Here is a 55,661-nt window from a genome sequence, read left to right on the forward strand (position 1 = left end):
TCAACAAGGATAAGACGCTTATCCGTAAAGACAATGATATCTCGGACAAGCTTAAATGCGGCGTTGACATTCTCACCTTCCAGCAGAATACGGGCCAGTTCTGCTTTTGCTTCAGCCGTCGATATTGTTGACGCATTGCCCAGCAAGCCATTGATGAACCCCATGATATATCCCCCCTGTTACGTATTCTATCAAATCATACTATAAAAAGGTTTCCATTCCCAGATGAGTAGAGTAAACTGGTGCTGACTGGAAAAGGAGAGCATGTTACACATGAAAGATAGATATGACAATTTCGCAGCCCTTTCAGCTGCTGAATCAGAATACAGTATTATTTATGAAGAAAAAGAGGGAAGTAAATGTATCGTCCTCGCTCCCCACGGCGGCAGGATTGAGCCGGGAGTCAGTGAGCTGGTGCGGGCATTTTCTGACCAAAGCTCAATTTATTTATTTGAAGGAACGAAGCGGTGCGATAACCGTTCTCTCCATTTGACAAGCACACGCTTTGACGAACCCCTGGCTTTAGAAAAAGTGACCGCCCATCATTACGCATTGGCTTTTCATGGGTATCATGATCTGAAAAAGGCAAATACACTCGTCGGGGGCGCGGATCTGGAAAAAGCAAGACTGATTTGTGATCTGCTGCGTGAAGCGGGGTTTGATGCCGAGCTGACAGAGAAGAATGATCGGCTGGCAGGTGTAAATCCCGGCAACATTGTCAATCGGACAAAAAGGAAAATGGGGCTGCAATTGGAAGTGAGCACGGCGCAGAGACACGCGCTGTTCAGCAATTTTGGCTGCCGGGGAGAAAAATATACGCCAACCGATCTGTTTTTTCGGTATGTAGAAGCCGTGAAGGCCGGTTTTTATGATAAATGAACAGGGGGGGCCCGTTCTTACACATTCACTGGAGCTATGTGGCGCAAGAAGTGCTTGGCTGGCAGCACGGTGAGAACAGCGTCAAGATGCAAAAACCTTTCCTGCGATTTAAAATGCTGACACTCTGCCGGGGGAGTATCGCTAATTTTCAATAAAATACGGCGTTTTTTCTTCAGCGGCATGCAAGTGTGTCTGTCCGCTTTCATAATACACATTCGGCCGCTTGTCGGATAACAGACAAGTGAGCCGCTTCTGAAATTGAATACCTGCTTTACGCCGTTCAAACAGCTCCAGCCTTTTTTCCGCAAATGATGCCGTCACCCGGAAAGCGGCTGCGATTAAAATGACGGCGTGGCTCCTCCGCTGGGGAAGCTCCATGTTTAACAGCATAAAGGTCGGCACACAGAAGTGGTACATAAAATGGTTGGCCTGAAATTCCTGCAGTTCCCTGAACAGCTTGTTCATATGAAAATGGTTGCCGGTATGCTTCAGCACATGGCACAGTTCGTGCGCAAAATCCTGCCATTGCTCTTCGGGTGACTTTTTTTGATTCAGGACGATGCTGTACATGCCGTCCCGCTTCAGCATCATACTGTGCGTATCTTCAAAATGAATCCAAATGTCAAGCTCCTTGGCAATCATCTGCATATCAATATGGAGAGGGGCGGTCATTCCCATGCGGCAATATAAGTTTTTGACGTATTCCTCAAGATGTGTTAAAAAATCGCCCAATTGAATACACCCTTTCGAACATATGTTCTTTTTTAAGCGAGAAAGAAAAGCCCTGATCGGACTTTGAATCAATTCCCTTTTCTTTTAAAAATAAACATTCAGCTTTTATATCGGCTGAACGTTAAGCAGTTTAAAGGAAAAGAGCGGATTATTTATGTTTCGGCCTGCGGTTTTTCTCTTTTTCTTTTAAATAATTAATGAATTCAATGGCCTGCTGCTTGCTTTCCGGGGAAAAGTCCTGCATGTCCCGATATGCGATCTGCAGGTCGGGATCGGCAAACATGTCTTCATCTGAAGGTTCTTTTCCGGTTAACAAATAATCAGTCGACACTTTGAAATAATCCGCAAGCTTTTGCAGCGTGTCGTAATCGGGTTCAGATCGGCCGTTTTCATAATGAGAATATCTGGCGCGCGAGACACCGATATGATTTGCGACTTCTTCCTGCGTTTTCTTTCCTCTGAGACTCTTTAATCTTCCGCCTATCATCCGAATGACCTCTCTTTTTTCAACACCCTAAGTTACTTATGATTATAGATACAAAATGTATCAAAATAAAGCGATGATAAAAAAAGTATCAAAAAGGTCTTGATGATACGAATTGTATCGTATATAATCAACATCATAGGGATACGGAATGTATCAACATGCGATAAAAAATTGATCAGGAGGGTGAGAGATGAAGCCGATTATCATCCGTTTCAGCAGCAATCCGGCTGACCAAAGATGTTTAGGAAAAGCAGGCGGCTCGATATCTTTTACCGCTTGCGGACTTCCGGTATTCCGATTTGATAACCGATTGCAGTATGAACGCTATATAAGTCTGAAGACAAACGGAGACGTCCAATATGAATCGTAAAAGCTACCCGTTTTTCATCTATTCCGGATTATTTAATTCAGAACATTATGACAAAATAGGGTCCGCCATATGGCTGTTTTTATGGTTCATCAGCTCAACGACAAAGGAACACGTAAAAGACGACGTAAAGTGGGGGATCGTCCTCGGTCATAAGCCCTTAAAAGCAAAAGAAATGGCCGATGTATTTGCCGTCAGCGAAAAAACCGTCAGACGGTGGCTTGAGGTTTTGGAACAGCATGAATATATCAAAACCGTCCGCGCCCCTTACGGACTCATCGTCTCCGTAAAGCACTCGAAAAGATTCACGCCGAAAAAGACATTGACCCGCCCGGAAGCAACTGACCGGACAATATCGGCGGATCACCGGGACAAAAATGTCCGGAGAGAAATAGATATAACAAAAAATCATACTGCTGAAGAAACGATTAACGACATTGCCGCCCATTTTATCAGATTAAGGTCTGCACAGGAGGGGCGGAGCGTATACCCGTCGCCCCGGGATTATCAGGCCATCGCCCGTATTGTTTCCCTCGGTGCGTCAGCACAAGAAGCAATCAAATGGCTCGGCGAATGCTTTACCGCTTTTGAACAGCGGCGCACATCTTCAGCTGAAACGATCAAGGCTTTCAGCTATTGCGCCAAGTATATGGAAGACCGCTTGAATGCACGAATTGCGGGAAGGACAATCACAACAAAAAAAGAGAGGAATACGATACATGACAAAACGAACGATCGAGCAGATACTGGCCGACCTGAAAAACGGAAAACGTCCATTACTGGCGGACAGACCGGAAGAATCAGACGAAAGCCGCTTTGACTGTCCGCTCTGTAAAGATCAGGGCGGTTATCTCAAAAACCAGCTGGGCATGGATGTGTGGGTTAAGTGCCGCTGCACCGCCGAACGAAAAGCAGAGCGCATCCTCAGCGCAAGTGAGATTACAGGCGCCTTTCGAAAGCTGGATTTCAAAGGATTTATCACGCGGGGCAAGCCTCAGGCAGTCGTCGACGCATATGAGTGCGCCCTTGAATATGTTGAAAACTTCGACAAGATTAAAAACTGCCGGAAAAACAGCATTGCCCTTTTAGGGCGTCCGGGGTCGGGAAAAACCCATCTTTTGACCGCTCTCAGCAATTATGTCATGAGACAGAAGCAGACACCGGTGCTGTATTTTCCTTTTGTGGAGGGCTTTACGGATTTAAAAAATGATTTTGATCTGCTTGATGCAAAGCTTGGCCGTAAGAAACAGGCGGATGTGCTTTTTATTGACGATCTGTTCAAACCGCTGAACGGAAAACCCCGGGCGACCGATTGGCAGATTGAACAAATGTACGCCGTCGTGAATTACCGCTATTTAAATCATAAGCCGGTTCTTATCTCGAGCGAGCTGGCCTGTGACGGACTGGTGCAGGTTGATGAAGCCTTAGGCACAAGAATTTATGAGATGTGCAGCGATTATTTAGTCATCATTAATGGCAATTCATTTGACGTAAACCACAGATTAGAGGGGGCGAGATAATGTGTAAGCTGTGCGGGCCGAAGAAGGTCATTATGACGGAAACGGGTTTCGGCGCTGTCTTTCACCCTTGCCCGAACTGCAAAACAGGCACTGATTTAACGCCGGTCATTAAACGTCTTGAGCGAATGGTTCAAGACGCAAAAGCGAGGCTTGATGCACGTGTATAAATATATCAAATGGCTTTTTTGCCTGCTGTTCAGGGCGAAACGGATAGAAAAGCAAATTGAAGCATGGCATGAGGCTGATGGAAAGTGAGGATAACCATTGCAAGAAAAACACAGTCCCGCTCCATGGCGGGCCGTACACAGCGGAGAAGAAAAACCCATTTACATTTATTCCGCTTACAGCGAAGCGGATAAAGAGAAGTTCCCTTATTCAAACGGAAGGCTCATCGCGGCCGTTTTCAACTTAAGTTCATACTCACAGCAGATCAACGCGGCATTGATGGAGAAAGCCCCGGAACTTTTTGAGGCGGCCGAAACGGCTCTCCGCCTGCTCCGGGGAGAAAGTTCTGAAGAAAAAGAAGCGTTCATAAATAAGCTCGAAAGCCTCATACATGAAGTAAATATCCTGAAAAAGACGGGGGACGTAAAACATGAATCCTAAAAAACTGACTGACATTGAACATACAACATTAAAAAGCCAGCTGGAAGAAGGCAAGGTTCGGGTGATTATTGTAGACGGACTGAAGAAGGAAGCATGGCTCGCCGAAGCGCCGGAGCACGGCAAAACGCTTGTCGAAACGCGAAAAGGGGATCTGGCCCGGGTCGAATATGAAATCGGCTTTAAATTGAATTAAAAACAGAATACGTCCAAGACGGAAAGCCTGCGGACACTGATCAATCGCGTACATGCTGCGCATTGGTTGGTGTCCTTTTTTTGTTCCGAAAAAGAGGAGGATCTACATGGAAGACTTACTATTTGAATATAAACGCACGCTGAAAGAGACGAAAAAGTGGTACAAGCAGCTGGAGGAAGCCGATGAAACGATGCTTACTTCAGAAGAACTGAAAGATAAAAAAATCATCAGAACGATCATTACAGATGTGGAATATGTCATCGAATGGCTTGAAAAAGGCCGGCAGCCCGGCATAAGAAGAGCGATAGACCGCAGAGACGCTTATCAGAGAATGCTGATTAAAGATCCTAGAATCATAGAAACCTATTCGCAGGCGCTGATGTTTGAACCTTCCGCAAATGTGACTGAAGAAGACAGAATCAGACTGCGGGACGCATTAGCCGTTTTAACGGATAGAGAAAAAGAAATGCTGCTGCTCCACAAAGCGGAATGCTTTTCGTATGAACGGATCGCCGCCTTGCTGAATGTAAAGAAATCAACCGTACAGACGACGGTCAAACGGGCGCTTCTAAAAATTCAAAAACAGCAGGAACAAAGAAATCAATCGCCTGCTTCATAAGTTGTCATACGTTTGCCACCTAGAAGTGAACAGACGATCACAAAAAGCGGCCCGATTAGAAGCCGCTTTTTATTATAGACAATCATGTCGGAGGTGGCGGTGATGCCGTAGCATGAAAAACGCAAAAAGAGAACAGGCATTTACAATCTATCAGTCTCATAAAGGCCGCATCACAAATCGCGCCCTTGCCGGCAAATCAGGCGTATCCGCAAGAACGATCGGCAGATGGAAAAAAGAAGGGCGCTGGGACGAGGCGCTCCATAAGAACGCGGAAAGCGGCGGAAAAAACACCCCGGGCGAAGTTGATGAGTTAAACGAACGCCAGCGGCTGTTTTCTGCGGAATACGGACAATTAAGGAGCATCACCGACTTTTGTCCAAATGTTTATAGACACAGTGACCGCCGGAAATCCCATATACGTCCGAAGTTTCAGCACTAAAGGCGTTTGGTCGGAGTGGAGCCAAAGAGAAACAGATGCAGGCTCTCAAGCAAAAGTAGACGCTCACGCCAATAAAAAAGACATCCATGTCACACAGGCGGATAAAAATATGTGGAACGGCGCACAGCTTTCGAAAATAACAAACGATAACGGCGGCTATCTTCTTACAATTGGTGATGATGATAACTTTCTTGAAAAAATCGTTAAAAACGGCAGGGCGTTCGGCACCTTTTATTCAACCGGCAAAGCGGCAAACAGTCCGAGCAACGCTTCGACCCGCGGCATGTTTCATTTTACCTCTCTTGACAGTGAGGGAAATGGAACGTTTGGGTATGTCATTGCCGTCGATTATAAAAATAATATGTTCACGAACTATTTGGATTTGAACTTGGGCTGGCAGGGCTGGCGGCGCCTCGTTACTGAACTTGATACTGAGAATGTACCTTGGATAAATGTTCCTTATAAGAATGGCGCTAAATCAGGAGACAGGCCGCTTCAATACCGCAAAGTGGGAAACACCCTTCACCTGAACGGACACGTTCTTACGGACAGAGAAGTGGTATTCGGGAGTGTGCCATCCTCTTGTGCGCCGGCCAAAGGCGTTGTAACGATGGTTGCAGCCAGCGGCACCACCGGTTACAGCAAATTTATTATTTATTCTAATGGAGATATGAAGCTGACGGGAATTATGGCCAATATAGAAAATAACGTGAACGGCTATTATATTGACCTTGTTTTGGCACTGACGTAAAGGAGCGAGACAATGAAATTAATATTTCCGTACGACAATGACAACATTTATACAGGCACTCCGGTTGAGCTTTATCCGGATTCTGAGACAGGAGATTATTTGATGCCGGCTAACGCTGCGGACTTTCCGCCGGAAATAAACGGCGAAGGCATGTGGCGCCCATTTTTTGATGAAGAGAAACAAGAATGGGTGGAAACGGCTGACGAAGCATATAAAGACAGCTTAAAAAAAGATACGGCGCCCGATTCAAACCAGCTTGCAGGCCTCGGGGGACAGCTGGCGAATGAGAAATTGGCCAGAAAAGCAGCCGAACAGGCGCAGCAGTCACTCGGCAGGCAATTAGCGTCTTTAAAATTAGAATTATTAAACGTAAAAGGAGAATGAAAAAATGAAGAGACTTAACTTTTGGGTGTACGCTTTGTTTTATAAGTGGGCCTCAATAGAAATGGTAAAACAGGCTATGGGCTATGATGACTGCTCTGCCGAAGATCTGGCGGAAGGTGTGGCCGCGAAGTATATCACGCCTGAGGAATTTCAAGAAATAACGGGTGAAACATACGAAAACTATAAAAATGCTGTGTCATAAGCCGAACGGCTTTTTTTATTTGTCATTTTTAATAAATGAGAAAAGGAGGACGGCCGATGAAAAAGCATTCATTTGAATTTCCCGCCGATCAACTTGGCAGACCCGGCGCAGTAAAAGCTTATCGCGGTAACAAAAACGATTATGTCACGTCGGTTGCTGATTTGTCCGGAATGGCAGAGCTTCTTACCAATACGCCGCTAGAAGCGATTGAAGTTTACAGCCAATTCGGACAAGACCGTTTAGGAGCCGTCTTAATAGACAGAGCACAGGGGTGGGCTTATTCGGACCGCAGCGGAACTCTTTTTATCGAAGAGAGCGAGGATAACAATTCGTGGACAGCTTCACATTCTCTCGCAGTAAAAGGCGGAGTGCTGACCGCTTCGGGGTGGGTCTGCCTGACAAAACGATATTACCGGTTCCGTTTTGAAAATGGAAATCAAAAGCAGTCCGAATTTGTTTTATACCAATCTGTCGGTACGGGCGGTGATATGGCGTTTTCATATACAGACGTGATTTTTCATGAAAATGCAGCAGAGGCTGGCGAGGGAAGCATCTTCTCGGCGGGCGCTTGGAAAAAACTTCTCGTCGAAATCACCGGCACGGCTGAGTCGGGCCATGTCGCGTTTTGGGGGAGATCCATCTCGGGAAAAAACGTGCCGATCAGAGGAATCAGGTCTGAAGACGGAACATCAGCAGCCGGTACATCAGGCACAGACGAAGTGTGGTCATTTGATATTGCCGGTTTTAAGGAAATCATCATGGAAATCAAAAGCATTTCCGGCGGGAGCCTTTCTGTCAAAGGCACGGCATTTTCTTAAGAATGAAACTTCCGAAGGGAGGTGAGAACAATGTAAGAGGGGGGGAGCGGAAGTGCTTCTGGATGAACAAGCGGTGCAAAAAGAATTCGCAGGCATCAAAGGTGAACAAAAGGTGCTTGAACAGCGGGTGGCCGCATTAGAGCGGGTATCCGACCGGCAGGATCAGCAAATCATGACGCTGAATGAAAAACTGAACAAAATTGACGAAAACACAACATGGATTAAGCGGACCATTACAGGAGCGATCGTGACAGCAATCTGCACGGGCGTCATTGGCGGAGCCATCGCCATCATGTACAATCTGCTGCAAAAGTAAGGGGGAAACCGATATGAAATTCGCGGACAAAGGCACGGTCGTCAGGACGGTGCTTCTTTTGCTTGCTTTATTGAATCAAACTTTGCTGATGTTCGGCAAATCGCCGCTGAATATTCAGGAGGACCAGGTCAGCCAGCTTGCAGATACGCTGTATGCCGCCGGGTCGGCCGTTTTTACAATCATAACGACTGCCGCCGCCTGGTTTAAAAACAATTACGTTACAGCAAAAGGGAAAAAACAGCAGGCTTTATTAAAAATAAACAATTTATCGAAATAGGAGAGATGAGAATATGGTAAAAATCACACAGGATTTTATCCCGGCAGGAAACAATAACCGCCCAGGCTATGCAATGACACCGATTTACATTACGGTGCACAATACAGCCAATACTGCAGTCGGAGCTAACGCCAAAAGTCACGCAAGCTATGTGAAAAATCCCGATACACCGACAAGCTGGCATTTCACAGTCGATGATACGGAAATTTATCAGCATCTTCCGCTGAACGAAAACGGCTGGCATGCCGGTGACGGAAACGGAGACGGCAACCGTAAATCCATCGGTATTGAAATTTGTGAAAACGCAGACGGCAACTTTTCACAGGCCGTGGCAAACGCACAATGGCTCATCCGCACATTAATGACGTCGCACGGCATCCCGCTTGCAAATGTCGTTGCGCACAAGCATTGGTCAGGAAAGCTTTGTCCGAGAAGACTGTTGGATACATGGGATGAGTTTAAAGCGGGAATCGGTTCTGGGGAAAGACAGACGTATACCGTCCAAAAAGGAGATACGCTGTCGGCGATCGCGCGGAAATTCGGCGTCAGCGTGGCCGATCTGCAGAAATGGAATAACATCGCTGACCCGAACCTGATTAAAGTCGGACAAGTACTGATCGTCAGCCCGCCGGTTGAAGCACTGTATTCTCTCCCGGACGAGGTGATTCAGCTGACAGAGCCGTACACGTCCGGCGAAAAGGTATACCAGGTGCAAAACGCGCTCGCCGCGCTTTATTTCTATCCTGAAAAAGGAGCTGTCAATAACGGAATTGACGGTATCTACGGTCCGAAAACCGCAGATGCCGTGGCCCGCTTCCAATCTGTAAACGGGCTGACGTCTGACGGCGTCTACGGCCCCGCTGTAAAAGCGAAAATTCTGATGCAGCTTTAACAAAAAAGGCTGAGTCCCGTTCACATTGCGGGATTCAGCCTTTTTTCTTTTTTAACCGGTTCAATAGCCCGAGATTCCTCGCCCGCATCCTCAGCGAATAAGCGGAAAGCCCGAAGCGTCCGTAATCCACAAACTTTACGCGCCTGACAATTTTCTTCACATCATCACCTGTCGCATCTCTTTGTTGGTTTTATTATATGAAAGATAAGGAAAAAAGGAATAAGGACAAGAGCCGTGTCTCCTGTCCTTAGTGTAATCAAGCTTTTTTTTGTTTATACTTGTCAATCAGCCGCTCGTTTTCTTTGAAAATTCTGGCGGTATGAGGGCTGACCTGGTAACTTGCGATACTTGTCATTGAACGTTTTTTAAACATTTTAAACGGTTTCGCTCTTTGTTCCGGCTGCCCGTTTTGAAATGCCTGCTCCATTTAACCGTCACCTTCCTCTTCTATTGGCAGCATTAAATCATAAATGCTCGTTAGCGATGTGAAAAGCAAATAATCGAATTCCGTCAACAGGTTTTCCGACGTGAGTTTGATCACGTAATGGCGGTTCTGGACTGTAAACGGAATAAGCACAAGCCTGCCTTTTTGATCATAGTAGACGTCTTTACGGTTAAGACGGGACTGAACGTCTGCCGCATCAGGCATATGCTCCGTCAAGCGGTCCTTATCCGATTGTGCGGAATAGTCGCACAAGGAAGCCGTGACATTCATTTTTTCGGCATAAGCGGCCAGCAGTCTGCTGATGCCTTCCGCATAAGCTTCTGTACTTCCATAATATACATGGATCGGTTCATTTTTCAACAGATATTGATAGGTTTTCAGTTTTTCAAGATAGGAGTGAAGCATTTCGTTATTTTCTTCTAAAATTTCCCGCGTATCCGTCTCTAATTCATTGCCGGCGAGCTTTTTGATATACGCGCTCAAAAAGATAAACGCATCAATAAGGGCAAAGCAGACGGCAACAATCAAATATTGTCTCCATGCGGCAAAGAGCGATTCAGGATCATATGTCCAATAGACCATGGAGCCCAGTACAAATAGTAAATACCACGTTTTACGGATGGCAAACATTTTTTCTTTTACCTTTGCCTCATACCGCCAGGATGCGTACACATATAAAATGAGTGCGGCCGCCATCGTCCACACCATGATCTGAAAAAACAAAAGCATGAGCATCCCTCACAATTTGAAAAATGGTCTGCTATGTTCATTCTATGTCATGACATCATTTTCCTGTCACAAAAAAAACCGCTTCTGTAAAGAAGCGGATGTCATCAGAAAAAGAGATCTAGGATGAAAAAGGCGATGGCGCCGAGTGTACCTGCAATCGGCAGGGTGATGACCCATGTAATGAGCATCCGTTTAGCCGTTCCCCAGTTCACGCCTTTTACGCGGTGGGAAGCGCCCACACCGAGAATGGAAGACGAAATGACGTGCGTCGTGCTGACAGGGAGATGAATAAACGTAGCCCCGAAAATAATGGCTGCGCCGGTTAAGTCGGCAGATACGCCGTTTACCGGACGGATTTTCATAATTTTACCGCCGACGGTTTTAATGATTTTCCAGCCGCCGATGGATGTGCCGAGACCCATTGCCAGGGCACAAGAGAGCTGCACCCAAAAAGGAATGGCATCACTTTTATGTAAATTGGCCGTCATAAGCGCCATCGTAATGATACCCATCGCTTTTTGCGCGTCGTTCGTTCCGTGTGTATAGGACTGAATGGCAGCCGTCAAAATCTGCACTCTGCGGAAGCGTTTATTTGTTTTCGCCAGATTGCTGTCTTTAAAAATCAGCTTCACGATCGAATATACGATAAAGCCGAGAACAAAGGCGATGATCGGCGATAAGATAAGTGCTTCGATAATTTTAATGAACCCTTTATAATTAAGCGTCGCAAAACCTGACGCTGCAATGGCCGCACCGGCGATCGCTCCGATAATCGCATGTGAAGAGCTGCTCGGAATGCCGAAATACCATGTGATCAAGTTCCAGACGATTGCGGCGAGTAAAGCAGCAAGAATGACAACCGATCCGTTGTCTAATGTATAAGGATTCACAATATCTTTCGTAATGGTTTTCGCCACACCGGTAAACGTCATCGCTCCGAGAAAGTTCATGATGGCGGCCATGATAATCGCGTGCCGCGGCTTCAGCGCTTTTGTCGAAACTGAGGTGGCGATTGCGTTGGCGGTATCGTGAAATCCGTTAATGAAGTCAAATACCAAAGCGCAAATGACAATTAATATCGTTAAAAGTAATAGAGTATCCATTTTAACCCCTCGTTACGCGTTTTTCATAATGATGGTTTCAAGATTATTGGCAACGCTTTGGCAAGAGTCAGCAATTTCTTCAAGCGTTTCGTAAATTTCACGATATTGGATCACTTTGATCGGATCTGTTTCATGGCCGAAAAGATTTTTTAATGATTTTCTGTGCAGGTTGTCACAGTTGTGCTCATACTCTTTAATTTTGATGGCGTGAGGCTGAATGTCCTTTAAGCGGTTTTCTGCCAACAGCTCAGTTGCAATTAAAATTTCTTTCGCACATTCTCTAATGTAGCCGCTGAATTTGTCGATATGCTCGTCTGATGAAGTAATTGAGAAAATCTCCATCATGGCAGAGAAATGTTCAATTCCGTCAAGCACATCATCCAGGCTGTTTGTCAGCTGAAGGATATCTTCGCGTTCAATAGGAGTGATGAATGCTTTGTTAAGCTCTTTAATCATGACATGAACATGATTGTCACCTTTTGTTTCGTATTCTTTTAACGTATCTGCAAATTCTTTAAGTGTTGTTTGGTTTGTGACTTTAAAGTTCACAAAATACTCTGCAGTTTCATCTATATTTTTTGCGATTTCTGTTAAAAGGAGTGAGAACTTATCTTTTTTTCTTTTTATCATTAAAAACCCTCCATTGTTTGAATGAGACAATGCACACATCAAATTATTATATAGCCTTTTGTCGAAAAAAAATAGATAAAGTCGAAAAAAACGCCTCTTGATTTTTTCGTAAAAACGTGTCTCATCCTGTTTTTCTTATGTTACCCACTTTGCCAAAAAAACGTAACATACTTCGAATTCAGACATCTTGCTTAAAAAGTATAACAAAAGATGTGAATTTGCTGTCAACTTTTGCACGTGATTTTGCCGAAAAAAAACGGCTCCCGTAAAAGGAACCGTTTTTGTCAGTTTTTTCTGCTGTTTTTCAGCCAAAAATAAAGCGGCAGCCCGGCGAGGCCGATCAAAAGGGACAGCGCGCAGCTCAGTGTATCTGTAATGATCGTGCTGATCAGCACAAACAGTGAACCCGCGATGGCCAAAACAGGAATGATCGGATACAAAGGCACGCTGTAGGCGCGCGGTTTTCCGCCGCTTTTTTTTCTGAGGATAAACACGGCGAAAAAGGCCATGACGTAAAAAATATAAATCATGAAAATAGAGATTTCAGACAGCTTATCGGGATTGCTGGCGATCATAAAAATAATGGCCAGCGCGATCTGAAATGACACAGCAATCCACGGGGTGCGGAACGTCGGATGCACCCGCGAAATCTGTCCGGCAAACGGCAGCTGTTTCCGTTCCGCCATCGCAAACGAGACACGCGGAAAAGCGAGAATCTTTCCGTTTAAACAGCCGAAGATGCTGACGATGATTCCGACGCTGATCAATTTTCCCCCGATGTCGCCAAACAGCATTCCGGCAGCGGTGCCGGTCGCATTTTCACCGAGTTTGACGATATCGGTCGCAGGAAGAATGTGCAGCAGCGCAAAGTTAATGAAAAGATAAATGGCGGTGACGACCAAGAGTCCGCCCGTCATCGCTCTCGGGAGCAGCTTTTCCGGATTTTTCATTTCGCCGCCGAGTGCCGCAAGCAGAATCCATCCGTCATAAGCAAACAAGGTGGCCAGTATGGCAGCGCCGAAATTCATGTCCGACATGCTGCTTGTAACGGCTGTAAAAATATGCTGATCGCCTTTCCAAAGGCCGAACACGATCATGCAGATAATCGGAATCAATTTGCCGACAGTCGTAATTCCCTGTACGATGCCGCCATATTTCGTTCCGATAATGTTAATGATGCTTAAAAACAAAACGGCTGAAATCCCGATCAATTTAGACCAGCCGGAATCCCAATTGAACAAGTGCGCCATCAAAGAGCCGAAATACAAGCCGATTGCTCCGATAATGGCGGGGCCGTAAATGATAATTTGAACCCATCCGCACAAAAAGCCCCAAAATTCGCCGTACACTTCTTCGAGATATGTATAAAGTCCGCCCGTTTTCGGAATCTGAGTGCCGATTTCCGCAACGGTCAAGCCGCCGGCAAGCGTCAAAATGCCTCCTAACAGCCACGCGATAAGCGCGGTTTTCGCATCACCGGAGTAGGCAAGCACGGCGCCTGGTTTCATAAATACGCCGGAACCGATGATGGTGCCGATAACAAGTGAGAGGGCGATGGTAAGGCCGATCTCTTTTTTAAGTCCGTTCTCTTCAATCTGCATATCCTTTCCCTCCAGGTGTAAAATCGTCATGCTGAAAAAACTATTTTCCATATTGTAAACCCTAATTGCTGAAACACGAATAAAATAAATTTTCTGATTTTGTCGTTTTGCCTAAAAGATAAAGGTTTCTGCTTTTGAGAAGGAAAAAATACCGTTTTAAAAGCGAACATTAATGGTTTTTTAATATCAAAGGTTCGTTATTTGGGGAGCGGCAGTCTGCAGACCGTCTGTGAAGCAGATGGGTTGACTTTACGATCCGGATAACATAAATTGTATATATAAAATATCTCGAAATCGAGATAATTGACTGGAGGATAACATAATGAAAGTTAATGGAATACACCATGTATCAGCATTGACGGCTGATGCGCAGAAAAATTTAGATTTCTATCGGAACATCCTGGGACTGAAGCTTGTGAAAAAGTCCGTAAACCAAGATGAACCGACGATGTATCATTTGTTTTACGGTGATGAAACAGCCAATCCGGGATCTGAATTGACGTTTTTCGAAATTCCGCGGATTGCGCCGTTTCATGCGGGGACAAACAGTATTTCGTCAATCGGCCTGCGTGTCCCGGATGCACAAGCGCTGCAATATTGGAAAAAACGATTTGAAGAGCATCAGGTCTCTCACAGTGAGATCGTGAAAATAGCGGGCAGGGACACACTCGCTTTTCAGGATCATGAAGGACAGCGGCTTGTGCTGACAGCTGACGAAAAAGGAAAAGACATCGGTGAAGCGGTGAAGCAAAGCGGTATACCGGAAGAATATTCTTTCCGCGGTCTTGGTCCCGTTGAATTGACCGTCCCGTATGCAGAACCGACCCTGCGTGTGTTAACCGATGTGCTGGGCTTCACTGAAATCGGGAAAGAAACGCATGAAGACCGGGGCACGGTTACGGTGCTCGAATCCGGAAACGGAGGCGCGCGTACAGAAGTCCATCTCATTGAAAGAAACGATCTTCCGCGCGAGCGTCCTGGAAAAGGCAGCGTGCACCATGTGGCCTTCCGCGTTCAGAATGAAGAGGAGCTTGCTTTATGGCACCGCATCATTACGAAAGAAGGTTTCAGCAACTCAGGCATTGTAGAGCGTTATTATTTCAAAGCGCTATACTTCCGGGAGCCGAACGGAATTCTGTTTGAATTGTCAACGGACGGTCCGGGATTTATGGTTGATGAAAAACCTGAAGAGCTAGGCAAAACGGTTGCGCTCCCGCCTTATCTCGAACACCGCCGTTCTGAAATAGAAGCGCGGCTGAAACCGATTCAGTAAATCAGAAATCATGACAGATGCCTCCCGGCTTGACGGGGGCATCTTTTTTTTGCTTTTTTACCCGTTTTGTCATTCTTTTTACCTATTTGTAAACGGCAAAATAATTGTCTTTGTTTATTAATAAATTTTTCACATTTGGTTGTTACACTTGTTCAAAGTTAAACAAAAGGAGTGAAAACACAGGTGAAAATGAAAAAACGCGAGATAGACGCAGTCTTAATTCTCATTTTACTCGCTTCCGCATTCTTGAATATGTACAACATCTGGAATGACGATACGGTGAATCCTTATTACACCGCAGCGGTAACGAGTATGCTTCAAAGCTTTCATAATTTCTTTTACGCTTCATTTGACGCAGCCGGGTTTATCACGGTAGATAAACCGCCTGTTACATACCAGATACAAACGATCAGCGCGCTGATATTCGGTATGCACGGGTGGAGCGTCATCCTGCCTCAGGCATTGGCGGGTGTAGGTTCAGTTCTATTCATGTACTTATTAATAAAGCCGACGTTCGGAAAAACGGCGGCGCGCATCGCCTCATTTGTCATGGCGTGTACACCGATCGCAGTAGCGGTCGCGCGGACGAACAATGTCGATGCTTTACTGGTCTTTTTCCTCTTGTTCGCCACTTGGCTTCTCTTTAAAGCGATCAGAAAAGGCAGACTGATCTGGCTTTTGGCGGCATTTTTTGTCGTCGGAGCAGGCTTTAACACAAAAATGCTTCAGGCTTATATGATTTTGCCGGCCTTCTTGCTGTTCTATATGATTGCGGCAAACACCACGATTAAGAAAAAAATCATTTCATTGGTAAGCGCGTTAGCCGTTTTAACAGCCGTTTCATTGTCATGGCCGCTCATTGTTGACAATATTCCTGCCAGCAAAAGGCCATATGTCGGAAGCAGCCAGACAAACTCCGTATTGGAATTGGCTTTCGGATATAACGGGATTCAGCGGCTGACAGGGCAAAGTTCCGGCGGCGGCCAGGGCGGGCCGGACGGAAACGCATCGAAAGAGATGTCTTCTCCCGGCGGTTCTTCACAAATGCAAAAACCGCCTGGCCAGTCTTCAAGCAGCAGTTCAGCAAGCGGAGACAAATCACAAAACGGCAGTATGACGGCACCTCCATCTAACGGGAAAATGCCAAGCGGCGGTCAAGGAGGCCCTTCAAGCGGCGGAGATGGAGGCGGTCCCGGCGGCGGAGGAAAAAGCGGTACAGGCACCGGCTCGAAAATGCAATCAGGTTCAGGAATGTTCGGTACGGGAACCCCTGGTCCGCTGCGCCTTTTCCAAACGGAATTATCTGATCAGATCAGCTGGCTCCTGCCGTTTGCGATTTTTGGAATGGCCGGTTTATTGATCGCCGGGGCGAGAGAAAGAAGAAGATTATCAGCAGAACAGAAGGAAACGATCTTTTGGGCAGCGTGGCTTGTACCGATTGCCGGATTCTTCAGTGTGGCGGAATTTTTCCACCATTATTATCTCATTATGCTGGCGCCTCCGATCGCGGCACTTGTCGGTGCGGGATGGGTCGCCCTCGTTCATCTGTACCGCAAGCAGGCGGGATGGAAAACTTGGCTATTGCCGGCCGCTATTCTTGTGACAACCGGATTTGAGCTGTTTATCCTCAGACACTACAATGATCAAATCGGCGCAGGCTGGAGCATCGGAGCAGGCGTTCTCGGCGCAGTGGCAGCAATCGCCCTGTTCGTATTCAAACAGCGCCAAAAACCGCTCAGTTATTATGTTTCACTTGCAGCCCTTCTCGTCTTGATGGTGATGCCGATTTATTGGGCGAGCACACCGCTTCTGTACGGAGGCAACAGCTCATTGCCTGAAACAGGCCCTCAGCTCGCTTCAACAAGCGGAAAAGGCATGGGAATGGATAACGCATCTGTCAATACAAAACTGATCAACTATTTAGAGAAACATAACGCCGGAGCGGACTATCTATTTGCTACAACCGATTCCAACACGGCGGCGCCTTACATTATTAAAACGAAAAAAGCGGTCATGGCGATCGGCGGATTCAGCGGGTCTGACCCGGCCATTACGCTGACTCAATTTAAAAAGCTCGTAAAACAAGGGAAAGTAAAATACTTCTTAACATCTGGAATGGGCAAAGGCGGAAATAACGATATTGTGCAGTGGGTTGAGAAAAACGGAAAGAAAGTATCTTCAGATAAATGGCAATCAAGCACAGATCAGAAAACGAAAAATCATGATGCAGCTGATACAAAAAGCAGCAAGGCCGCGGGTAAAAACAGCCGAATGAGTGGCGGGCCGGGCGGAATGAATCAGTCAGCTTCACTATACGAACTTCAATCTGATGAATAGGAGGAAAAAACATGAGCAGACATATTCAATATTCAATAGTCGTCCCGGTTTATAACGAGGAACTCGTCATTCAGACAACCTATCAGCGCCTGAAAGAAGTCATGGATCAAACAAAAGAGCATTATGAATTGATCTTTGTCAATGATGGAAGCAAAGACCGCAGTATTGAGATTTTAAGAGAGCAAAGTCTGATTGATCCGAGAGTGAAAATTATTGATTTTTCCAGAAACTTCGGACATCAGATCGCGATCACAGCGGGTATGGATTATGCAGAGGGGAATGCAATCGCCGTCATTGACGCCGATTTGCAGGACCCTCCTGAATTAATCCTTGATATGATTGAGCAGTGGAAAGAAGGCTACGATGTGGTGTACGCCGTCAGAACGAAACGAAAGGGAGAAACCTTTTTCAAGAAACAGACGGCCTCTATGTTTTACCGGCTGCTGCGGAGCGTGACTGATATTGATATTCCGCTCGACACCGGAGATTTCCGCCTGCTGGACAGAAAAGTCTGTGATGAGATGAAAAGATTAAAAGAAAAAAATCCTTTTGTCAGAGGACTCGTCAGCTGGGTCGGCTTTAAGCAGACTGCTGTAGAATATGAACGAGATGAGAGGCTTGCGGGGGAAACGAAATACCCGCTTAAAAAAATGCTGAAGCTTTCCATGGACGGAATCACAACGTTCTCTCATAAACCGCTCAAGGCGGCAAGCTATGCGGGAATGATCATGTCCGGAGCGGGTTTTCTCTATATGTTTATCGTTTTATACATGAAGCTGTTTACGAACAGCACCATTACGGGCTGGTCCTCTCTGATTGTGATACAGCTGTTATTCAGCGGCATCGTTCTATTAATGCTCGGAATGATCGGCGAATATATCGGAAGGATTTATGACGAAGCAAAAGACCGTCCGCTCTATATCGTGCAAAAAGCGTACGGCATGAAAAACGAAAAGATTTATCGGGACCAGCATATGTCTTAACCGAAACACCCTGTCCGGCCAGCGGACAGGGTGCTTTTTTTATTCATCTGCGGCCGGTCTGCGTGTGCAGAGAGCGCATGATCAGTCCGGTTCCCGAAAGGTTCAGTAAAATGCTTGCGCCAAGCGTCATTCCCCAAGCAGCGTTTTGCTGAGGAAGCTGAATGCTCAGCTGCAGCAAGATCAGGCCGGTAACGACCAGCAAAAGTCCGGTTTGTTTCATGTGTATGTATCCTCCTTTGTACACTAGGTCATACGGCTGATCCAGGCCTAAAGTTTCATCTGTATATAAAAAATCCAAGGCGGCTGCCTTGGATTTTTGTTAAGAAGATGTTTCTTCTTTTTGAGTCAGTTTCATTTTTTTCGTCATTTCCTTGCCGTTTCTGATAATCTTCACGTCAACGGTGCTGCCGACTTTCGTATTCTTGTAGAGAATATTGCGAAGTTCGCTGCCCGTGTCGGTCTCTTTCCCTTTTAAGCTGATAATGATGTCTTCTGCTTTTAATCCGGCTTTGGCTGCAGGTGAGCCCTGCGCCACTTCGCGAATATAAACGCCTTTATTCAGCTGTTTGCCGAAAAGCCCGAGTGTGCCTTCCTGATAGTTTTGCGGCACTTGTTCCAAGTCGATCATGCTCACGCCGATATAAGGGCGCTCCACCTGTCCTTTCGTGAGAAGCTCTTCGGCGATCGGTTTTACATCGTTGCTCGGGATGGCAAAGCCGATGCCTTCTACATCACTTTCGCTGATTTTCATGCTGTTGATGCCGATGATTTTGCCGTCTGTATTCAAGAGCGGTCCGCCGCTGTTTCCGGGATTGATCGCGGCATCGGTTTGGATGACGTTGATACTTGACTCACCAGCTGACGTGGAAATCGAGACCGTTCTGTTTAAACCGCTCACGATGCCTTGTGTGACGGTGCGGGAAAGGTCTTTGCCGAGCGGATCACCGATGGCGATCACGGATTCACCCGTTCTGAGAGCGGATGAACTGCCGAAGCTTGCCGTTTTTGTTACATGTTTATCACTGATTTCTAAAACGGCCAAGTCTGTCAGAGAGTCGCTGCCGACGAGTTTAGCTGTTACATCGGTGCCGTCATATAATGACACTTTAAGGGAAGAGGCGCCTTCGACCACGTGGTTATTCGTAATAATATACGCTTGGCCGTTTGCTTTCTTAAAAATAACGCCTGAACCCGATCCCGTTTCCGCATCATCACCCGATGAATTTGAGTTTGAATCTGAGCTTGATCCGAATCCGAATAAATCGGAACTGCTTTGCTGCTTCTGCAGATTGGTGATCCCGACGATCGCCGGTGAAATGTCTTCCACCATATTCGAAATGCTGCTTGAATTTGCCGATGAGCTGTTTGCCGATTTGCCGCTGCCGGAATCAGAAGATGTCTGCTTGGCGGTTACCGATGACGTTTCCTGAGCGGGAGCCGGATTGGAAGTATCTTGAGTCTGATGGTCTCCAAGCGGCGTAAATGTATAGATGCCGAGGGCGAGCCCTCCGCCGATCACTCCGCCGAGAAGCGGTCTGAACCAGCCGAAGCTTCGTTTTTTCTTGTCCTCGTCCGGCGCGGAATATCCGGCCGGCTGCGGGTTTTCTTTTACTAAAAGGACTTCCTGTTCTTTTTGGTCTGTCCGATTTTCATCACGATAGTTATCCATCATGTTCACTCCGTTTCTCTATTTCATCATAGCATGATTTGCCTATTATTACTGACTCCATCTTAAACAAAAAGTGTGGGATAATAATGAAAAGATTGTGGGAAATTGTGAAAAAGATGAAATCGGACGGAGGCGCTGTATATTGACAATTTCCATCGGATTTGAAATAATAAATGAGATATTATGTTCAATCCTTCACATGAAAAATTCTGTCAAGCTAATGGGGGAAATCTGTTAGCTTTTTCACTTTGTCAAATAGTCAGAAAGGAGCTGTCACATGAAAGAAAAACATCACTGGATCATTTCTCTGCTTGCTGTATTGGCGGTCGGGCCGGGGCTGATGTCGAATACCGCTCTTTCGGCTGTCCAAAGCCTTGTCCGGCAGACGGTCGGCGGGGAAAACTTTGACTCTTTTCATCCGATTATTATCGGGAATATGGCATTTGCCTTATTCGTGCCGGCGGGGCCGTATTTAAGAAAAAGATTCGGCTCCCGGCCTGTCTATATGATTTCGATGGCCGCGGGTGTCATCGGAGCGCTCCTTGCTGCTGTGACAAATGATATTTATCCGCTCGCCGCGGGCCGTTTTTTACAGGGAGCTGCGGCGGGTACTATGCTGATGATTATGATTCCCATGCTGGTGCTTTCGTTTCCGATTGAGCGCCGGAATTACGCATTATTTGTGTTAATCGGCGGATTTTACGGTTCCGTCATTATGGGGACCGTTTTAGGCACGGCGGCGGCAAGCGCCGGCCATTGGCATTGGCTGTTCGGCATTTTTAGCCTGCTGTCTTTTTTCGGCCTCATTTTCAGTTATATGTGGCTGCGGGATGACGCTCATAAAAATGCTGAAAAATCTCCATTTGACGGCATCGGTTTTCTGTTAGCGGGTGTATCAGCCGTGCTGACCGCCTATACATTTATTCATCTGCCGAAATGGGGCTTTTCATCATGGCAGACATTGGCGGGATTTGGAGGAAGCATCGTCATTCTTCTCATCTTGCTGATCATGCAGTACAGAAACGAACATGCGTTGATTTCGATTAAACTTATGCTGATTCCAAAGCCGATTCTGGGTGTTTTCATGATCGCTGCGGGCAGTATTTCCATAGCGGTCAGTCTTTCGGCATTTCACGGGGAGCTTCAGACCGCATATCATATGTCACAAACTCAACAGATATTCCTTTATGCGAGCCTTTTGGGAGGCGTGGCCATCGCCGCTGTCATCAGTGCATTAGCATATGATAAAGTCGGTCCGGGCATGCTCGGCATAACAGGCTCTGTTATACTGGTGTTCGTGAATTTCCAATGGATGACGGCGGATCATCATATACCGCTTATTCTATTTGCGGGGCTTTTCGTGATGCTGGCGGCCGGGACAGGGCTTATTGTGGCAGCCGGACTGATGGGAGCCGCGTTGGGCGGACCGCTTCCGGAACTGGTGAAACGCATGACGGCAGTTCAGTTTTTAAGGCTGTTCATTTATATGGGCGCTCCTGTTTTAATAGGGTATTTTACGAAAAGAGATGCTTCCGGCACGCTTCGGGGCGCGCGCGGCACACAATCGCCGCATGACCTGCTGATGGGGACATACAGCGATTTGTTTCTTATTGCTTTCATCTTAAGTTTGCTTTTAGTGTGTTTATCATTTGTCATGAATGCGACCGGCATGGGGCATAAGCTGGCGCATAAACCGCATGCCGTCCGTAAGCAGGCGGCTGAAGAGCCTTCGCCGCAGGCTCCTGAACCGATCAGGCATCAGGTCATTCCCGATCATGAATACAGAAGTGCGGTCAGACAGTTTCAGCGTCATCATATAAGCAAAAACAGTATGTAACTTTTTCTATCAGCAAACCCTTTTCCCGGTGAAAAGGGTTTGTTTTTTCCTATAATGGCAGAATGGTATATTGCATGTTTCATCCTTTTTTAATATAATTTGTTAGAATATTCATAATTTAATATCGAAATTTTAAGTAAAAAAGGAGGCATTACATGAAACTGTATCTATCTGTGGATATGGAAGGGATTTCCGGACTGCCTGATGAAACATTTGTCAATTCCCGCATGCACAATTATGAGCGCGGCAGGGTTCTGATGACCGAAGAAGCAAACTGGTGCATCGCAGAAGCGTTTAATAACGGATGCACGGAAGTGACCGTGAATGACAGCCACTCAAAGATGAATAATCTGCTCGCGGAAAAACTTCACCCTGAGGCAGAGCTGATTACGGGGGATGTCAAGCCGTTTTCCATGATGCAGGGGCTTGATGAATCGTATTCAGGTGTGATGTTTATCGGCTATCATGCGAGAGCGTCGATGCCGGGCGTCATGTCGCACAGCATGATATTCGGCGTCCGCCACTTTTACATAAATGATAAGCCGGTCGGTGAACTGGGGTTAAATGCCTATCTCGCCGGATTTTACGATGTCCCTGTCATCATGGCTGCCGGAGATGATTGTGCCGCAAAAGAAGCGGAGGAGCTGATCCCGAATGTGACGACTGCCGCCGTCAAACAAACCATTTCAAGAACCGCGGTCAAATGCCTGTCCCCTCAAAAAGCCGGACGGCTCCTGACGGAAAAAACAGCCTATGCGCTCAAAAATAAAGATAAGGTCAAACCGCTGACTCCGCCTGAAAGACCTGTATTAGGCATTGAATTTGCCAACTACGGACAGGCTGAATGGGCCCATTTAATGCCGGGCACAGAAATCATCCCGGGAACGACAATCGTTCAATTTCAGGCAAAAGACATGCCGGAAGCCTATCAGGCCATGCTCGTCATGACAGAACTCGCCATGAGAACAACATTCTGTTAAAGGGGTGAACGGCATTGCTGCGGTATTTTATCAAACGTTTTATCGCCATGATTATGACCGTCCTCGTCATCACCACTCTGACATTTGTCATGATGAAAGTGATACCCGGCTCGCCTTTTAACGAAGAGCGGGGCACAAACGAAGCGGTCCAGCGAAATCTCGAATCCTACTACCATCTGAACGAACCTCTTATCACTCAATACGCCATCTATCTAAAATCCATTCTTACCTTTGATTTCGGTCCTTCAATTAAAAAACCGTCAGACAGTGTAAACGCTATGCTTGAACGCGGGTTTCCGGTCTCATTTGAGCTTGGGATAACGGCGATCATCATCGCTGTTATTTCCGGGCTCGCGCTCGGCATAATGGCCGCTCTCAGGCGCGGCGGATTTCTCGATTACGCGGCTATGAGCCTTGCGGTGCTCGGGATTTCCATTCCGAATTTTATTATGGCTACACTGCTGATTCAGCAATTTGCGGTTCATCTGAAATGGTTTCCGGCAGCTACCTGGACGAGTCCCGTTCACATGGTCCTGCCGACTGTTGCGCTTGCCGTCGGTCCCATGGCCATTATCGCGAGGCTGACAAGATCAAGCATGGCCGAAGTGCTGACTCAGGATTACATCCGCACGGCAAAAGCAAAGGGGCTTTCTCCCGTCAAAATTGTGATCAAACACGCATTGAAAAACGCTCTTATGCCTGTTGTGACAGTACTCGGGACGCTTGCCGCAAGTATTTTAACGGGCAGTTTCGTCATCGAGAAAATTTTTGCCATACCGGGAATGGGCAAATATTTCGTAGAAAGCATCAATCAGCGTGATTACCCGGTCATCATGGGAACGACCGTATTTTACAGTGTGATTCTGATCGTCCTGCTGTTTCTGGTTGATTTGGCATACGGCCTGTTAGACCCGCGCATAAAACTTCATAAGAAAGGGTGATCCTGATGAATCTCCCGCAAGAAACGGTAAAACACACAGAAGTGCCTGATGACTGGTTTCAGCCGGGCGCGGAAAGAAAGGGTGAAACCGAGTCGGTCAAGCGTCCGAGCCTGTCTTACAGTCAGGATGCGTGGCGGCGGCTTAAAAAGAACAAATTGGCGATGGCCGGGCTTGTGATATTATGCTGCCTGTTTCTATCGGCTGTGTTCGGTCCGCTGATATCACCGCACAGCGTGACAAGGCAGACGCTCGCCGAGCAGAATCTTCCGCCGTCTTTTTCACACTGGTTCGGAACCGATGAACTTGGCCGGGACGTGTTTACAAGAACATGGTACGGAGCGAGGATCTCTTTATTTGTCGGTGTGATGGCGGCGCTGATCGACTTTTTGATCGGCGTTATCTACGGAGGCGTCGCCGGCTACAAAGGGGGCCGGACAGACAGCGCCATGATGAGAATCATCGAGGTTCTCTACGGATTGCCGTATCTGCTCGTTGTCATTTTGTTAATGGTGCTGATGGGGCCGGGGCTCAGTTCCATTATCGTCGCTCTGACCGTGACGGGATGGGTCGGCATGGCGCGGATTGTCAGAGGGCAGGTGCTGAGGATGAAGCATGATGAACACGTATTGGCTTCGAAAACGTTTGGAGCGAAAACATTTCGGATTATTAAGAAAAATCTGCTGCCGAATACGATGGGAGCCATTATCGTCCAAATGACGCTTACGGTGCCGGCGGCGATTTTTGCGGAATCATTTTTAAGTTTTCTCGGACTCGGCATTCAGGCGCCGTTTGCAAGCTGGGGAGTCATGGCAAACGACGGGCTGCCGGCGATTTTATCAGGCCATTGGTGGCGGCTGTTTTTCCCCGCTTTTTTCATTTCCTTGACGATGTACGCGTTTAACGTACTTGGAGACGGCTTGCAGGACGCGTTAGACCCGAAACTGAGGAGGTAGGAAAAATGGCGCAGCAAGTTCTTTCCGTTCAAAATCTGCATGTTACTTTTTCAACATACGGAGGCACTGTAAAAGCCGTCAGAGGCGTCAGCTTCGATTTATATAAAGGTGAAACGTTTGCGATCGTCGGTGAATCTGGCTGCGGAAAAAGCGTGACGTCACAAGCCGTGATGGGCCTTCTTCCGAAACATTCGGCAAAGATTGAATCCGGAAGCATACAATTTAAACAGAAAGACCTTTGCCAAATGTCGGATCGGGAAATGCGGGCAATCCGGGGGCGCGATATTTCTATGATCTTTCAGGACCCGATGACGGCGCTCAATCCGACTTTGACCATAGGGAATCAGCTTTCAGAAGCGCTGTTGGAACACCGCGCCATGACAAGAAAACAAGCTGAATCCGAAGTTCTCGCCATGCTGGATCTGGTCGGTATCCCGGACTCGAAATCCCGCCTGAAGCAGTACCCTCACCAATTAAGCGGGGGCATGCGGCAGCGGATCGTGATCGCAATGGCTCTGATCTGCGAGCCGGAAATTATGATCGCCGATGAACCGACAACGGCCCTTGATGTGACGATTCAAGCACAAATCCTTGAATTATTTAAGAAGATTCAAAGAAAAACAGGCGTGTCTATTATTCTGATCACACACGATCTCGGCGTCGTCGCTCAGACCGCCGACAGAGTCGCCGTCATGTATGCGGGGAAAATCGCCGAAATCGGCACGAGGCATGATATTTTTTACCGTCCGGCTCATCCATACACAAAGGGGCTGCTTCGTTCAGTGCCGCGGCTGGATATGGAGGATAGTGAGCTGTCGCCGATTGACGGGACGCCGCCTGATTTATTCGATCCGCCGCCGGGCTGCCCGTTTGCCGCCCGCTGCCCGGACAGGATGATCGTCTGTGAAAAGGTATATCCGGCAACAACCATGAAATCCAAAAGCCATATCGTCAACTGCTGGCTTCAGGATCACCGTGCAGAGCGGCTGAAGCAGCAGCTGACGGCAGCAGAGGAAAAAGGGGGATTGAAATGAAAAAGAGATGGGCGATCGGTGTGATTGCTGTTGTTTCGTTTGCTCTGATGGGCTGTACAGCCAATGAACAGGCGGGGACAGAACCCGGCAAAGCAAAAGAACAGGGGGGTGAAACGGTGCTGCGGCTCAATAACGAAAATGAGCCGACCTCACTTGATCCGCCGATCGGATTTAATAATGTTTCCTGGCAGCCGCTGAATAACATCATGGAAGGATTGACGAGGCTCGGAAAAGATAATAAGCCCGAACCGGCCATGGCGGAAAGCTGGAAGGTGTCCGCTGATAAGCTGACATATACCTTCAATATCCGTGATAACGCCGAATGGACAAATGGCGATCCCGTTACGGCGGAAGACTTCGTGTACGCCTGGAAACGGATGCTCGATCCGAAAACGGGCGCATCTTCCGCTTTTCTCGGCTACATGATCAAAGGCGGAGAAGAATTTAACAGCGGAAAAGGCAAACACGAAGACGTGAAAGTCACGGCAAAAGATAAAAAAACGCTTGTCGTCACATTGGCGGCGCCGCAGGATTATTTTCTGAGCGTCGTGTCCAATCCGGCGTATTTCCCGATTAATGAGAAGGTCGCCAAGGCTGATCCGAAATGGTTCACTGAAGCAAAAACATTTGTCGGCAACGGGCCGTTTAAACTGACGGAATGGAAGCATGACGACAGCATGACGATGGTCAAAAACGAGACGTATTGGGATAAAAAGACGGTGAAACTGGATAAAGTCACATGGGCGATGGTCAGTGACCGGAATACCGATTATCAGATGTTTCAGTCGGGGGATTTGGATACCGCCTTTGTGCCGGCAGAGCTGAGCGAGCAGCTGATGGGAGGGAAAAATGTCCGCACGTGGGATCAGGCCGGACTCTATTTCTATCGTTTTAACGTGAAAATGGAGCCGTTTCAAAATGAAAAGATCAGAAAAGCGTTCGCGGCAGCGATTGATCAGAAAGAAATCACGGATTATGTGACCAAAAACAGTGAAAAGCCGGCACATGCCTTTGTATCCCCGGGATTTACTCAGCCTGACGGGAAAGATTTCCGCGAAGCGGGCGGCAGTTTATTAAATCCGGATGAATCAGAAGCCAAAAAACTGCTGGAAAAAGGCATGGCAGAAGAGCATTATGACAAGCTGCCCGCCGTTACATTGACATACAGCACAAAACCGGAGCATAAGAAAATAGCGGAAGCGATTCAGCAGAAGCTCAAAAGTGTGCTCGGTATAGACGTTAAGCTCGCCAATATGGAATGGAACGTCTTTTTAGAAGAGCAGAAAGGACTGAAGTTCCAGTTCTCTCAAAGCTCATTTTTACCGGATTACGCAGATCCGATCAGTTTTCTTGAGGCTTTCCAGACGGATAATTCCATGAACCGCACCGGCTGGGGAAGCGCGGCATACGACGGCTACATCAAGCAGGCAAAACAGGAAGCCGATGCCAAAAAACGTTTTGCACTCATGCATAAAGCGGAAAAGCTGCTCATGAATGAGGCTCCGATCATTCCGATTTACTTTTACAATCAGGTGCATCTGCAGAACAGCGGCGTGAAGGGCATTGTCCGGCACCCCGTCGGTTACATTGATCTGAAATGGGCGGAAAAGTCCTGATCTTACAGCGGAAACATATGCCGCTCTTTTGCCGTTAAAGGAGCGGCGTGTTTCACTTTTCAATCCGGAAAGGAGATTGAAAAAGTCATGAACCATAAACCGAAAGCATTGCAAAAAGGCGACACGGTCGGTGTGATTGCGCCCGCAAGCCCGCCTGAGAGCGGGACGCTGCAAACCGCGCTGCTGTTTTTAGAGAATGAGCTTGGCCTTCATGTGAAACTCGGCCGGGCGCTGAAGACTCGTCACGGCTATTTGGCGGGAGAGGACCGGGCGCGTCTCGATGATCTCCATGACATGTTTAGTGATCAGAATGTTAAAGCGGTGATATGCGCGTGCGGAGGATTCGGCACGGGCCGCATTGCCGCCGACATCGATTTCGGCTTAATCCGCCGCAATCCGAAAATTTTCTGGGGATACAGTGATATTACGTTTTTACATACCGCCATTCATCAAAATACGGGGCTCGTCACATTTCACGGCCCGATGCTGAGCACGGATGTCGGGCTTGAAGATGCTGATCCCCTGACAAAAGCGTCGTATCATCAGCTTTTTACAGAAACGGAATTCACCTATACGGAGGACATTTCTCCCTTAGAGGTGCTGACAGGCGGAAGGGCCGAGGGAGAGCTTGCAGGCGGCAACCTGTCGCTCATTACCTCCACGCTCGGCACGCCGTTTGAAATTGATACGAAAGACAAATTGCTGTTTATCGAGGATATTGATGAGGAGCCGTATCAAATCGACAAAATGCTGAATCAATTAAAGATGGCCGGAAAACTGTCAGACGCAGCCGGAATCCTGGTCTGTGATTTTCACCAATGCGAACCGAAAAACAAAGAAAAGTCCCTCACCTTAGAGCAAGTGCTGAATGATTACATTGTCAAATCAGGGAAGCCCGCGCTTAAAGGCTTTAAAATCGGCCATTGTTCACCGAGCTTCGCCGTTCCGATCGGAGCCCGCGCGGTTATGGATACGGCGGCCAAAGCGGTAACGATTGAATCGGGGGTTTCCGGAAGGGAGTGATCAGGCGTGAGGATTACAGATATTCAAACGGGACGGATGTCCGTGCCGCTGAAAAAGCCGTTTAAGACCGCTTTACGCACGGTTTACAATGCTGAATCGGTCATTGTGAAGCTCACTTTTGACAACGGTCTGATCGGCTGGGGGGAGGCGCCGCCGACGGTTGTCATTACAGGCGACAGCGCGGACGGTATTGAAAGCGCCGTCCACGATGTGCTGAAGCCCGCTCTGCTGAGCCGGAGCCTTTCCGGCACGGAAGCTGTTCTGTATGATATCAGCCGGCTGTTGGAAAGAAATCAAAGCGCAAAAGCCGCGGTAGATATGGCTGTATATGACGGATGGGCGCAAATGCACGGACAGCCGCTTTACCGGCTTCTCGGCGGCTATCGGAATACACTGGAAACAGATTTTACCGTCAGCGTTAATTCTCCTGAAGAGATGGCGGGGGATGCAGACCGTTATGTGAACAAAGGATTTCATATTTTAAAAATAAAAGTCGGCATAGGTGACATATCGGACGATGTTGCGCGGATTCAGGCGATCAGATCACGTGTCGGCGGAAACGTCAAACTGAGATTGGACGCCAACCAAGGCTGGACGCCGAAAGAAGCCGTGACTGCGATCCGAAAGATGGAAGACGCCGGCCTGGGCATTGAGCTTGTCGAGCAGCCTGTTCATAAAGACGATATCGCCGGGCTGAAGCAGGTCACAGATGCCGTAGACACGCCGATTATGGCGGATGAGAGCGTCTTTACCCCCCGTCAGGCCTTTCACGTGCTGCAGACGAGAAGCGCCGATTTAATTAATATTAAGCTGATGAAAGCGGGCGGCATAAAGCAGGCGGAAACAATCAATGCGATGGCGGAAACGTGCGGCGTGGAATGCATGGTCGGCAGCATGATTGAGACCAAGCTCGGCATCACCGCCGCGGCTCATTTTGCCGCGGCCAAACGGAATGTGACAAGGTTTGATTTTGATGCGCCGCTTATGCTGAAAGATGATTTGATTCAAGGCGGCATCACATACAGCGGCAGTCAGATTACGATTCCCGATGAACCGGGTCTCGGCATTACCGGTGTGTCGATACAAGAGGAGGCGAAAAGATGAGAGCAGCCGTTACAGCGGCGGCAGCCAATGTATGGACGTTGCCGTCATCTCCCCGTTCGTATGATGCGCCGATGCTCGAAAACCCGCCGCAGATCAGAAAATGGTTAGCGTCTATGGGATATGAAGAGCGGCTGCAATTATGCACAGACAACCTTGTCCAAACGCAAGCGCTTTTCGGGGAAGAGGTGATCATTCTTAAAGAGGAAGGGGAATGGGCTTTTGTCGCCGTTCCCGGCCAGCCTTCAAACAAGGATGTGTGCGGATATCCGGGGTGGATGAAAAAAAGCCAGCTTTCAAAAGACGGCTTTCATACATCTTCCCCCGCTGTATGGATTACCAAACCGACAGCTTTTTTATATCACACAAATGGCAAACCGGACTTGGAAGTAAGTTTCTTAACGCGTCTTCGGGCATCAGGACGTGAGAAAGGCTTTTTCCGGGTGATGACGCCGCTCGGAGAACGGTTCGTAAATGAAGCTGACGCAGACGAGTGCCGGCATACGGAAGGACGGGCGGCCGATGTCATCGAAACGGGCATGATGTTTCTCGGGCTTCCGTATTTATGGGGAGGACTGAGCGGTTTCGGGTTTGACTGTTCCGGGTTTATGTATTCGATATTTAAAGCAAACGGCTATACCCTTCCCCGTGATGCAAAGGACCAAGCAAAAGCCGGATGCAGCGCGGCGGTAAACGATATCCGGCCGGCTGACCTTTTGTTTTTCGCCTATGAAGAAGGAAAAGGCGCAATCCACCATGTCGGTTTGGCGCTGGGAGACGGCCGGATGCTGCACTCCCCGAAAACGGGAAAAACAATCGAAGTGCTGTCTTTGGAAGGAACCGTCTATGAAAAAGAATTATGCACCGTACGCCGCTGTATAAGTGAAAAGGGGGAATAGAAAATGACGGCATCTCCGCTCCTTGAAGTCAGCGGGCTGAAAATGCATTTTGACGCAGGAAGAAAGAAAGCCGTAAAAGCAGTCGACGGTGTCAGCTTTCACATTAAAAGAGGGGAAACATTCGGACTTGTCGGAGAATCGGGATGCGGTAAATCGACGCTCGGAAGGGTTATTCTCCGTCTGTATGACCCGACGGCCGGTTCGGTATCATATGAAGGGACGGATATACACCGTGCCGCGGCAGAACAGCGGTCGGTCTTCTTCCGCAAGCTGCAGATGATTTTCCAAGACCCTTACGCCTCGTTAAATCCGCGCCTGACCGTAAGGGAAATTATTATGGAGCCGATGGAAATCCACAATCTTTACAATACAAGAAAAGCCCGTCTGATGATGGCGGATGAACTGCTTGAAGCTGTCGGGCTCCATCCGGATTTCGGCAGCCGGTATCCTCACGAATTCAGCGGCGGACAGAGGCAGAGAATCGGGATTGCCAGAGCGCTCTCTTTGCATCCCGAATTTATCGTGGCGGATGAGCCGATTTCCGCGCTGGATGTGTCGGTACAGGCTCAGGTCGTCAACCTTTTAAAAAGGCTTCAGAAAGAGAAAGGGCTGACATTTTTATTTATCGCCCACGATTTATCAATGGTCAAGCATATCAGCGACCGGATCGGCGTGATGTATTTGGGCCGCATGATGGAAATTACAGAAAGCGCTGCGCTTTACCGGGAACCGCTTCACCCTTATACGAAGGCGCTTTTATCCTCAATCCCGATTCCTGATCCGCTTCTTGAGGACAAGCGTGAACGGATTATTCTGAAAGGGGAGCTGCCGAGCCCCCTTAACCCGCCGAGCGGCTGTGTATTCAGGACGCGGTGTCCTGAAGCGATGGAGCTCTGCGATAAGATAACGCCTGAGCTTGAAGAAGTGAAGGCGGGGCGTTTTGTCGCCTGCCATTTATACAAAAAAGAAAGCTGACTTTATATTGTCAGCTTTCTTTTTTGATTAAACCTGATGCAGAAATGACACGCAGACCGGATACGGAACCGGAATGTCGGATTGAAGCAGAGTCAATTTGCCTGTTTCCGGATCACGTTCAAACAAAACCAGATTTCCCGTTTCTTCGTTTGACGCGACAAGGAATGTCTCGGAAGGGTCAAACGCGAAATCACGCGGCCAGTTGCCTTCTGTCGACACCCATTCAATAAGAGACAATTCACCGGAATATTGGTTGATCTTATAGATGGCGATGCTGTCATGTCCGCGGTTGGCGGCATAAAGAAATCTGCCGTCTTTAGATATGCGGATCGCGCTGCCTTGCGATTTGTCCGTAAAGCCTTCAGGCAAAGCGGAAATGACCTGCAGCTCTCTGAATTCACCTAAGGTCGGGTTGTATTCAAGCGCGATGACTTCATTACTGATTTCCGTCATGACATAGGCGTATTTTTCCGCCGGATGGAAAACGATGTGGCGCGGCCCTGAACCCGGTGCGAAAGAGTGAGTTTTCACCTCTGTGAGCGAACCGTTTTTCATTTGGTAAGTATAAAGCGTATCCGTCCCTAAATCGACGGCTGCAATGTAGTTATGCTCAGGTGTATAGCCTGCGAAATGGGTATGCGGTTTCTCTTGTCTTTCATGAGGACCTGTTCCCGTATGAGCGGCTTCGGCAGCCGGCTCCTGCAGACTTCCGTCCTCATTGACGGGAAAGGCGTGCACTTTTCCGCTGTGGTAATTAGCGGTTAACACATATTCATGTTTATCATCAATGCTGACGTGGCATGGAGACGGGCCTTCAATCAGCTGGTGGTTCACAAAAGTTAATTCCCCGCTGTTCTGATGAATCTGATAGGCTGCGACACCGCCTTTTCCGTCTGCCTTTTCAATGGAATACAGCATGCTGTTATCAGAATTCGGAGTGACGTATGTCGGGTTGCCGAGCTTTGCTGCCAGCTTCGGCCGGCTGAGCCTTTTCGCTTCTGTATCAAGTTCGAAACAATAAATGCCTTCGCTTCCGCCTTTTGTATATGTTCCCGCGTATCCTATGTACTTAGCCATTCGGTTTCCCCCTTTAGAGTCTTGTCTTCTCTATATTAACGTATCTTGAAGGAAACTGCCTTGTAAATGTTTAAGATGTTCTGACAAGCGGCAAGGTGCAGCAGCGGAAGGAACCGCCTGATTTAATAATTTCGGAAAACTCGGTTTCAATGACTGTATAACCTCTTTTTCTGAGCTCGCGGTTCGTATGACGGTGCTGCGGCAGGCTGATAATTGTCTGATTGCCGATTGACAGGATATTCGGGCCGAGCGTGAATTGCTCTTCTTCCGGCACTTCTATCATCTCAAAACGTTCGGCGAGAAGATCAATTTCTTCCTGCCGCAAGCCATTTTTGCAGTATAGCGCTTCCGTTTCCGAGATCATATTAAATACACAGTCCAAATGTAAGAAATCCTCCTTGAGAGGGATCGGCACAACCGTCATCTCCGGCAGCGCCTCCCGCAGCTCCCGGACAGCCGCTTTATCCGTGCGCTTGCTCAGCCCGGCGTAAACGGTGCCGTCTGCGATCAAGATGTCGCCGCCTTCAATGTTCGCTTTTTTCAGTCGCGTATAGGGGATTTTCTTATAGTCAAGCAGGTCTTGAAACACTTTTTCTTCTCCCTGCCGGACTGAAGCCGCCATGTTTGAAATAAACGCCGTCTCGCCTAATACAAATCCGATATCCCGGGTGAATACCTGCTCAGGCAATGCGGGATCGGCAGGCAGCAGGACGACTTCAATCTGATGAGATCTTAAAATGTCAATAAACTCACTATGCTGTTTGAGGGCAACGGGTATGTTAATATTTTCTTGTTTGAAATGTTTCTGCGTTCCGTTAATAATATCCTTGATGGCCATGTGTTCCGGCCGGCATAAGATGACTGTCTGCAAAGCATCAAACTCACTGCGGCAAGCCGGTTTTCGCGTGGATTTGGGAATGGATACGTTCATGTGATATCCTCCTATCGGTATTCAATGTGCGTTTATTATTCCCGGATGTGATGAATAATGAAACATTTATGAGAGAATATCTAACCAACTTAATATTTAAAATTTTAGACAAAACGGTCAAAGTATTGTTTAATAGGGTACAGATGAATGAGTCAAAACGACCAGACACCAAAGGGGAGTTTAAATAATATGAAGTTGCCAGAATCAAGATTTTGCAAAGAAACAAGGGTTGTTAAAACAAGCAGGGTTTTTCCGCTTGATACGAATAATCACAATACGCTGTTTGGCGGAAAGCTGATGAGCTACATTGATGATATCGCTTCAATTTCCGCGGCCCGCCACTGTCGGTGTGAAACAGTCACGGCCTCAATGGATTCTGTAGATTTTTTGCGCCCCATCGGCCAACAGGATTCCGTATGCCTTGAATCTTACGTCACATGGGTCGGCACATCGTCTATGGAGGTGTTTGTCAAAGTCATTAAAGAACATCTGATGACGGGCGAACGCGAGCTTGCGGCAACGTCGTTTCTGACCTTTGTCGCGCTTGATTCAAACGGGAAATCGGTACCCGTTCCGCGGATCGTGCCGGAAACCGAGGAAGAAGTCATGCTTCACAATACGGCCGTTCAGCGCGCCGGAGAACGAAAAAACCGCTTAAAACACAGCAAGGCCCTGGCCGAGGCGCTCGGAACAGATAAACCTTGGTAATCGTCAAACCGCTTTTTTAAAAAGCGGTTTTTTTATGCTGAGAAAGGACTTTTCCTGCCGGATCCATAATCTATTACAGGGAAAGGAGACGTGGCGTGCATGATGAAACATAAGTCTTCCGGCACCATCCTGATAACCGGGCGTATCCGTCTGCGGACTATGCGGGATGACGATGAAGAAAATTTGTACAGGCTGTTTACCGACAGAGAGGTCATGAAATATTATCCTTCTCTTAAAAGCAGACGGGAAACGAAGGAATGGATTGCCTGGAACAAACGATTGGCCGCAGGATACGGCGTCAGTCTTTGGATCGCAGAGGATAAAGAGACGGGCGCATTTCTCGGTCAATGCGGAATCGTTCCGCAGACGGTAAACGGAAACACTTTGATGGAAATCGGCTATATGTTTGCCCGCCGCCGCTGGGGCCGCGGCTATGCGACAGAGGCGGCGAACGCCTGTCTGGACTACGGTTTTCACACGCAGCAATACGGACGTATAGCGGCGCTGATTGATCCGGAAAACGCTGCCTCCGTCCGCGTCGCGGAAAAAATCGGTATGGTGCCCGGTGAGACCGTTACCAAATGGGAGAGGCAGCTGACGGTTTTTGACATCACATCTGACGTTGAACGTTTCGGCGAAATGTAGTATGATACGAACAGACATGTTTTCTAGGGTTCCGCATGTTCATACATGGCCTGGTCCGAGAGAAAACACATATGCGGACATATCCCGCATATGCACACGGAGGGAAAAAAGCCCGGGAGAGTCAATCTCATGTGAGACGACTATCCGGGCTTTTTTGTATTGTCCGGATACAGAAAGGGTGAAGAACATGAAATGGGGTTTAGTGGTCATAGCGGCCGTATTTGAAGTGGTATGGGTCACCGGTCTGAAACATGCTGATTCGGCACTGGCGTGGAGCGGCACGATTACGGGAATCATCATCAGTTTTTATCTATTAATCAAGGCGACAGACAGCCTCCCCGTAGGAACGGTATATGCGGTCTTTACCGGACTCGGAACAGCGGGCACCGTGCTCAGTGAAATCCTGCTTTTCAAAGAACAGGCCGATCCGGTGAAAATCGTGCTGATCGGCGTTTTGCTGATCGGTGTCATCGGGTTAAAGCTGGTCACACAGGATAAGCCTGAGACGAAGGAGGAGAAGGCGTAATGCATTGGATCAGCCTGATAGCCGCGGGTCTTTGTGAAATGCTCGGGGTCATTTTAATGAATCAATTTCAAAAAGAAAAGAAAGTCAAATGGATTCTTTTCATTATCGCCGGATTTGCGGCTTCTTTTTCCCTGCTTTCTTATGCGATGGAGACAATCGCGATGGGCACGGCCTATGCGATCTGGACCGGTATCGGCACAGCGGGCGGCGCACTAGCCGGCATTCTTTTCTACGGCGAGCAGAAGGATGCGAAGCGCATCTTTTTCATTGCGCTTATTTTATGCGCTGCCGTAGGGCTGAAAATTCTTTCGTAAATTGATTTTTATCAAATCTTCAGTATAATCTATTAGTAAGTTACGAATTATGAAGATACGAGGGATTAAAACAGATGAATTCATATATGACACAGCGGCTGAAAGAATACCGCCGCGGGAATGAGGAAAAAGGGCGCCTGCTTGTCAGCTGCCCCGACCAGCCGGGAATTGTATCGGCCGTGTCGGCGTTTTTGTTTGAACATGGCGCAAACATTATTGAATCAAACCAATATACGACTGACCCTGAAGGCGGACGGTTTTTTCTTAGGATCGAATTCGATTGCAAGGGCATTCGTGAGAAAAAAGAGGACTTACAGCAGGCGTTCGCCTCAATCGCCCAGACATTCGGCATGACATGGAGCCTGTCTCTGGCAAGTGAGCTGAAGCGAGTGGCGATCTTTGTATCGAAGGAGCTGCACTGCCTTCATGAACTGATTTGGGAATGGCAAAGCGGCAATATGATGGCCGAAATTGCGGTCGTTATCAGCAACCACGAAGAGGCCAAAGAAGTGGTCGAACCGCTGAATATTCCGTTCCATTACATGAAAGCTAACAAAGACATCCGCGCCGAAGTGGAGCGGCGCCAGCTTGAGCTGCTGGAGCGGTATAAGATTGATGTGATCGTTCTTGCCCGCTACATGCAGATTTTGACGTCTGATTTTGTATCTGCCCATCCGAATCGGATTATTAACATCCACCATTCATTTCTGCCGGCCTTTATCGGCGCTAATCCGTATAAACGGGCTTATGAGCGCGGAGTGAAATTAATCGGCGCGACCTCTCACTATGTGACGGACGACCTTGACGAAGGGCCGATTATTGAACAGGATATTGAACGCGTCGATCACAGAGATCACGCAGAGGATCTGAAGAATATTGGCAGAACGATTGAGCGGAGCGTGTTGGCAAGAGCCGTAAAATGGCATCTGGAGGACCGTGTCATCGTTCACGGAAACAAAACGATCGTATTTAATTAATGACGGTCCGCCGGGGAGGCGGACTGTTTTTTATGGATGAAAATGTCTTGACAAGAACCTGTTTTCTTTGCATAATATAAAAAAATCATTGAGCGTTGAAGAGGATCAGTACGCAGAACTTTCTGTGACAGAGAGCAAAATGGCCCGCTGAAACATTTTGCCGCATGAAACCTGCCGAACCTGCCTTGGAGTCCTGAGGGGAAAACTCAGGCGCGATAACCTGGCGTTACAGGAAAGCGGGACGCGTGAAAAACGCGTTCAAACAAGGTGGTACCACGGAAAGCCCATTTCGTCCTTATTTTTCAGGACGGAATGGGCTTTTTTTATTGACGAGAGCCGGTTTGGATTGATTGCCACGGAGGAGAAACGATGAAAAAACAAAGAATTGTTGTGAAAATCGGGAGCAGCTCGCTCACCAACAGTAACGGAAGTATTGATGAAGCAAAAATCAAGGAACATACGGAAGCCATTTCTTTATTAAAAGAAAACGGGCATGAAGTGATCCTCATTACCTCAGGCGCGGTGGCAGCGGGTTTTTCCGCTCTCGGCTATCCGTCGCGACCCGTTACGATAAAAGGAAAGCAGGCAGCTGCCGCAGTCGGCCAGACGCTTTTAATGCAGCAATATATGGACCATTTAAAAAGATACGGTCTGACGCCGGCACAAATTTTATTAACAAGAAATGATTTCTCAAAAAGAGAGCGGTACAGAAATGCCTATGCTACTGTAATGGAACTGTTGGAGCGCGGCGTCGTGCCGATTATTAATGAGAATGATTCCACATCAGTTGAAGAGCTGACGTTCGGTGATAACGACATGCTGTCGGCGCTTGTAAGCGGTTTGATTCATGCAGACCAATTAATGATTCTCACAGACATTAACGGGCTGTACGATGCCAATCCGAATGAAAACCCGGACGCAAAGCGGTTCGACTATCTGAATGACATCACACCAGAATTGCTCGGGTATGCCGGATCAACAGGCTCAAAGGTCGGCACCGGAGGCATGAAGTCAAAACTTCTCGCCGCCCAGACCGCATTGTCGCTCGGGGTGAAGGTATTTATCGGAACCGGCTCCGGACGGGAAAAACTGATGGGAATTTTAGACGGAAAAGGCGACGGCACATATATCGGTGATAAAGACCTATCCTCAGTGAATAATACACGGCAATGGATCATGTTTCATTCTCCGATATCAGGGGAAATCATCATTGATGGGGGAGCGGAGCAGGCGATGATCCATAACGGGTCAAGTCTCCTCCCGGCCGGCGTCGCCGATGTCTGCGGCAGTTTTCCGAAAGGGGCCGTAGTGGAAGTCAGAGGACCCGGGGGTATTATCGGCAAAGGGCAGACGCAGTACTCATCCGATGAAATTTTAGAAGCCAAAGGGAAGCGGAGCGACCAGCTTTCAGGAACGAAGCAGGTGGAAGTGATTCACAGAGATGATTGGGTGAATTTATTTGACGAGGGGGAACACAAATGAGTGAAGTATTGCAAAAAGCGGCTTTGGCAAAAGAAGCGGCTGCCGAAATGGTCATGAAAACGACGGCTGAAAAAAACGAAGCGCTCCAATGTATTGCAGACGGACTCAGAAATGAACGCCGGCTGATTTTAACAGAGAATCAGAAAGATATTGAAGCGGGACGGAACAGAGGACTGACACCTGACATTATTGACAGGCTGACTCTTGATGAAAAACGCCTGCTCGATATCGCGGACGCCGTGGAACTGTTAATCGGTCTTGAAGATCCCGTCGGTGAGTCGCTGGAGACCATTCAAAAAGAGAATGGATTATCCATTGAAAAAATCCGCGTGCCCCTCGGAGTAGTGGGCATGATCTATGAGGCCAGACCGAACGTTACCGTAGACGCGGCCACACTCTGCTTAAAAACCGGAAACGCGGTTGTGCTCAGAGGAAGTTCTTCCGCCATCCACAGCAACATAGCGCTTGTCAATGTGATGAAACGCGCACTGGGGCTGTCAAAGCTTCCGATTGATGCTGTTCAGCTCATAGAAGATACAAGCAAAGAAACCGCCAAACAGCTCTTTACATTAAATGACGGGCTGGATGTATTGATCCCGCGCGGCGGTAAAAATTTAATTGATCTTGTGGTCAGGGAATCAACCGTACCCGTTTTAGAAACCGGAGCGGGCAATTGCCACGTGTACATAGATGAGTCAGCAGATCCTCAAATGGCAAGCGAGGTCGTCATCAATGCCAAAACACAGCGTCCTTCGGTCTGCAATGCGATTGAATCTCTTTTGATTCATGAAAAATGGGCCGAAGAACACGGACGAAAGCTGCTGAATCAGCTGACAGAAAAAGGGGTGGAGCTCCGAGGAGACCAGGTGATTTGCAGATTGGAACCTCAAGCGAAACAAGCAGAAGAAGCCGATTGGGGAGCGGAGTACCTGGCGCCGATTCTCAGTGTGAAAACGGTGCAGGACGTACAGGAGGCGGTCCGCCACATTCAGCAGTACGGCACAAACCATTCAGAAGCCATTCTGACGGAGAAAGCCGAGCATGCGGCTTACTTCCAGACCGCCGTTGACGCCGCCGCCGTGTATCATAATGCTTCAACCCGGTTTACGGACGGTTTTGAATTCGGATACGGAGCCGAAATCGGCATCAGCACGCAAAAGCTTCACGCAAGAGGGCCGATGGGGCTTCCGGCGTTAACATCTACAAAAATCATCATCAAAGGAAACGGACAAATCCGCGTATAATCTTTTAAGCTTATCCTTCAAAAAGGGTAGGCTTTTTTTATGCGGAAAGATTGACGCTCTCTATTATATTGTGTAATATTAAATTGCACACAATATAATAGAGGTGAATTTACATGACAAAACCATTATTTACTGCAACCGTATCAGCCGCCGGCGGACGTGAAGGGAAAGTCACGTCTTCTGACGGAGTGCTGAATCTTGATGTTGCCATGCCGGGAACGCCAAGAGCAAAAAAGCTCGAGCATGCTACAAACCCTGAACAGCTGTTTGCCGCAGGATATTCAGCCTGCTTTGACAGCGCTCTTCAGCTCGTAGCAAGAAAAGAGCGTCTGAGTATTGAAACAGAGGTCACTGCGCATGTCAGTCTGCTGAAAGATGAAGCAGACCAAGGATATAAACTAGGCGTTACGCTTGAGGTCAAAGCATCCGGCATTGATAAACAGGAGCTTGAAGCCCTTATCCAAAAAGCGCACGGTGTCTGTCCGTATTCAAAAGCGACAGCGGGAAATATTGAAGTGAAGCTTCTGGCAGCAGAATAAAAATAAGGATGCCCATTCGGGGCATCCTTATTTTTTGCCGTGCAGCGTATTCAAAACCTCATAAAGCGACTGCTTTAACTGCTTTAATTCCTCTTTTGACCGTCCCGTCTGTTCCAGCATGGCAATGGGGATATCCGCCGCTGTTTTCTGCAAGGCCCGCCCTTCATCTGTGAGCCTGATCGTCACGGATCGTTCGTCTTCAGCCGACCGCTTTCTCATGATGATTCCGTGCTGCTCCATCCGTTTCAGCATCGGTGTCAGCGTTCCGGAATCCAGGTACAAAAGCTCACCCATCCGTTTCACATTCAGTTCTTCGTGCTCCCATAATAAAAGCAGCGCCAAATACTGGGGATAAGTTACGTTGAGCTTATCAAGCAGCGGTTTGTACCGTTTCGTCATTTCCCTTGAGCTTGCGTACAGCAAAAAACAAAGCTGATTCTCCAGTTTCATATGTTCAAAATCTTTTTCTGCCATTACTTCTTTCACCAACTCTTTGTTTGTTAACGTTACTCCTATTGTAGCCGAAAAACGGCCCATTTCCTATTCCTCATGTTTAAAAATATGAGCAGGGGCAATATATACAGTAAGTACAATGAGGAGGCTGATAATAATGGCATTATTTACTTCAAAAGCGACCGCAGTCGGCGGACGGGCAGGACATATTAAATCCGAAGACGGGGTGCTGGATTTTGACATCGTCATGCCGAATGCAAAAAAAGACGGAGAAACCGGCACAAACCCTGAACAGCTCTTTGCGGCAGGGTATGCTGCCTGCTTCGGGGGAGCGCTTGAGCTCGCCGCCCAAAAACAAAAAATCGACATGACCTCTGAAATTGAAGGACAGGTCAGCCTTTTAAAAGATGAGAGTGACGGAGGTTACAAAATCGGCGTAACGCTCGTCATTGATACAAAAGATCTTGACAAAGAAACGGCGGAGAAGCTAGTGCACGCCGCTCACGAGTTCTGTCCGTATTCAAAAGCAACAAGAGGAAATGTAGACGTCAAACTTGAATTAAAATAAATCAACGAACGAATATCCCGGATTTTATATCCGGGATATTTTATTAACGAAAACATCAGTAATGATCTCTTCTCTCCCGGAATAAGAATACGATATAGCACTTTTGCATAATGACACCAAGAGAAAAGAGGGAGATATCGATGTCTCTTCCAAACATACCGAACATCACCCCCGACATTACACTCTCCAGATGTGAGACCCTGAACCTCCTTCTTTCATCCGTGGCTATGGAAGAAATCGGACTATCCCATATTCTGCAGGCGGAAGCGGAAAGGATTCAAATGTTTCTCGGCGCTTCCGGCGATCCCTCTTTGGAGGAATTGTCATCAATCAATAGAAGCACTGAACGGCTCCTGCGCACCGTCATGAAATCACAACTCCTTTTGCAGACGAAGCTTGAGGACATTATCTTCTTACAGGATTCTGAAGCCTGTATGGACCCGGACGACCCAAGCAATCCGAGTAATCCGGGCGATCCTGATGACCCGTGGAATCCGGACGACCCAAGTAATCCGAGTGATCCGGGCGACCCTGATGACCCGTGGAATCCGGACGACCCAAGTAATCCGAGTGATCCGGGCGATCCTGATGACCCGTGGAATCCAGACGATCCCAGTGATCCGGAAGATCCGTGTGACGGCCTGTTTTACGGCCGCATTGGCTGCTGTGAGTGCGGGGATTGTGAGGACTGCGGTTGGAAGAAAAAAGGCGGGGAGCGTTCATAAAAAAAGAGACGGGTGAAGCATATGCCGTATCCAAGCATTTCAAAAGCGAAACAGGCATCTTTTGAAGCCATGCATTGTCTCACGATTGCGCTGTTACATATATTATCTGTGACCGTGGATAAAAGAAGGGGTTCAAATTACAAAGAAGAAATCAGGCTGTTCTCCGCATTGTGCCGCTGGCAGATGGAAACAGGCGGCCGTCTGTTTTTAATGATCAGCTTGGAAGAAGAGCAGAAGCAGATGTATGAGCGGCACTTTCTTGAAATGAAGACAGTTACGGAACGAACGAAAAAATTCATTTTTGAAAGCCCGAGCGAATTCCGGGCGCATCCCATTACGAAGCGGGCTGTCAGGCAGCTTCAGGAATGGGATGCGGAAACTGCCGAACCTGCCGTCAGATGGGTGCGGCCTGTCATCATAACGATGAACGGCACTCCTGAACGGCCTTGGTTCAATCAACAACTCCAAAATCGGGAAAGGTGAGAAAATGAGCGGAAATGCTGAATGTAAACTGACTCTTTGCATGATTGTGAAAAACGAGGAGAGATACATCTCCCGTTGTTTATCAAGTGTACAAGACATCGTTGATGAGATCGTCATCGCAGACACCGGATCACAAGATAATACAAAAGATATATGCAAAAGCTTTCAGGCAAGAGTGTTTGATTTCGAATGGGAGAATGATTTCGCAAAGGCCAGAAATTACGCCCTGCAGCATGCCGAAGGAGATTGGATTTTAGTGCTTGACGCGGATGAAGAGCTCGATCAGGAGACGGGCCGTTTTTTAACTTCGCTGCTTCATGACGGATTACCGAGCCGGGGTCTTTTGAAAATCATCAATTATACGGGGAAGCAGCTCGATGAAAACGAAGCGTTTGAAAGCATGCAGCCGAGACTGTTCCGCAATCATAAAGGCCTTCTGTATCAAGGCAGAATTCACGAGAATATCTCGGCTTCCAATGAGGAAGAAAACAATGCTTTTTTCGCGCTCCCATGTGTGATTCATCACTACGGCTACTTGGAGCAGGAAGAAAAGATCAAGCAAAAACATAAACGGAATATCAGCATTTTAAATGAAGAGCTTTCAGAGGAAAATCCTGACCCGTGGCTTGTCTATCATTTGGCAAGTGAATGCTACAGAATAAAAGACTATGAAAAAGCATTACATCTTGTCAACGGCTCAATTTTTCAATTTTTAAGCGAAAAACGAATGCCTCCGTCTCTCCTGTATTATTTGAAATATACAATATTGCTTGAGCTCAAACGGTATGAAGAAGCCGAACAAGGGATTGAAAAAGTGCTCAAGCTATATCCTGATTATAGCAATCTTCATTATTATAAAGGCCTTGTATTATATCATTTGGAAAAGTACAGAGCGGCAATCAAAGCATTTGAAAACGGAACGCAGGTTGAAGGAGAAAACGCTGATCACTTCATTTTAAAAGGTGCCGCCGATTTCAGAGCTTTTTATTATATGGCGAAATGCCATGCTGCATTAAACCATGATATGACGGCCATCGCTTACGCCAAAAAATCGGTGAAGTTCAATCCTCAATTTAAACCCGCACAAGAGCTTCTGTCTCAATTAAAAAAGGATCAGCGGACAAACGCCTGATCCTTTTTTTGCATGTTCGATTAAGATAATCGAATAATGTTTAAAGCTGCACCGGCGCTTCCTCCAAGCAATGTGGCCGCACCCAATAATCCGAACAGCTGAAGCTGGATGGTGCTGCCTGCTGGCAAAGTCACAATAAAGGAGTTATTAAAGTTTGCCAAAGACGCGACCGGGGCGATAATCGAACTTGCAGGAGGAGTGCCGTTGATTAAAATACGCGAACTTACAAGCAGGCCGGCCGTTAAATTAATATGGTAGGAAATATAGTACCGTCCCGCCGGAGCAACGGTAAATATGGTATTTGCGACGTTAGCCGTAATATCTGCCGAAAGGTTTTGTTCATTCGGTAAGGGAATGGTCGTGCCGCCGGCAATAACTGCGACAACACCGCCGCCCGTATTGCTCGCATAGCCGGAAGTTGCTGTCAGACTTGTTCCGGTGATCCCGGTCGGTCCGGTGCCGCCAGTAACGCCGGTGATCCCGGTCGGTCCGGTGCCGCCAGTAGCGCCGGTGATTCCGGTCGGTCCGGTGCCGCCAGTAGCGCCGGTGATTCCGGTCGGTCCGGTACCGCCAGTAGCGCCGGTGATTCCAGTCGGCCCGGTACCGCCAGTAGTGCCGGTGCTTCCCGCCGCAGCTAAAAGTGTATAGTCAGCTGAGGCTCCAGGGGTTCCCACAGGGCTGTTTACGTTTGCGACGTAAGAGCTTCCGTTATACAAGACAACCTGTCCGGTTGTGTAAGTGGGGGCGCTCAGCGGATTAAAAGCAACAATTCCTTGAAGGCCCGCACCGGTGACCCCCGTCGGCCCGGTCGGTCCGGTTGGCCCCGTCGCTCCGGCCGGTCCTATTGCCCCGGTCGGCCCCGTAGCACCAGTCGGTCCCGCCAGTGTAGGGATATTTGAGATACTGTCCAATTTTGAACCGAGAAGAAGCTCCTGTTTCATTAAGCTGTCAAGCGTATCCCGGACGCTCTCATTCAGGTTAAGAATATCAGCAAGACTTGACGGGGGTCCTGTTAATCCGGGAATCGTTCCGAGCGCGTATTGGATTTTTTCCCCTTCCGCATTCAGAATATGTGCCATTCCCAGCTCTTCCATAGCAATTGACGAAAGAAGAAGGTTAATGGTATCGTCTCTGGAAAGTGTAACGACAGGGGTGATATTGGGCAAATTAGGCTGTGACACAATGTCCCTCCTTATGAGTTGGCTGAAAATCATTTTATTACGAACAAAGTTCCCCGAAATGAGCGTAAGCAGTACTGTATCATTATATTCACGAATTCTGTCCAAGTTTCTGATTCCCTTCATTAACCAATTGAGCGGGCTATACCGCTGTTTTGATTTCATCATATATGAAGGAAATACTTTAAATATAGAGAAAATACATCGCACAGCATTCGCAAATCGGTCAAAATGACAGCGGGACATGTGATCGTCTATAAAGCGATGGCTATATATCTTGTGCGTTTCCTGCAAAAACTCTCTTTTTCATTTCAAGTTTTCTGTATACAAGGGCGAGTAGCATGGATGGGATCGTACAAACAATCATTCCGATAAAGGCATACCGGGGTTCAATTTCATATAAAAAACCTCCGAAAATAGTAAATGCCGCAGTGCTCCAGCTGAGCGCAAGCGCTGAATATATGCCTTGGGCTTTCGGGATTTGCACGGGTGAAATATTTTTAATTAAGTATTTCATAAATGCATAGTGTCCCATCGCGAATGAACAGGCATGCAGCGTCTGCGCAATACAGAAAATGATGACATGAGGAAAGGCAAATACGAGTATCCAGCGTACGGTAGCACCAAGCGCCGCCAGGGCGAGCAAAGAGCCTGCTGTAAATTGATGAAAGTATCGGTCCGCGATTGCAAAGAAGATAATCTCCGCGATAACGGCGATGTTGATGATGATTCCGATGGCATATGCGGGCGCATCGATTTCCTGCAAAAAGAGATAACCGTAATTGTAGTAAGATGCATGTGCCGCCTGCAGTAAGATAACGATTGCGAGCACCAGACCGAAATATTTGATGCGGAATAAGGCAAACATCCCCTCTTTTCTTGCGCGGTCTGTTTCCGGCCGTTTTGAAAGAACAGCTGGCGCATGCATAAAGCTGAGACATGCGAATATCAGGGTGCCCAAAAGCAGTGCCCATAAAATCGCTTGATCTCCGAATATACCTGTAAAGACGGACAGGATGACGCCGGCTGAAACAAAACCCGCGGACCCCCACTGGCGGCTTGTCCCATAAGCCTTTAATTCGTTATGCTGTACAAGGACGCCGCAAGCGCTGTCTAAAGCAGGCATTAAAGCAGGGTAAAACACATGCAGCACTAATGTGACAAGAAGCAGGCTTTGAAAAGAATCAGCGGGAATATAACATAAAAGTGCGAGAAGCGTCCCGATTCTGGCGCCGTTTAATAAGGCTTTGCTGCTGAATTTTCCTGATAAATAAGGGAAGAAAAATAATGTGGAAATCCCTCTTGCCGCCAAGCCCAGGCTCATAATGAAACTGGCTTCGGATACGGAAACCCCTTTTATATGCACCATCCATCCCGTCCAATAGGGCAGAAAAACACCCCATGTCATAAAAAAACTAAAAAAATGCAGACTCATCCAGCGATATGCTTTCATTCCCGTTCCTCCTTTAATTGGCATGTTATCATGTAAGGACATAAAGACAATATGAGATATCTCATATTTTTGGGGTGGACGATGGAAATTTATAAAGGCGAGAAAAAGCGGCATCAGTTAGAAAAACACTCAATCGCGCATTTATTCTCTTTCCCCGCTGAAGAGTTTATGGAAGTGCGCGAATATGAGCGGGACGAATGGATTATTCAAGAGGGCAGGAGGCCTGACTTCCTGTTTTACGTGATTGAAGGAAAAGCGAAAATATATGTAACCCATCAAAACGGGAAAGTTTCTTTAATTAATTTTATCAACAAAAATGATTACATCGGAGAGATGGAACTATTACATGAAGTGTATTACACAAAAGGAATTCAAGCCTCAGCGAAGACTGTTTGTTTTGCTCTGCCTATTTACCGCTGTCGCGCGCAATTGCTGCAGGATGCGAAATTCCTGCGTGAGTTGGCTAAGTTTTTAAGTGCTAAGGCAACGCTTATGGCTTCGAAATATTCACAAAGTCTGGCGTTCCCGCTTGAAAACCGGCTGGCTGATTTTATTTTGCAGACGGCTTATGAAGGGGTTTATAAAGAGAAGCACGTAACGGTCTGTGATTATTTGGGTGTATCTTACCGTCATCTCTTGCATGTGCTGACGCAATTCTGCCAAAAAGGGTATTTGCAAAAAGAAGGGCGGGGCTATCAAATTAAGCAGCATGGTTCACTAAGTGAACTTGCGGAGGCGCTGAAGAATAAGTAGCACGCCCAGAAAAAACAGCCACCCGCGATTTGCGGCTGGCTGTTTTCATTATACAAGCTGAGCTTGTTTTTTTCGTGCCTGTTTCGCGGCGTCGACCATATTTTTTAATGCCGCAACGGTTTCTTCCTGCTGTCTTGTTTTCAGTCCGCAGTCCGGGTTTACCCAGAAGCGGTCAGTCGGACACACTTCAAGCGCGTCATCAATAATTTGATAGATTTCTTCAGTTGCCGGCACACGCGGGCTGTGAATGTCGTATACACCGAGTCCGAGGCCTTTTACGTAAGGATGTTCTTTCAAATATTCTAAAAATCCTCCGTGGCTTCTGCTGTGTTCGATTGTAATGACATCCGCGTCAAGATCATTGATCGTATCTACGATATCTTCAAAGTTGCTGTAACACATATGCGTATGAATCTGCGTCTCATTTTGCACAGAAGACGTCGTTAACCGGAATGCTTCTGCGGCCCAAGTTAAATATTCATCCCAATCCTGCGTTTTTAACGGCAGTCCTTCGCGGAGCGCGGGTTCATCCACTTGGATAATCTGAATACCGGCATCTTCAAGCGCTTTTACTTCTTTTCTGAGGGCAAGCCCGATCTGGAAGGCGATTTCTTTTCTTGAAATATCCACACGCGGGAATGACCAGTTTAAGATGGTGACAGGTCCCGTCAGCATGCCTTTCATGTGTTTTTCCGTCAGCGATTGGGCGTAGACCGTATCTTTTACCGTCATCGGTTCGATAAATTCGACATCTCCGAAAATGACAGGCGGACGTACGCAGCGTGAACCGTAAGACTGCACCCATGCATATTTCGTAAAGGCGAATCCGGCAAGTTTTTCACCGAAGTATTCGACCATGTCCGTCCGCTCAAATTCTCCGTGAACGAGCACGTCTAAGCCGATTTCTTCCTGAATGTCAACCCAGCGCTTCGTTTCCGCATTAATAAAGGCTTGGTACTGTTCATCAGTCCAATCTTTTTTGCGCCATTTTTGCCGTGCGCTCCGCACCTCGGCAGATTGAGGGAAGCTTCCGATTGTCGTCGTCGGCAGAAGGGGAAGACCGAGTGATTCATTCTGCAGCGCCAATCGTTCTTCAAAGCTTGCCGGACGGGAGAAATCTTTTTCCGTCAGCTGATTCAGCTCTTCTTTTTGAGCTGAGTTCGCTCCTGTTGCGAATGCTTTTAAAGCCTTAAGTGCCGCTTTTGATTCTTCGATCTGCTCACTGACGGCCGCTTTTCCGGACAGAAGCCCTTCTTTTAAGACGCCGAGTTCCGCCAGTTTTTCTTTAGCGTATGACAGGCCGTTCAGCAAATCCTTTTCAAGATGCTCGTCAGGGTGTTTCGCTACCGGCACGTGCAGAAGGCTGCTTGAAGGCTGAATCCATAACTCTTCAACATCAGCGTGGCTGAGGATATCCAAAGCCGCATCAAGGCGTTCTTCAACATCGATTTTCCAAATGTTCCGGCCGTCGACCACACCGGCTGCCAGCACTTTATCTTTCGGGAAGCCGTGCTTTTTCAGCTGCTCAAGGTTTCTGCCTTTATCATGTACGAAGTCAAGCCCGATTCCCTGTACAGGATAAGAAACGAGTTCTTCATATGCATCAACCGAATCGAAGTATGTCTGCAGGAGGACATTCAGTCCTGAAAGCTCTTTTGTGATCGCCTCATAGAGGTCTTTGGCGGCGCGGACATCTTCAGAAGAAGCTGTCACAAGGGCAGGCTCATCAATCTGAACCCATTTGACGCCTTCTGCTTCAAGCTCTTTCAGCAGCTGCACATAAAGAGGAACAAGGCGCTTTTGAATCGCTTTCGCTTCTGATTCTTCGTATCCTTTCGCAAGTGTGACGAATGTGTACGGACCGACGATGACAGGTTTTGTTTCCGCTCCGAATTCTTCTTTGATCCGGCGGTAGTCGTCAAGCTGTTTGTTTCTCGTCAGACGGAATTCAATGCTTTCGTCATATTCAGGAACGATGTAATGGTAGTTGGTATTGAACCATTTCGTCATTTCACTGGAAACGGCGTCTTTTACACCGCGGGCAATCGCAAAGTATGTATCAATGGGATCCGTGATGCTGCGGAATCTTTCCGGAATCCAGTTAAAGCTGACGGCTGTATCAAGCACATGGTCATAATGGGTGAAATCAGAGACCGGCACGATATCGATATGTTGGTCAAGCTGTGTTTTGACAGCTGATAAGAATAAACCGTCAAGCTCTTTAAGAAACGTTTCTTTATCAGTGTTACCTTTCCAATAAGCCTCAAGCGCTTTTTTCCATTCTCTGTTCAAGCCGATTCTCGGAAAACCGAGGTTCGAAGTTTTGATTGTTGTCATTAAGTTTCCTCCTTTAAGTGAGATGTAACAAAAAAGCCTCTTTCTCATGAGAGAAAGAGGCTTTAACTTCAAAATGCAAGCCTCTCTTATCTCTCAGATCACGTCTGATGGAATTAGCACCGTGCCTTATGAGACAATCGTCTCGGCGCAAAAATCACGCGCCCCATTTCACAATGGAATTACGGTCGGTTGCTGTTGGGGTCAAAAGGCCAATCCCTCGCCCAACTCTCGATAAGAGAAAATATTTCAATTTTTTTGAAAAGTTACATCATTTGTTGGTTATCTTATCAGCTTATTCAGATCACTGTCAATAGAAAATTTCACAATTTAAAAATTGGTGATATGACAAGCTGATTAATCATTATACGAGAAAAATATCAGAAAGACAGCAGCTGGGCCTGTTCGGCTCTTTCCATCAGCACTTCAGGCGCGTCTAAATACAGAAATCCGTTCCCGGCCAATGTTTTGGAGATGTCCAAAGGAAGGGTCCGCCGCACGAGCTGGGCATAGACTTCAGCCTCAGAAAGCGTCCGCTGAAACGCGTCCTGTTCAAGCCCTTTTATTAAGGCAAGCGCTCCGCTCACATGCGGGGCGGCCATTGAAGTGCCCGTCAGCTTCCCATATTTATGGTTGGGAAGGGTGGAGAGAATATTTTCTCCCGGAGCCACCAGGTCAATCTCTTTATTTGCGTTTGAAAATTCAGACGATTTACGGGCGATTGAGACTGATCCGACTGCGATCACTTCGTTGTAAGCGGCCGGATACGACAATTCCTCTGTACGCTCGTCTCCGTCGCCTTCGTTTCCTGCCGCGCAAACGACCAGAACACCGCTTTTTACCGCATTTGTGACGGCTTCTTTCAATTCAGGCACATCGCTTGGCCCGCCGAGTGACATGGAAATGATATCGGCCTTTTGTTCAACGGCGTAGTTGATGCCGTTAATGATCCATTCGTATTTGCCGCTGCCGTTTTGACCGCCGAGAACTTTAACGATTAAAAGGCTTGCTTCCGGCGCGACACCCGAAATTCCGCCGTTTGAATCATTGGCGGCAATCGTTCCGGAAACGTGTGTCCCGTGTCCGTTATAATCGGAAATCGCGTCTTCTTTGCCTCCGTCATCATCGGTGAAGTTTTTCCCGCCGACAATCCGGTCTTTCAAATCAGGATGATTGATGTCGCAGCCTGTGTCAAGCACCGCGATTTTAATATCCTTGCCTTTAAACCCTTTTGCCCACAACTCTGGCGCCTTAATCACTTTAATCCCCTCAGGAAGCTCGTTCACATCCATGATCTGTTCATCCGTGACATAAGGAATCAAATGCATTTCACCATTCATAAAAAAGCCCTCCTTTTTTATGCTTGCGAGTGGATACAAGGGTGTTGCTACTATTTTATGGCAGAGCATGCCGGCCGGAAAGAGTCATTTGAAGCATTTTCATAAAAAAGGCGTAATCTATCGTACTAAAAAATTTCAAATATATGGATAGTTTAACAGCTTTCATTTTCATTCATGACCCGCTGACGCTATAATTGGAAATGGGAAAGGAGAAGAGATATGAAGATAAGTGAAGCATTATACAACTATTTTTCAGAACAAGTGGATCAAATTGCGAAAGAGTGGATCGAAACGATGGAAGATTCGGATCCGAATTCGATTTATTCTTTGACAAATCCTGTCATCACAGAAGAACTGACGGAGCAGGATAAAGAATTTTACCGGCATATTAATAAAATGTATATTATGCCGCAAAAAGAATTTTTAGAAGAGTTCGAGCAGTGGGTGATTGAGCTCGCGAAAGACCAGAAGCATCTGGATACACCCGTCCAGTATGTGGTCCGTGAATTCATGAGAAACCGGAGACTATACATCAGTTATTATGATGCGTTTGCCGATAAACATGAATCTTCGTTTGCACAGGGAGAAAGGAAGAAATGGGAGAATTTAATTGTACAAGTATTTGATTTTACGATTTACACGTTTGTCGATCATGCCGAGCATAACTCAAAAATGCAGCTGAACGCGCAAAGAGAAATGATTTTGGAGTTAAGCTCGCCGGTTATCACGCTGAGCAAACGGACGGCGCTGCTGCCGCTTGTCGGCGATATTGACACGGAGCGCGCCAAATTCATTCTTGAAAATACGCTGAGCACATGTGCCAAACGGCTGATTGAACATCTGTTTATTGACCTGTCGGGTGTAGTGGTTGTCGATACGATGGTGGCGCATCAGATTTTTAAATTAATTGAGGCGCTGAACCTGATCGGCGTCACGTCCACTTTATCCGGAATCAGGCCGGAAATGGCTCAGACCGCCGTCCAGCTCGGCATTAATTTCTCAGATATTACGATCAAGTCCAATCTCGCTCAGGCTCTCAATTATCATCAATAACATACATAACAAAACAGGCTGCCGAATCACTCCGGCGGCCTGTTTTTATATAAACAACAATGAAATGAGCCAGCTTGCGCCGAATAACAGAAGCACGAGCAGGAAAAAGCACCAGTCGGCGCGGCGCACAGTAACAGTTCTGTAAAACGTGCGGCTTCGGCTCCCCGTAAAGCCTTTAGATTCCATCGCGATCGCCGTGCGTTCCGCCTTTCTGATTGCGCCTGCCAATAGCGGAATGGTGAAGCGCCTGAAGGCGGAGAGCTTTCCTTTCAGCTCGGAATCAGACGCCGCGCCCCTGATTCTGTGCGCCTGCCGGATGATCAGGATTTCATCTTTCAGAAGAGGGAGAAACCGGAACCCCGCGATAACGCCGTATGCAAGCTTGGGCGGCAGCTTACACTGCTGAATCAGGCTGAGCATGAACAGAATCGGATCGGTTGTGAAAAGAAACATCATCGACAAAGCGGAAAAACATAAAATGCGAAACGCGATAGAAATCCCGAGCGCCGCGTTATCACTGTTGACGGCAATCGGCCCGAGCTTAAACAGCAGATTGCTTCCGGTTGTCGGGACGTTTCCGAATACGGCGGCTGTCCATAAAGAACCGAAGGCCAGAATGACAAACGGAATCGTGAACAGCAGCCATTTTTTCAGCGGCACACGCCCCGCCGAGAGGACGCCTCCCGCAATGATGATATAAAACAAAGCAGGGGTGTACGGATTATAAATAAACGACAGCATAATGACGCATAACAATACAGCCGCCGCCTTTATTGACGGGTTAACAGCTTCCAGCCGTAAGTTCATTTCTCCGCCTCCTGTCGTGTTTCATCCATTCATACCGCAGCGGCAAAGCCAAATGCGCCTGCTCGGCGATCCCGGTGTTATCAGAAAACAAAGCGTCGGGAGTTCCCCGGAATACCAGTTTCGTGCCGCAGAGCACAAGGATCGTGTCGGCATAATCTGAGACGAGTTCCATATCGTGTGTCACCATTAAAACAGCCGTTCCTTCCTTTTGAATCTCACGGAGTATTTGCATACACTCCCGCGCCGTTTTGGCATCCTGTCCGAAAGTCGGTTCATCAAGCATCAAAACGTTCACATTGTGCATAAGCATCGTCGCGACGCTGAGCCGTCGTTTTTGTCCTTGGCTTAAAGAAAACGGATGCTGTGAGGCATGGCGTCTCAGGCCGAATCGGGTTAACAGCTGAAGAGCTTTCTCCTTTGCGGCTCTGCTGCTTTCAAAACCGAACATCAGCTCTTGAATGACGGAATCTGTGACAAACTGGTGTTCAGGATTTTGGAAAACATATCCGATCAGCCGCCGCAGCTCTTTTTCAGAATAGGAATCAATCGGTCTGCCGTCTATTTTGATGTCTCCGCCCAGCGGACGGATGAGCTTGGCCGCGGCAGAAAGGAGCGTGGATTTTCCTGTTCCGTTAGGGCCGGCAATCGCGGAGATTGAACCTTTTTTTACGGAAAAGCTCACATCCTGAAAAATGACGTCTGCTCCTCTTGAAAATGACAGCTCGTGAACGCTCAGCGCGTCTTCTGCCGAAAGCGCGGCGGGCCGGGGTTCGGGCAGAGATGGTACAGGTTCGTGAAACAGCTTTTCTTTACACAATGTAAAAGGAATGCTGATGTGCTCCTGCAATGAGATCACACGCGGAATCGGAATGCCGAGCTCTATCAGCTCTTCAATCTTTGTTTCAAAGATAACGTCCGTCTCTCCGTCCATCACCTTCTGACCCGTTTCGTCAAGGACAATCGTCCTGTCCATCCACGGCGCCCAATGATCAAGCTGATGTTCGATAACGAGAAGGCCGAAGCCTTTTTTTGCTTGAAGATCTTTGATCAGCCGCACTAATTCACGTGCGGAATATGGATCAAGCTGTGCCGTCGGTTCGTCCAAAATAATGAGTTCCGGTTCCATCGCAATGATACAGGCAAGCGCCACTTTTTGTTTTGAACCGCCTGACAGCGAAGCGATCGTTCGCGTTTTCAGATGAGTGATCTCTAATTTTTCTAAAACGTCATCGATGATTGCGTCCATATCTTCTTTTGTATATTGCAAATTTTCCAGGCCGAAGGCGATTTCATCTTCAACCGTCAGCATGCAAAATTGCTGGTCCGGATCTTGAAACACGACGCCGATGGATCTGGCGGCGGGTTCTGTCAGATGTGAAAGAGGTGTTCCGTATAAAGAAACGGTTCCCGATTGAACCCCATCGCATGCTTCCGGGTACAGACCGTTTAAACAGAGAGCGAGCGAGCTTTTGCCGCATCCGCTCGGCCCGAGCAATAAGGCCCGCTCTCCTTTGCGGAGCTGAAAGGACACGTTTTGAAGAATCGGGCTTTCATCCTGATCATAAGAAAAGGTAAGACGGCCGGCCGATAAAAGGGGCTCAGATGCCTGCATCTTGGTTCACCTGTTTCTTTTTCTTCTTGAATTGTTTTCCGAGCGCCATGCCGTTCAGCACCCCTGTGTAAGCCAGCGCATCACTGATTGCTTTGCCGAGAAGGCCGGCAAGAAGCGCACCTGAGACCAGACGGATGAGAAGCATGACGGCTAATAAACCCGGATTCAAAACAGAGTATCCGGAAACGAACAAGTCATAAATGAAGCTCGTCACAGAAGACCCCATACCGGATAAAAGAAGCACGGGCAGGGTATAAATGCGCCAGCGTGTCGCTAAAAAGACCGCTTCCGCACCGATTCCCTGTGCGATCCCGATCAGAATCACCATCGGTCCTGACGGATTTCCGAGTAAGCACTCCACAAACGCGGCGATGATTTCAGAAACGAGAGCCGCTCCCGGTTTTTGAATAATGTACGCGGCAATTACCGAGACGATAAACCAGATACCGTAAATCGGTTCGTAGCTCATCCGGCCGAAAAATCCTGCCGCTATATTGCTTGCATGAGTTGATACTAAATAAATGACAGCAAATACAACACTGATGACGGACATGACAACAATTTCTCTCATTTTCCAATTTTTCATTGTGATCTCCTGCTTTCTTATCGGATAGTCGTATGTATGAAAGAGTTGATTTTACAGGCGGTTCATATTCAGTTTCATATTGCGGTGTCCTCCCCCGTTTTTTAATGAAAAATAAAAAACTGCATATCCGAGGGAATATGCAGCAGCAGAACGAAAACGCATGGGGAAAAACCCTGCGCTCCGGTCAATCTGCACTTCCCCACGCTGGTATTATCCAGATCGGGTTATAAGGGATCAAAACACGCCTGCCGCATGTTTTATCTCAGCCGATAACAGCACCCCTAGTGCGTTTCCTATACAGTTTTTTATGATGACATCATCATAGTTGATCATGTCTGATTTGTAAACAGCCTTTCTCCAAACAGAGTTTGGAATCGGACCGGAAGATCATTCATAAAGATAAGAAGAGCCCTTTTGATCAAAAGGAAACGGAGGACATCTATGTTTGTTCATACAGTGCAGTCAGGCGATTCGCTATTTTCCATCAGCAGAAAGTACGGATACCCTGTTGACAGCATCAGAAGCGTCAACGGGCTTGAGGAAACGAATATCGTTCCGGGGCAGGCACTTTTAATCCCTCTTAATGAATATACGGTTCAGCCGAATGATACGTATGCCGTTATCGCAGGTAAGGCTTATGTGCCGCAGATGCAGCTGATGCAGGCAAACCCGGATATTCCGCCAAACCGGCTGCGGGCGGGTATGAAAGTGAAGATCCCTGATATCTCTAACTATCTTGCGGGAACCCTGCAATTTTATGTCATTCGGACGCCTGAAGCGGATAGAGAGTTAATTAATGATTTTGCGCCGTATTCTTCGGCGATTTCTTTGTTTGAATATCATTTTGGCCCGAACGGAGATATCATTAACGATTTAAACGACAGAACCGCAATAGAAACCACATGGCAAAACAGAGTGCGCCCGCTTGCCGTCATTACGAATCTGACAGAAGGGGGATTCAGTCCGGAATTAGCCCATCAAGTGCTGCAAAATCCGACGGCAAGAACGAATCTCGTCAACAATATCGTCTCCTTAACCGTAAGAAAGGGGTACGGCGGTGTAAATATCGATTTTGAACGGGTCAGAGAAGCTGACAGGGACCTCTTCACAGGATTTCTCCGGCAGTTAAA

The 55,661-nt window shown here is 47.6% G+C and carries 63 protein-coding genes, 2 pseudogenes, 3 riboswitches and 1 other annotated feature (2 of these 69 only partly in view); of the genes and pseudogenes, 44 read left to right on the top strand and 21 right to left on the bottom strand.

The genetic code is table 11. The annotated features are described in order from the left end of the window. Positions 1–164: the start of a PH domain-containing protein gene (locus BXO87_RS02685; RefSeq protein ID WP_007610770.1), read on the bottom strand. Its footprint begins 214 nt before the window's first position; only the first 164 of its 378 coding nucleotides appear in the window; its start codon is at positions 162–164; the stop codon falls past the left edge of the window. 109 nt (positions 165–273) lie between these two features. Here BXO87_RS02685 and BXO87_RS02690 point away from each other — a divergent pair, with 109 nt between their 5' ends. Beyond that, positions 274–879: a poly-gamma-glutamate hydrolase family protein gene (locus BXO87_RS02690; protein ID WP_038457723.1), complete on the top strand. Its 606-nt coding sequence runs from the start codon at positions 274–276 to the stop codon at positions 877–879. A 141-nt stretch (positions 880–1,020) separates the two neighbouring features. Here the strand turns inward: BXO87_RS02690 and BXO87_RS02695 are convergent, their stop codons facing one another. Beyond that, entirely contained in the window at positions 1,021–1,611 is a 591-nt protein-coding gene (locus tag BXO87_RS02695; protein ID WP_038457725.1) for an ImmA/IrrE family metallo-endopeptidase, read from the bottom strand. Positions 1,612–1,759: 148 nt separating this feature from the next. Next, complete coding sequence (gene xre, locus BXO87_RS02700; protein ID WP_003154871.1) at positions 1,760–2,098, bottom strand: HTH-type transcriptional regulator Xre; 339 nt, start codon at positions 2,096–2,098, stop codon at positions 1,760–1,762. Positions 2,099–2,288: 190 nt separating this feature from the next. On the opposite strand from xre, the gene BXO87_RS02705 reads away from it, so the two are divergent. The 15 genes and pseudogenes from BXO87_RS02705 to BXO87_RS02770 all read left to right on the top strand — a co-directional run bounded on the left by BXO87_RS02705 (position 2,289) and on the right by BXO87_RS02770 (position 9,482). After that, positions 2,289–2,468 (top strand): hypothetical protein, encoded by a 180-nt coding sequence (locus BXO87_RS02705; RefSeq protein WP_038457727.1) that lies wholly within the window; start codon positions 2,289–2,291, stop codon positions 2,466–2,468. Continuing rightward, complete coding sequence (locus BXO87_RS02710) at positions 2,458–3,285, top strand: phage portal protein (protein ID WP_076851215.1); 828 nt, start codon at positions 2,458–2,460, stop codon at positions 3,283–3,285. The genes BXO87_RS02705 and BXO87_RS02710 overlap by 11 nt, the downstream gene beginning before the upstream one ends. Continuing rightward, entirely contained in the window at positions 3,185–3,985 is an 801-nt protein-coding gene (locus tag BXO87_RS02715) for an ATP-binding protein (protein WP_076851216.1), read from the top strand. Before BXO87_RS02710 ends, BXO87_RS02715 begins: the two co-directional genes overlap by 101 nt. After that, positions 3,985–4,152 (top strand): hypothetical protein, encoded by a 168-nt coding sequence (locus BXO87_RS20775; protein WP_162839610.1) that lies wholly within the window; start codon positions 3,985–3,987, stop codon positions 4,150–4,152. The genes BXO87_RS02715 and BXO87_RS20775 overlap by 1 nt, the downstream gene beginning before the upstream one ends. Before the next feature lie 97 nt (positions 4,153–4,249). After that, the gene (locus BXO87_RS02720) at positions 4,250–4,591 is read left to right on the top strand and encodes a hypothetical protein (protein WP_038457733.1); all 342 of its coding nucleotides are present in this window, start codon (positions 4,250–4,252) and stop codon (positions 4,589–4,591) included. After that, positions 4,581–4,784 carry an XtrA/YqaO family protein gene (locus BXO87_RS02725; RefSeq protein WP_003154859.1) on the top strand — a complete coding sequence of 68 codons (204 nt, stop codon included), beginning with the start codon at positions 4,581–4,583 and terminating at the stop codon, positions 4,782–4,784. Before BXO87_RS02720 ends, BXO87_RS02725 begins: the two co-directional genes overlap by 11 nt. A 106-nt stretch (positions 4,785–4,890) precedes the next feature. Further along, positions 4,891–5,403, top strand: coding sequence for a sigma-70 family RNA polymerase sigma factor (locus tag BXO87_RS02730; protein ID WP_032874577.1), 513 nt, complete (start codon positions 4,891–4,893; stop codon positions 5,401–5,403). A 112-nt stretch (positions 5,404–5,515) separates the two neighbouring features. Beyond that, a pseudogene (locus BXO87_RS02735) lies at positions 5,516–5,749 on the top strand (terminase); the annotation flags it as partial. 10 nt (positions 5,750–5,759) lie between these two features. Further along, positions 5,760–6,593, top strand: a pseudogene (locus BXO87_RS02740) (hypothetical protein); the annotation flags it as partial. 12 nt (positions 6,594–6,605) lie between these two features. Continuing rightward, complete coding sequence (locus BXO87_RS02745; RefSeq protein ID WP_038457736.1) at positions 6,606–6,977, top strand: XkdW family protein; 372 nt, start codon at positions 6,606–6,608, stop codon at positions 6,975–6,977. 4 nt (positions 6,978–6,981) lie between these two features. Further along, complete coding sequence (locus tag BXO87_RS02750; RefSeq protein ID WP_007610833.1) at positions 6,982–7,179, top strand: XkdX family protein; 198 nt, start codon at positions 6,982–6,984, stop codon at positions 7,177–7,179. 56 nt (positions 7,180–7,235) lie between these two features. Then, entirely contained in the window at positions 7,236–7,997 is a 762-nt protein-coding gene (locus tag BXO87_RS02755; protein WP_038457737.1) for a hypothetical protein, read from the top strand. A gap of 52 nt (positions 7,998–8,049) precedes the next feature. Beyond that, positions 8,050–8,313 carry a hemolysin XhlA family protein gene (locus tag BXO87_RS02760; RefSeq protein ID WP_003154815.1) on the top strand — a complete coding sequence of 88 codons (264 nt, stop codon included), beginning with the start codon at positions 8,050–8,052 and terminating at the stop codon, positions 8,311–8,313. 13 nt (positions 8,314–8,326) lie between these two features. Continuing rightward, entirely contained in the window at positions 8,327–8,590 is a 264-nt protein-coding gene (locus BXO87_RS02765) for a phage holin (RefSeq protein ID WP_003154813.1), read from the top strand. Positions 8,591–8,603: 13 nt separating this feature from the next. After that, positions 8,604–9,482 (top strand): N-acetylmuramoyl-L-alanine amidase, encoded by an 879-nt coding sequence (locus BXO87_RS02770; RefSeq protein WP_007407257.1) that lies wholly within the window; start codon positions 8,604–8,606, stop codon positions 9,480–9,482. 34 nt (positions 9,483–9,516) lie between these two features. Here the strand turns inward: BXO87_RS02770 and BXO87_RS20930 are convergent, their stop codons facing one another. From BXO87_RS20930 to BXO87_RS02795, 6 genes are all read right to left on the bottom strand, one after another. After that, positions 9,517–9,642 (bottom strand): hypothetical protein, encoded by a 126-nt coding sequence (locus tag BXO87_RS20930; protein ID WP_003154809.1) that lies wholly within the window; start codon positions 9,640–9,642, stop codon positions 9,517–9,519. Between the two features lie 96 nt (positions 9,643–9,738). Further along, positions 9,739–9,909, bottom strand: a complete 171-nt coding sequence (locus tag BXO87_RS02775) for a type II toxin-antitoxin system SpoIISB family antitoxin (RefSeq protein ID WP_003154807.1) — start codon at positions 9,907–9,909, stop codon at positions 9,739–9,741. Further along, positions 9,910–10,656, bottom strand: coding sequence for a type II toxin-antitoxin system SpoIISA family toxin (locus BXO87_RS02780; protein ID WP_007407256.1), 747 nt, complete (start codon positions 10,654–10,656; stop codon positions 9,910–9,912). Positions 10,657–10,760: 104 nt separating this feature from the next. Beyond that, complete coding sequence (locus tag BXO87_RS02785; protein WP_032874611.1) at positions 10,761–11,759, bottom strand: inorganic phosphate transporter; 999 nt, start codon at positions 11,757–11,759, stop codon at positions 10,761–10,763. Positions 11,760–11,771: 12 nt separating this feature from the next. Further along, a complete protein-coding gene (locus BXO87_RS02790) occupies positions 11,772–12,389 on the bottom strand; it encodes a DUF47 domain-containing protein (RefSeq protein WP_032874614.1) in 618 nt (205 codons plus the stop codon). A gap of 284 nt (positions 12,390–12,673) precedes the next feature. Next, a complete protein-coding gene (locus BXO87_RS02795; protein WP_038457739.1) occupies positions 12,674–13,990 on the bottom strand; it encodes an APC family permease in 1,317 nt (438 codons plus the stop codon). 322 nt (positions 13,991–14,312) lie between these two features. On the opposite strand from BXO87_RS02795, the gene BXO87_RS02800 reads away from it, so the two are divergent. The 3 genes from BXO87_RS02800 to BXO87_RS02810 all read left to right on the top strand — a co-directional run bounded on the left by BXO87_RS02800 (position 14,313) and on the right by BXO87_RS02810 (position 18,583). Then, the gene (locus BXO87_RS02800; RefSeq protein ID WP_007610844.1) at positions 14,313–15,263 is read left to right on the top strand and encodes a ring-cleaving dioxygenase; all 951 of its coding nucleotides are present in this window, start codon (positions 14,313–14,315) and stop codon (positions 15,261–15,263) included. A gap of 183 nt (positions 15,264–15,446) precedes the next feature. Further along, positions 15,447–17,600: a glycosyltransferase family 39 protein gene (locus BXO87_RS02805; protein ID WP_038457744.1), complete on the top strand. Its 2,154-nt coding sequence runs from the start codon at positions 15,447–15,449 to the stop codon at positions 17,598–17,600. A gap of 11 nt (positions 17,601–17,611) precedes the next feature. Then, a complete protein-coding gene (locus BXO87_RS02810; protein WP_007610846.1) occupies positions 17,612–18,583 on the top strand; it encodes a glycosyltransferase family 2 protein in 972 nt (323 codons plus the stop codon). A 43-nt stretch (positions 18,584–18,626) separates the two neighbouring features. Here BXO87_RS02810 and BXO87_RS20780 read toward each other — a convergent pair whose 3' ends face one another. Both BXO87_RS20780 and htrA read right to left on the bottom strand, forming a co-directional pair. Further along, complete coding sequence (locus BXO87_RS20780; protein WP_014417532.1) at positions 18,627–18,803, bottom strand: hypothetical protein; 177 nt, start codon at positions 18,801–18,803, stop codon at positions 18,627–18,629. Between the two features lie 99 nt (positions 18,804–18,902). Then, entirely contained in the window at positions 18,903–20,252 is a 1,350-nt protein-coding gene (htrA, locus tag BXO87_RS02815; protein ID WP_149917160.1) for a serine protease HtrA, read from the bottom strand. A 277-nt stretch (positions 20,253–20,529) separates the two neighbouring features. Between htrA and BXO87_RS02820 the strand changes: the two genes are divergently transcribed. From BXO87_RS02820 to BXO87_RS02865, 10 genes are all read left to right on the top strand, one after another. Further along, positions 20,530–22,089 (top strand): MFS transporter, encoded by a 1,560-nt coding sequence (locus tag BXO87_RS02820; protein WP_038457747.1) that lies wholly within the window; start codon positions 20,530–20,532, stop codon positions 22,087–22,089. A 155-nt stretch (positions 22,090–22,244) separates the two neighbouring features. After that, complete coding sequence (locus BXO87_RS02825) at positions 22,245–23,069, top strand: M55 family metallopeptidase (RefSeq protein WP_007407248.1); 825 nt, start codon at positions 22,245–22,247, stop codon at positions 23,067–23,069. A gap of 14 nt (positions 23,070–23,083) precedes the next feature. After that, positions 23,084–24,010 (top strand): ABC transporter permease, encoded by a 927-nt coding sequence (locus tag BXO87_RS02830; RefSeq protein ID WP_007610853.1) that lies wholly within the window; start codon positions 23,084–23,086, stop codon positions 24,008–24,010. A gap of 5 nt (positions 24,011–24,015) precedes the next feature. Further along, positions 24,016–24,963, top strand: a complete 948-nt coding sequence (locus BXO87_RS02835) for an ABC transporter permease (protein WP_003154782.1) — start codon at positions 24,016–24,018, stop codon at positions 24,961–24,963. A gap of 5 nt (positions 24,964–24,968) precedes the next feature. Continuing rightward, positions 24,969–25,997 (top strand): ABC transporter ATP-binding protein, encoded by a 1,029-nt coding sequence (locus BXO87_RS02840; protein WP_007610859.1) that lies wholly within the window; start codon positions 24,969–24,971, stop codon positions 25,995–25,997. Beyond that, positions 25,994–27,613 (top strand): peptide ABC transporter substrate-binding protein, encoded by a 1,620-nt coding sequence (locus tag BXO87_RS02845; RefSeq protein WP_038457749.1) that lies wholly within the window; start codon positions 25,994–25,996, stop codon positions 27,611–27,613. The genes BXO87_RS02840 and BXO87_RS02845 overlap by 4 nt, the downstream gene beginning before the upstream one ends. An 87-nt stretch (positions 27,614–27,700) precedes the next feature. After that, on the top strand, positions 27,701–28,636 hold the full coding sequence (locus tag BXO87_RS02850) for a S66 peptidase family protein (RefSeq protein WP_038457752.1): 936 nt from the start codon (positions 27,701–27,703) through the stop codon (positions 28,634–28,636). A gap of 36 nt (positions 28,637–28,672) precedes the next feature. Next, positions 28,673–29,740 (top strand): dipeptide epimerase, encoded by a 1,068-nt coding sequence (locus tag BXO87_RS02855; RefSeq protein WP_373692064.1) that lies wholly within the window; start codon positions 28,673–28,675, stop codon positions 29,738–29,740. After that, positions 29,737–30,636: a C40 family peptidase gene (locus BXO87_RS02860; protein ID WP_038457756.1), complete on the top strand. Its 900-nt coding sequence runs from the start codon at positions 29,737–29,739 to the stop codon at positions 30,634–30,636. The genes BXO87_RS02855 and BXO87_RS02860 overlap by 4 nt, the downstream gene beginning before the upstream one ends. Positions 30,637–30,639: 3 nt before the next feature. Next, complete coding sequence (locus BXO87_RS02865; protein ID WP_038463766.1) at positions 30,640–31,611, top strand: ABC transporter ATP-binding protein; 972 nt, start codon at positions 30,640–30,642, stop codon at positions 31,609–31,611. A gap of 27 nt (positions 31,612–31,638) precedes the next feature. Here BXO87_RS02865 and BXO87_RS02870 read toward each other — a convergent pair whose 3' ends face one another. Together BXO87_RS02870 and BXO87_RS02875 are read right to left on the bottom strand one after the other, a co-directional pair. After that, complete coding sequence (locus tag BXO87_RS02870; RefSeq protein WP_038457757.1) at positions 31,639–32,688, bottom strand: lactonase family protein; 1,050 nt, start codon at positions 32,686–32,688, stop codon at positions 31,639–31,641. Positions 32,689–32,758: 70 nt separating this feature from the next. Then, complete coding sequence (locus BXO87_RS02875; RefSeq protein WP_038457759.1) at positions 32,759–33,619, bottom strand: dimethylarginine dimethylaminohydrolase family protein; 861 nt, start codon at positions 33,617–33,619, stop codon at positions 32,759–32,761. 189 nt (positions 33,620–33,808) lie between these two features. On the opposite strand from BXO87_RS02875, the gene BXO87_RS02880 reads away from it, so the two are divergent. The 8 genes from BXO87_RS02880 to BXO87_RS02915 all read left to right on the top strand — a co-directional run bounded on the left by BXO87_RS02880 (position 33,809) and on the right by BXO87_RS02915 (position 40,054). Next, complete coding sequence (locus tag BXO87_RS02880; protein WP_021493808.1) at positions 33,809–34,327, top strand: acyl-CoA thioesterase; 519 nt, start codon at positions 33,809–33,811, stop codon at positions 34,325–34,327. 99 nt (positions 34,328–34,426) lie between these two features. Beyond that, positions 34,427–34,972, top strand: a complete 546-nt coding sequence (locus tag BXO87_RS02885) for a GNAT family N-acetyltransferase (RefSeq protein WP_038457762.1) — start codon at positions 34,427–34,429, stop codon at positions 34,970–34,972. Between the two features lie 12 nt (positions 34,973–34,984). Then, a riboswitch (guanidine-I (ykkC/yxkD leader) is annotated at positions 34,985–35,093 on the top strand. Between the two features lie 66 nt (positions 35,094–35,159). Then, on the top strand, positions 35,160–35,498 hold the full coding sequence (locus tag BXO87_RS02890; protein ID WP_007407236.1) for a DMT family transporter: 339 nt from the start codon (positions 35,160–35,162) through the stop codon (positions 35,496–35,498). Continuing rightward, positions 35,498–35,812, top strand: a complete 315-nt coding sequence (locus tag BXO87_RS02895; RefSeq protein WP_007407235.1) for a DMT family transporter — start codon at positions 35,498–35,500, stop codon at positions 35,810–35,812. The genes BXO87_RS02890 and BXO87_RS02895 overlap by 1 nt, the downstream gene beginning before the upstream one ends. Positions 35,813–35,886: 74 nt before the next feature. Beyond that, positions 35,887–36,789 carry a formyltetrahydrofolate deformylase gene (gene purU, locus BXO87_RS02900; RefSeq protein WP_007407234.1) on the top strand — a complete coding sequence of 301 codons (903 nt, stop codon included), beginning with the start codon at positions 35,887–35,889 and terminating at the stop codon, positions 36,787–36,789. 86 nt (positions 36,790–36,875) lie between these two features. After that, positions 36,876–37,089 (top strand) — a binding site (T-box leader). Positions 37,090–37,158: 69 nt separating this feature from the next. Continuing rightward, a complete protein-coding gene (proB, locus tag BXO87_RS02905) occupies positions 37,159–38,271 on the top strand; it encodes a glutamate 5-kinase (protein ID WP_038457763.1) in 1,113 nt (370 codons plus the stop codon). Then, positions 38,268–39,515 carry a glutamate-5-semialdehyde dehydrogenase gene (gene proA / locus BXO87_RS02910; RefSeq protein ID WP_038457765.1) on the top strand — a complete coding sequence of 416 codons (1,248 nt, stop codon included), beginning with the start codon at positions 38,268–38,270 and terminating at the stop codon, positions 39,513–39,515. Before proB ends, proA begins: the two co-directional genes overlap by 4 nt. Before the next feature lie 113 nt (positions 39,516–39,628). Then, complete coding sequence (locus BXO87_RS02915; RefSeq protein ID WP_007610880.1) at positions 39,629–40,054, top strand: organic hydroperoxide resistance protein; 426 nt, start codon at positions 39,629–39,631, stop codon at positions 40,052–40,054. Between the two features lie 27 nt (positions 40,055–40,081). Here BXO87_RS02915 and BXO87_RS02920 read toward each other — a convergent pair whose 3' ends face one another. Then, positions 40,082–40,591, bottom strand: coding sequence for a MarR family winged helix-turn-helix transcriptional regulator (locus BXO87_RS02920; protein WP_015417314.1), 510 nt, complete (start codon positions 40,589–40,591; stop codon positions 40,082–40,084). 73 nt (positions 40,592–40,664) lie between these two features. Between BXO87_RS02920 and ohrB the strand changes: the two genes are divergently transcribed. The 4 genes from ohrB (at position 40,665) to BXO87_RS02940 (ending at position 43,415) form a co-directional block, all read left to right on the top strand. Continuing rightward, on the top strand, positions 40,665–41,075 hold the full coding sequence (ohrB, locus tag BXO87_RS02925; protein ID WP_038457767.1) for an organic hydroperoxide resistance protein OhrB: 411 nt from the start codon (positions 40,665–40,667) through the stop codon (positions 41,073–41,075). Positions 41,076–41,215: 140 nt separating this feature from the next. Next, positions 41,216–41,800 carry an alpha-helical endospore appendage domain-containing protein gene (locus BXO87_RS20935; protein WP_029325870.1) on the top strand — a complete coding sequence of 195 codons (585 nt, stop codon included), beginning with the start codon at positions 41,216–41,218 and terminating at the stop codon, positions 41,798–41,800. Positions 41,801–41,821: 21 nt separating this feature from the next. Continuing rightward, positions 41,822–42,283: a hypothetical protein gene (locus tag BXO87_RS02935; protein WP_038457771.1), complete on the top strand. Its 462-nt coding sequence runs from the start codon at positions 41,822–41,824 to the stop codon at positions 42,281–42,283. A gap of 4 nt (positions 42,284–42,287) precedes the next feature. Continuing rightward, complete coding sequence (locus BXO87_RS02940) at positions 42,288–43,415, top strand: glycosyltransferase (RefSeq protein ID WP_038457773.1); 1,128 nt, start codon at positions 42,288–42,290, stop codon at positions 43,413–43,415. 20 nt (positions 43,416–43,435) lie between these two features. Here BXO87_RS02940 and BXO87_RS02945 read toward each other — a convergent pair whose 3' ends face one another. Then, positions 43,436–44,596 (bottom strand): BclA C-terminal domain-containing protein, encoded by a 1,161-nt coding sequence (locus tag BXO87_RS02945; RefSeq protein WP_038457774.1) that lies wholly within the window; start codon positions 44,594–44,596, stop codon positions 43,436–43,438. Between the two features lie 265 nt (positions 44,597–44,861). Continuing rightward, complete coding sequence (locus BXO87_RS02950) at positions 44,862–46,046, bottom strand: MFS transporter (RefSeq protein WP_038457776.1); 1,185 nt, start codon at positions 46,044–46,046, stop codon at positions 44,862–44,864. Positions 46,047–46,127: 81 nt separating this feature from the next. On the opposite strand from BXO87_RS02950, the gene yeiL reads away from it, so the two are divergent. After that, positions 46,128–46,799: a transcriptional regulator YeiL gene (gene yeiL / locus BXO87_RS02955; protein WP_038457777.1), complete on the top strand. Its 672-nt coding sequence runs from the start codon at positions 46,128–46,130 to the stop codon at positions 46,797–46,799. Between the two features lie 48 nt (positions 46,800–46,847). On the opposite strand, the gene metE is transcribed toward yeiL, so the two are convergent. Further along, positions 46,848–49,136 (bottom strand): 5-methyltetrahydropteroyltriglutamate--homocysteine S-methyltransferase, encoded by a 2,289-nt coding sequence (gene metE, locus BXO87_RS02960; protein WP_038457780.1) that lies wholly within the window; start codon positions 49,134–49,136, stop codon positions 46,848–46,850. A gap of 83 nt (positions 49,137–49,219) precedes the next feature. Next, positions 49,220–49,374: riboswitch (SAM riboswitch) on the bottom strand. Between the two features lie 139 nt (positions 49,375–49,513). Then, positions 49,514–50,473: a S8 family peptidase gene (locus BXO87_RS02965; protein ID WP_032874666.1), complete on the bottom strand. Its 960-nt coding sequence runs from the start codon at positions 50,471–50,473 to the stop codon at positions 49,514–49,516. Between the two features lie 219 nt (positions 50,474–50,692). Here BXO87_RS02965 and BXO87_RS02970 point away from each other — a divergent pair, with 219 nt between their 5' ends. Further along, positions 50,693–51,526 (top strand): STAS domain-containing protein, encoded by an 834-nt coding sequence (locus BXO87_RS02970; protein WP_032874668.1) that lies wholly within the window; start codon positions 50,693–50,695, stop codon positions 51,524–51,526. Between the two features lie 45 nt (positions 51,527–51,571). Here BXO87_RS02970 and BXO87_RS02975 read toward each other — a convergent pair whose 3' ends face one another. Genes BXO87_RS02975 through BXO87_RS02985 form a run of 3 tightly spaced genes read right to left on the bottom strand, consistent with a single transcriptional unit; the run spans position 51,572 to position 54,531 of the window. Further along, on the bottom strand, positions 51,572–52,333 hold the full coding sequence (locus tag BXO87_RS02975) for an energy-coupling factor transporter transmembrane component T family protein (protein ID WP_038457783.1): 762 nt from the start codon (positions 52,331–52,333) through the stop codon (positions 51,572–51,574). Further along, positions 52,308–53,945 (bottom strand): ABC transporter ATP-binding protein, encoded by a 1,638-nt coding sequence (locus BXO87_RS02980; RefSeq protein ID WP_038457785.1) that lies wholly within the window; start codon positions 53,943–53,945, stop codon positions 52,308–52,310. The genes BXO87_RS02975 and BXO87_RS02980 overlap by 26 nt, the downstream gene beginning before the upstream one ends. Then, on the bottom strand, positions 53,932–54,531 hold the full coding sequence (locus BXO87_RS02985) for an ECF transporter S component (protein ID WP_032874674.1): 600 nt from the start codon (positions 54,529–54,531) through the stop codon (positions 53,932–53,934). The genes BXO87_RS02980 and BXO87_RS02985 overlap by 14 nt, the downstream gene beginning before the upstream one ends. 179 nt (positions 54,532–54,710) lie before the next feature. Beyond that, positions 54,711–54,824, bottom strand: a riboswitch (TPP riboswitch). A gap of 148 nt (positions 54,825–54,972) precedes the next feature. On the opposite strand from BXO87_RS02985, the gene BXO87_RS02990 reads away from it, so the two are divergent. Further along, positions 54,973–55,661, top strand: partial view of a glycoside hydrolase family 18 protein gene (locus BXO87_RS02990; protein ID WP_007407217.1) — the 5' portion only. It continues 574 nt past the right edge of the window; only the first 689 of its 1,263 coding nucleotides appear in the window; it begins with the start codon at positions 54,973–54,975; its stop codon lies off the right edge, out of view.

This window comes from Bacillus sp. GZB, from assembly GCF_001975995.1.
GTDB lineage: Bacteria > Bacillota > Bacilli > Bacillales > Bacillaceae > Bacillus > Bacillus velezensis.

Coding starts and splice junctions, on each gene's coding strand:
- BXO87_RS02800 (WP_007610844.1), top strand. CDS start 14,313: ATGAAAGTTAATGGAATACACCATGTATCAGCATTGACGGCTGATGCG.
- BXO87_RS02770 (WP_007407257.1), top strand. CDS start 8,604: ATGGTAAAAATCACACAGGATTTTATCCCGGCAGGAAACAATAACCGC.
- xre (WP_003154871.1), bottom strand. CDS start 2,098: ATGATAGGCGGAAGATTAAAGAGTCTCAGAGGAAAGAAAACGCAGGAA.
- BXO87_RS02725 (WP_003154859.1), top strand. CDS start 4,581: ATGAATCCTAAAAAACTGACTGACATTGAACATACAACATTAAAAAGC.
- BXO87_RS02895 (WP_007407235.1), top strand. CDS start 35,498: ATGCATTGGATCAGCCTGATAGCCGCGGGTCTTTGTGAAATGCTCGGG.
- purU (WP_007407234.1), top strand. CDS start 35,887: ATGAATTCATATATGACACAGCGGCTGAAAGAATACCGCCGCGGGAAT.
- BXO87_RS02935 (WP_038457771.1), top strand. CDS start 41,822: ATGCCGTATCCAAGCATTTCAAAAGCGAAACAGGCATCTTTTGAAGCC.
- BXO87_RS02790 (WP_032874614.1), bottom strand. CDS start 12,389: ATGATAAAAAGAAAAAAAGATAAGTTCTCACTCCTTTTAACAGAAATC.
- BXO87_RS02745 (WP_038457736.1), top strand. CDS start 6,606: ATGAAATTAATATTTCCGTACGACAATGACAACATTTATACAGGCACT.
- BXO87_RS02845 (WP_038457749.1), top strand. CDS start 25,994: ATGAAAAAGAGATGGGCGATCGGTGTGATTGCTGTTGTTTCGTTTGCT.
- BXO87_RS20780 (WP_014417532.1), bottom strand. CDS start 18,803: ATGAAACAAACCGGACTTTTGCTGGTCGTTACCGGCCTGATCTTGCTG.
- BXO87_RS02810 (WP_007610846.1), top strand. CDS start 17,612: ATGAGCAGACATATTCAATATTCAATAGTCGTCCCGGTTTATAACGAG.
- BXO87_RS02780 (WP_007407256.1), bottom strand. CDS start 10,656: ATGCTTTTGTTTTTTCAGATCATGGTGTGGACGATGGCGGCCGCACTC.
- proB (WP_038457763.1), top strand. CDS start 37,159: ATGAAAAAACAAAGAATTGTTGTGAAAATCGGGAGCAGCTCGCTCACC.
- BXO87_RS02885 (WP_038457762.1), top strand. CDS start 34,427: ATGATGAAACATAAGTCTTCCGGCACCATCCTGATAACCGGGCGTATC.
- BXO87_RS02875 (WP_038457759.1), bottom strand. CDS start 33,619: ATGAACGTATCCATTCCCAAATCCACGCGAAAACCGGCTTGCCGCAGT.
- BXO87_RS02710 (WP_076851215.1), top strand. CDS start 2,458: ATGAATCGTAAAAGCTACCCGTTTTTCATCTATTCCGGATTATTTAAT.
- BXO87_RS02690 (WP_038457723.1), top strand. CDS start 274: ATGAAAGATAGATATGACAATTTCGCAGCCCTTTCAGCTGCTGAATCA.
- BXO87_RS02865 (WP_038463766.1), top strand. CDS start 30,640: ATGACGGCATCTCCGCTCCTTGAAGTCAGCGGGCTGAAAATGCATTTT.
- BXO87_RS02965 (WP_032874666.1), bottom strand. CDS start 50,473: ATGAATGGTGAAATGCATTTGATTCCTTATGTCACGGATGAACAGATC.
- BXO87_RS02775 (WP_003154807.1), bottom strand. CDS start 9,909: ATGGAGCAGGCATTTCAAAACGGGCAGCCGGAACAAAGAGCGAAACCG.
- BXO87_RS02860 (WP_038457756.1), top strand. CDS start 29,737: ATGAGAGCAGCCGTTACAGCGGCGGCAGCCAATGTATGGACGTTGCCG.
- BXO87_RS02855 (WP_373692064.1), top strand. CDS start 28,673: ATGTCCGTGCCGCTGAAAAAGCCGTTTAAGACCGCTTTACGCACGGTT.
- BXO87_RS02795 (WP_038457739.1), bottom strand. CDS start 13,990: ATGCAGATTGAAGAGAACGGACTTAAAAAAGAGATCGGCCTTACCATC.
- yeiL (WP_038457777.1), top strand. CDS start 46,128: ATGGAAATTTATAAAGGCGAGAAAAAGCGGCATCAGTTAGAAAAACAC.
- BXO87_RS02785 (WP_032874611.1), bottom strand. CDS start 11,759: ATGGATACTCTATTACTTTTAACGATATTAATTGTCATTTGCGCTTTG.
- BXO87_RS02840 (WP_007610859.1), top strand. CDS start 24,969: ATGGCGCAGCAAGTTCTTTCCGTTCAAAATCTGCATGTTACTTTTTCA.
- BXO87_RS02765 (WP_003154813.1), top strand. CDS start 8,327: ATGAAATTCGCGGACAAAGGCACGGTCGTCAGGACGGTGCTTCTTTTG.
- BXO87_RS20935 (WP_029325870.1), top strand. CDS start 41,216: ATGTCTCTTCCAAACATACCGAACATCACCCCCGACATTACACTCTCC.
- BXO87_RS02940 (WP_038457773.1), top strand. CDS start 42,288: ATGAGCGGAAATGCTGAATGTAAACTGACTCTTTGCATGATTGTGAAA.
- BXO87_RS02980 (WP_038457785.1), bottom strand. CDS start 53,945: ATGCAGGCATCTGAGCCCCTTTTATCGGCCGGCCGTCTTACCTTTTCT.
- BXO87_RS02715 (WP_076851216.1), top strand. CDS start 3,185: ATGACAAAACGAACGATCGAGCAGATACTGGCCGACCTGAAAAACGGA.
- BXO87_RS02880 (WP_021493808.1), top strand. CDS start 33,809: ATGAAGTTGCCAGAATCAAGATTTTGCAAAGAAACAAGGGTTGTTAAA.
- BXO87_RS02950 (WP_038457776.1), bottom strand. CDS start 46,046: ATGAAAGCATATCGCTGGATGAGTCTGCATTTTTTTAGTTTTTTTATG.
- metE (WP_038457780.1), bottom strand. CDS start 49,136: ATGACAACAATCAAAACTTCGAACCTCGGTTTTCCGAGAATCGGCTTG.
- BXO87_RS02985 (WP_032874674.1), bottom strand. CDS start 54,531: ATGAAAAATTGGAAAATGAGAGAAATTGTTGTCATGTCCGTCATCAGT.
- BXO87_RS02730 (WP_032874577.1), top strand. CDS start 4,891: ATGGAAGACTTACTATTTGAATATAAACGCACGCTGAAAGAGACGAAA.
- BXO87_RS02705 (WP_038457727.1), top strand. CDS start 2,289: ATGAAGCCGATTATCATCCGTTTCAGCAGCAATCCGGCTGACCAAAGA.
- BXO87_RS02820 (WP_038457747.1), top strand. CDS start 20,530: ATGAAAGAAAAACATCACTGGATCATTTCTCTGCTTGCTGTATTGGCG.
- BXO87_RS20775 (WP_162839610.1), top strand. CDS start 3,985: ATGTGTAAGCTGTGCGGGCCGAAGAAGGTCATTATGACGGAAACGGGT.
- BXO87_RS02915 (WP_007610880.1), top strand. CDS start 39,629: ATGACAAAACCATTATTTACTGCAACCGTATCAGCCGCCGGCGGACGT.
- BXO87_RS02835 (WP_003154782.1), top strand. CDS start 24,016: ATGAATCTCCCGCAAGAAACGGTAAAACACACAGAAGTGCCTGATGAC.
- BXO87_RS02825 (WP_007407248.1), top strand. CDS start 22,245: ATGAAACTGTATCTATCTGTGGATATGGAAGGGATTTCCGGACTGCCT.
- BXO87_RS02975 (WP_038457783.1), bottom strand. CDS start 52,333: ATGAACTTACGGCTGGAAGCTGTTAACCCGTCAATAAAGGCGGCGGCT.
- BXO87_RS02920 (WP_015417314.1), bottom strand. CDS start 40,591: ATGGGCCGTTTTTCGGCTACAATAGGAGTAACGTTAACAAACAAAGAG.
- BXO87_RS02755 (WP_038457737.1), top strand. CDS start 7,236: ATGAAAAAGCATTCATTTGAATTTCCCGCCGATCAACTTGGCAGACCC.
- BXO87_RS02970 (WP_032874668.1), top strand. CDS start 50,693: ATGAAGATAAGTGAAGCATTATACAACTATTTTTCAGAACAAGTGGAT.
- BXO87_RS02890 (WP_007407236.1), top strand. CDS start 35,160: ATGAAATGGGGTTTAGTGGTCATAGCGGCCGTATTTGAAGTGGTATGG.
- ohrB (WP_038457767.1), top strand. CDS start 40,665: ATGGCATTATTTACTTCAAAAGCGACCGCAGTCGGCGGACGGGCAGGA.
- BXO87_RS02850 (WP_038457752.1), top strand. CDS start 27,701: ATGAACCATAAACCGAAAGCATTGCAAAAAGGCGACACGGTCGGTGTG.
- htrA (WP_149917160.1), bottom strand. CDS start 20,252: ATGGATAACTATCGTGATGAAAATCGGACAGACCAAAAAGAACAGGAA.
- BXO87_RS02870 (WP_038457757.1), bottom strand. CDS start 32,688: ATGGCTAAGTACATAGGATACGCGGGAACATATACAAAAGGCGGAAGC.
- BXO87_RS02750 (WP_007610833.1), top strand. CDS start 6,982: ATGAAGAGACTTAACTTTTGGGTGTACGCTTTGTTTTATAAGTGGGCC.
- proA (WP_038457765.1), top strand. CDS start 38,268: ATGAGTGAAGTATTGCAAAAAGCGGCTTTGGCAAAAGAAGCGGCTGCC.